Origin of the sequence: Micromonospora sp. NPDC049257, assembly GCF_040678915.1 — a bacterium.
GTDB lineage: Bacteria > Actinomycetota > Actinomycetes > Mycobacteriales > Micromonosporaceae > Micromonospora > Micromonospora antibiotica.
This window is the reverse complement of record NZ_JBFAQU010000027.1, coordinates 1-57001: the sequence shown is the minus strand read 5'-3', so window position 1 is coordinate 57001 and position 57001 is coordinate 1. Positions and strand designations below refer to the sequence as shown.

The 57001-nt window shown below is 72.3% G+C and carries 52 protein-coding genes, 1 tRNA gene and 1 pseudogene (1 of these 54 cut by a window edge); 36 read left to right on the top strand and 18 right to left on the bottom strand.

The window, feature by feature from the left end:
* Window positions 1–998 carry the 3' portion of an alpha-amylase family protein gene (locus AB0K25_RS27195; protein ID WP_363823397.1) on the top strand. It extends 655 nt beyond the left edge of the window, so 998 of the gene's 1653 nt are visible here — the last part of the coding sequence; the start codon falls outside the window, past its left edge; its stop codon occupies window positions 996–998.
* Between the two features lie 99 nt (window positions 999–1097).
* Window positions 1098–1856: a 3-oxoacyl-ACP reductase FabG gene (gene fabG, locus AB0K25_RS27190; RefSeq protein WP_219464467.1), complete on the top strand. Its 759-nt coding sequence runs from the start codon at window positions 1098–1100 to the stop codon at window positions 1854–1856.
* Window positions 1857–1981: 125 nt separating this feature from the next.
* Here the strand turns inward: fabG and AB0K25_RS27185 are convergent, their stop codons facing one another.
* Both AB0K25_RS27185 and AB0K25_RS27180 read right to left on the bottom strand, forming a co-directional pair.
* A complete protein-coding gene (locus AB0K25_RS27185) occupies window positions 1982–2407 on the bottom strand; it encodes a hypothetical protein (protein WP_208568378.1) in 426 nt (141 codons plus the stop codon).
* Window positions 2400–2795 (bottom strand): hypothetical protein, encoded by a 396-nt coding sequence (locus AB0K25_RS27180; RefSeq protein ID WP_219464465.1) that lies wholly within the window; start codon window positions 2793–2795, stop codon window positions 2400–2402. Before AB0K25_RS27180 ends, AB0K25_RS27185 begins: the two co-directional genes overlap by 8 nt.
* A 316-nt stretch (window positions 2796–3111) precedes the next feature.
* Between AB0K25_RS27180 and AB0K25_RS27175 the strand changes: the two genes are divergently transcribed.
* Together AB0K25_RS27175 and erm are read left to right on the top strand one after the other, a co-directional pair.
* Window positions 3112–4017, top strand: coding sequence for a Gfo/Idh/MocA family oxidoreductase (locus tag AB0K25_RS27175; RefSeq protein ID WP_219470331.1), 906 nt, complete (start codon window positions 3112–3114; stop codon window positions 4015–4017).
* 1037 nt (window positions 4018–5054) lie between these two features.
* Window positions 5055–5885, top strand: a complete 831-nt coding sequence (gene erm / locus AB0K25_RS27170) for an ErmE/ErmH/ErmO/ErmR family 23S rRNA (adenine(2058)-N(6))-methyltransferase (RefSeq protein ID WP_219464464.1) — start codon at window positions 5055–5057, stop codon at window positions 5883–5885.
* A gap of 41 nt (window positions 5886–5926) precedes the next feature.
* Here erm and AB0K25_RS27165 read toward each other — a convergent pair whose 3' ends face one another.
* Window positions 5927–6118 carry a DUF2795 domain-containing protein gene (locus AB0K25_RS27165; RefSeq protein WP_208568497.1) on the bottom strand — a complete coding sequence of 64 codons (192 nt, stop codon included), beginning with the start codon at window positions 6116–6118 and terminating at the stop codon, window positions 5927–5929.
* 93 nt (window positions 6119–6211) lie between these two features.
* Between AB0K25_RS27165 and AB0K25_RS27160 the strand changes: the two genes are divergently transcribed.
* Window positions 6212–7468 carry an erythromycin esterase family protein gene (locus AB0K25_RS27160; protein WP_219464463.1) on the top strand — a complete coding sequence of 419 codons (1257 nt, stop codon included), beginning with the start codon at window positions 6212–6214 and terminating at the stop codon, window positions 7466–7468.
* Between the two features lie 93 nt (window positions 7469–7561).
* On the opposite strand, the gene AB0K25_RS27155 is transcribed toward AB0K25_RS27160, so the two are convergent.
* From AB0K25_RS27155 to AB0K25_RS27145, 3 genes are all read right to left on the bottom strand, one after another.
* The gene (locus AB0K25_RS27155; protein ID WP_363823392.1) at window positions 7562–9766 is read right to left on the bottom strand and encodes an MMPL family transporter; all 2205 of its coding nucleotides are present in this window, start codon (window positions 9764–9766) and stop codon (window positions 7562–7564) included.
* A gap of 13 nt (window positions 9767–9779) precedes the next feature.
* Entirely contained in the window at window positions 9780–10367 is a 588-nt protein-coding gene (locus tag AB0K25_RS27150; RefSeq protein ID WP_219464461.1) for a TetR/AcrR family transcriptional regulator, read from the bottom strand.
* 92 nt (window positions 10368–10459) lie between these two features.
* Window positions 10460–10837, bottom strand: coding sequence for a helix-turn-helix domain-containing protein (locus tag AB0K25_RS27145; protein WP_219464460.1), 378 nt, complete (start codon window positions 10835–10837; stop codon window positions 10460–10462).
* Window positions 10838–10949: 112 nt separating this feature from the next.
* On the opposite strand from AB0K25_RS27145, the gene ligD reads away from it, so the two are divergent.
* Window positions 10950–11909: a non-homologous end-joining DNA ligase gene (gene ligD, locus AB0K25_RS27140; RefSeq protein ID WP_363823388.1), complete on the top strand. Its 960-nt coding sequence runs from the start codon at window positions 10950–10952 to the stop codon at window positions 11907–11909.
* Window positions 11910–12143: 234 nt separating this feature from the next.
* Here ligD and AB0K25_RS27135 read toward each other — a convergent pair.
* The 4 genes from AB0K25_RS27135 to AB0K25_RS27120 all read right to left on the bottom strand — a co-directional run bounded on the left by AB0K25_RS27135 (window position 12144) and on the right by AB0K25_RS27120 (window position 15004).
* Window positions 12144–12218, bottom strand: a tRNA-Arg gene (locus tag AB0K25_RS27135).
* Window positions 12219–12496: 278 nt separating this feature from the next.
* Window positions 12497–13192, bottom strand: a complete 696-nt coding sequence (locus AB0K25_RS27130) for a winged helix-turn-helix domain-containing protein (RefSeq protein ID WP_219470329.1) — start codon at window positions 13190–13192, stop codon at window positions 12497–12499.
* A gap of 317 nt (window positions 13193–13509) precedes the next feature.
* Window positions 13510–14178, bottom strand: a complete 669-nt coding sequence (locus AB0K25_RS27125) for a DUF305 domain-containing protein (protein ID WP_208568385.1) — start codon at window positions 14176–14178, stop codon at window positions 13510–13512.
* A gap of 10 nt (window positions 14179–14188) precedes the next feature.
* Window positions 14189–15004 carry a DUF3105 domain-containing protein gene (locus AB0K25_RS27120; RefSeq protein WP_208568386.1) on the bottom strand — a complete coding sequence of 272 codons (816 nt, stop codon included), beginning with the start codon at window positions 15002–15004 and terminating at the stop codon, window positions 14189–14191.
* A gap of 98 nt (window positions 15005–15102) precedes the next feature.
* Here AB0K25_RS27120 and argS point away from each other — a divergent pair, with 98 nt between their 5' ends.
* From argS to AB0K25_RS27085, 7 genes are all read left to right on the top strand, one after another.
* Window positions 15103–16767: an arginine--tRNA ligase gene (gene argS / locus AB0K25_RS27115; protein ID WP_357535010.1), complete on the top strand. Its 1665-nt coding sequence runs from the start codon at window positions 15103–15105 to the stop codon at window positions 16765–16767.
* Window positions 16768–16772: 5 nt separating this feature from the next.
* On the top strand, window positions 16773–18158 hold the full coding sequence (gene lysA / locus AB0K25_RS27110) for a diaminopimelate decarboxylase (protein WP_357535008.1): 1386 nt from the start codon (window positions 16773–16775) through the stop codon (window positions 18156–18158).
* An 8-nt stretch (window positions 18159–18166) separates the two neighbouring features.
* Window positions 18167–19480, top strand: coding sequence for a homoserine dehydrogenase (locus AB0K25_RS27105; RefSeq protein ID WP_363823428.1), 1314 nt, complete (start codon window positions 18167–18169; stop codon window positions 19478–19480).
* Window positions 19481–19594: 114 nt separating this feature from the next.
* The gene (gene thrC / locus AB0K25_RS27100) at window positions 19595–20644 is read left to right on the top strand and encodes a threonine synthase (protein ID WP_219464454.1); all 1050 of its coding nucleotides are present in this window, start codon (window positions 19595–19597) and stop codon (window positions 20642–20644) included.
* Window positions 20645–20818: 174 nt separating this feature from the next.
* Complete coding sequence (locus tag AB0K25_RS27095) at window positions 20819–24091, top strand: efflux RND transporter permease subunit (protein ID WP_363823384.1); 3273 nt, start codon at window positions 20819–20821, stop codon at window positions 24089–24091.
* Between the two features lie 228 nt (window positions 24092–24319).
* On the top strand, window positions 24320–25165 hold the full coding sequence (locus AB0K25_RS27090; protein WP_363823381.1) for a polysaccharide deacetylase family protein: 846 nt from the start codon (window positions 24320–24322) through the stop codon (window positions 25163–25165).
* An 11-nt stretch (window positions 25166–25176) separates the two neighbouring features.
* Window positions 25177–26421: an MFS transporter gene (locus AB0K25_RS27085; RefSeq protein ID WP_219464452.1), complete on the top strand. Its 1245-nt coding sequence runs from the start codon at window positions 25177–25179 to the stop codon at window positions 26419–26421.
* Window positions 26422–26433: 12 nt separating this feature from the next.
* Here the strand turns inward: AB0K25_RS27085 and AB0K25_RS27080 are convergent, their stop codons facing one another.
* Window positions 26434–26982 (bottom strand): hypothetical protein, encoded by a 549-nt coding sequence (locus tag AB0K25_RS27080; protein ID WP_357535005.1) that lies wholly within the window; start codon window positions 26980–26982, stop codon window positions 26434–26436.
* A gap of 108 nt (window positions 26983–27090) precedes the next feature.
* Here AB0K25_RS27080 and thrB point away from each other — a divergent pair, with 108 nt between their 5' ends.
* The 4 genes from thrB (at window position 27091) to prfA (ending at window position 32433) form a co-directional block, all read left to right on the top strand.
* Entirely contained in the window at window positions 27091–28035 is a 945-nt protein-coding gene (gene thrB / locus AB0K25_RS27075; RefSeq protein WP_357535003.1) for a homoserine kinase, read from the top strand.
* Window positions 28036–28330: 295 nt separating this feature from the next.
* Window positions 28331–30490, top strand: coding sequence for a transcription termination factor Rho (gene rho / locus AB0K25_RS27070; RefSeq protein WP_357535001.1), 2160 nt, complete (start codon window positions 28331–28333; stop codon window positions 30488–30490).
* Between the two features lie 514 nt (window positions 30491–31004).
* Window positions 31005–31229 carry a 50S ribosomal protein L31 gene (gene rpmE, locus AB0K25_RS27065; protein ID WP_088642795.1) on the top strand — a complete coding sequence of 75 codons (225 nt, stop codon included), beginning with the start codon at window positions 31005–31007 and terminating at the stop codon, window positions 31227–31229.
* Between the two features lie 115 nt (window positions 31230–31344).
* Complete coding sequence (gene prfA, locus AB0K25_RS27060; RefSeq protein ID WP_219464449.1) at window positions 31345–32433, top strand: peptide chain release factor 1; 1089 nt, start codon at window positions 31345–31347, stop codon at window positions 32431–32433.
* Between the two features lie 90 nt (window positions 32434–32523).
* Here prfA and AB0K25_RS27055 read toward each other — a convergent pair whose 3' ends face one another.
* A complete protein-coding gene (locus AB0K25_RS27055) occupies window positions 32524–34068 on the bottom strand; it encodes a GGDEF domain-containing protein (RefSeq protein ID WP_219464448.1) in 1545 nt (514 codons plus the stop codon).
* A gap of 75 nt (window positions 34069–34143) precedes the next feature.
* Between AB0K25_RS27055 and prmC the strand changes: the two genes are divergently transcribed.
* From prmC to AB0K25_RS27035, 4 genes are all read left to right on the top strand, one after another.
* Window positions 34144–35091 carry a peptide chain release factor N(5)-glutamine methyltransferase gene (prmC, locus tag AB0K25_RS27050; RefSeq protein ID WP_357534999.1) on the top strand — a complete coding sequence of 316 codons (948 nt, stop codon included), beginning with the start codon at window positions 34144–34146 and terminating at the stop codon, window positions 35089–35091.
* Window positions 35091–35735 carry an L-threonylcarbamoyladenylate synthase gene (locus tag AB0K25_RS27045; RefSeq protein ID WP_363823426.1) on the top strand — a complete coding sequence of 215 codons (645 nt, stop codon included), beginning with the start codon at window positions 35091–35093 and terminating at the stop codon, window positions 35733–35735. Before prmC ends, AB0K25_RS27045 begins: the two co-directional genes overlap by 1 nt.
* Entirely contained in the window at window positions 35736–36347 is a 612-nt protein-coding gene (locus AB0K25_RS27040) for a phosphotyrosine protein phosphatase (RefSeq protein ID WP_357534997.1), read from the top strand.
* A 246-nt stretch (window positions 36348–36593) separates the two neighbouring features.
* On the top strand, window positions 36594–38714 hold the full coding sequence (locus AB0K25_RS27035) for a transglycosylase domain-containing protein (RefSeq protein WP_357534995.1): 2121 nt from the start codon (window positions 36594–36596) through the stop codon (window positions 38712–38714).
* A 6-nt stretch (window positions 38715–38720) separates the two neighbouring features.
* On the opposite strand, the gene AB0K25_RS27030 is transcribed toward AB0K25_RS27035, so the two are convergent.
* A complete protein-coding gene (locus AB0K25_RS27030; RefSeq protein WP_357534993.1) occupies window positions 38721–40181 on the bottom strand; it encodes an SDR family oxidoreductase in 1461 nt (486 codons plus the stop codon).
* Window positions 40182–40316: 135 nt separating this feature from the next.
* Between AB0K25_RS27030 and AB0K25_RS27025 the strand changes: the two genes are divergently transcribed.
* The 12 genes from AB0K25_RS27025 (at window position 40317) to AB0K25_RS26970 (ending at window position 50187) form a co-directional block, all read left to right on the top strand.
* A complete protein-coding gene (locus AB0K25_RS27025; RefSeq protein WP_208568403.1) occupies window positions 40317–40742 on the top strand; it encodes a hypothetical protein in 426 nt (141 codons plus the stop codon).
* A gap of 178 nt (window positions 40743–40920) precedes the next feature.
* Entirely contained in the window at window positions 40921–41157 is a 237-nt protein-coding gene (locus AB0K25_RS27020) for an AtpZ/AtpI family protein (protein WP_208568404.1), read from the top strand.
* An 11-nt stretch (window positions 41158–41168) separates the two neighbouring features.
* Entirely contained in the window at window positions 41169–41966 is a 798-nt protein-coding gene (gene atpB, locus AB0K25_RS27015) for a F0F1 ATP synthase subunit A (RefSeq protein ID WP_208568405.1), read from the top strand.
* Window positions 41967–42103: 137 nt separating this feature from the next.
* Window positions 42104–42337 (top strand): ATP synthase subunit C, encoded by a 234-nt coding sequence (locus AB0K25_RS27010; RefSeq protein WP_067312849.1) that lies wholly within the window; start codon window positions 42104–42106, stop codon window positions 42335–42337.
* Between the two features lie 29 nt (window positions 42338–42366).
* Window positions 42367–42906: a F0F1 ATP synthase subunit B gene (locus AB0K25_RS27005; RefSeq protein WP_208568406.1), complete on the top strand. Its 540-nt coding sequence runs from the start codon at window positions 42367–42369 to the stop codon at window positions 42904–42906.
* Window positions 42906–43727: a F0F1 ATP synthase subunit delta gene (locus tag AB0K25_RS27000; protein WP_208568407.1), complete on the top strand. Its 822-nt coding sequence runs from the start codon at window positions 42906–42908 to the stop codon at window positions 43725–43727. The genes AB0K25_RS27005 and AB0K25_RS27000 overlap by 1 nt, the downstream gene beginning before the upstream one ends.
* A gap of 87 nt (window positions 43728–43814) precedes the next feature.
* A complete protein-coding gene (atpA, locus tag AB0K25_RS26995; protein WP_219464442.1) occupies window positions 43815–45458 on the top strand; it encodes a F0F1 ATP synthase subunit alpha in 1644 nt (547 codons plus the stop codon).
* 9 nt (window positions 45459–45467) lie between these two features.
* The gene (locus AB0K25_RS26990) at window positions 45468–46397 is read left to right on the top strand and encodes a F0F1 ATP synthase subunit gamma (RefSeq protein WP_219464440.1); all 930 of its coding nucleotides are present in this window, start codon (window positions 45468–45470) and stop codon (window positions 46395–46397) included.
* Window positions 46397–47854, top strand: a complete 1458-nt coding sequence (gene atpD / locus AB0K25_RS26985; protein ID WP_208568410.1) for a F0F1 ATP synthase subunit beta — start codon at window positions 46397–46399, stop codon at window positions 47852–47854. The genes AB0K25_RS26990 and atpD overlap by 1 nt, the downstream gene beginning before the upstream one ends.
* A 219-nt stretch (window positions 47855–48073) precedes the next feature.
* Window positions 48074–49306, top strand: coding sequence for an LCP family protein (locus AB0K25_RS26980; RefSeq protein ID WP_363823371.1), 1233 nt, complete (start codon window positions 48074–48076; stop codon window positions 49304–49306).
* A gap of 134 nt (window positions 49307–49440) precedes the next feature.
* Window positions 49441–49719, top strand: coding sequence for a F0F1 ATP synthase subunit epsilon (locus tag AB0K25_RS26975; RefSeq protein ID WP_219464438.1), 279 nt, complete (start codon window positions 49441–49443; stop codon window positions 49717–49719).
* 12 nt (window positions 49720–49731) lie between these two features.
* Window positions 49732–50187: a DUF2550 domain-containing protein gene (locus AB0K25_RS26970; RefSeq protein ID WP_208568412.1), complete on the top strand. Its 456-nt coding sequence runs from the start codon at window positions 49732–49734 to the stop codon at window positions 50185–50187.
* Between the two features lie 106 nt (window positions 50188–50293).
* Here AB0K25_RS26970 and AB0K25_RS26965 read toward each other — a convergent pair whose 3' ends face one another.
* Together AB0K25_RS26965 and AB0K25_RS26960 are read right to left on the bottom strand one after the other, a co-directional pair.
* On the bottom strand, window positions 50294–50716 hold the full coding sequence (locus tag AB0K25_RS26965; protein WP_208568413.1) for a VOC family protein: 423 nt from the start codon (window positions 50714–50716) through the stop codon (window positions 50294–50296).
* Window positions 50692–51264: a cob(I)yrinic acid a,c-diamide adenosyltransferase gene (locus tag AB0K25_RS26960; protein WP_208568414.1), complete on the bottom strand. Its 573-nt coding sequence runs from the start codon at window positions 51262–51264 to the stop codon at window positions 50692–50694. The genes AB0K25_RS26965 and AB0K25_RS26960 overlap by 25 nt, the downstream gene beginning before the upstream one ends.
* On the opposite strand from AB0K25_RS26960, the gene murA reads away from it, so the two are divergent.
* The gene (gene murA, locus AB0K25_RS26955) at window positions 51263–52702 is read left to right on the top strand and encodes a UDP-N-acetylglucosamine 1-carboxyvinyltransferase (protein WP_219464436.1); all 1440 of its coding nucleotides are present in this window, start codon (window positions 51263–51265) and stop codon (window positions 52700–52702) included. The genes AB0K25_RS26960 and murA overlap by 2 nt on opposite strands.
* 128 nt (window positions 52703–52830) lie before the next feature.
* Entirely contained in the window at window positions 52831–53679 is an 849-nt protein-coding gene (locus AB0K25_RS26950) for a 3-hydroxyacyl-CoA dehydrogenase family protein (RefSeq protein ID WP_219464435.1), read from the top strand.
* A 95-nt stretch (window positions 53680–53774) separates the two neighbouring features.
* Here the strand turns inward: AB0K25_RS26950 and AB0K25_RS26945 are convergent, their stop codons facing one another.
* The 3 genes from AB0K25_RS26945 to AB0K25_RS26935 all read right to left on the bottom strand — a co-directional run bounded on the left by AB0K25_RS26945 (window position 53775) and on the right by AB0K25_RS26935 (window position 56050).
* On the bottom strand, window positions 53775–54617 hold the full coding sequence (locus AB0K25_RS26945; protein ID WP_219464434.1) for an ABC transporter permease: 843 nt from the start codon (window positions 54615–54617) through the stop codon (window positions 53775–53777).
* Window positions 54617–55519 carry an ABC transporter ATP-binding protein gene (locus AB0K25_RS26940; protein WP_219464433.1) on the bottom strand — a complete coding sequence of 301 codons (903 nt, stop codon included), beginning with the start codon at window positions 55517–55519 and terminating at the stop codon, window positions 54617–54619. The genes AB0K25_RS26945 and AB0K25_RS26940 overlap by 1 nt, the downstream gene beginning before the upstream one ends.
* 234 nt (window positions 55520–55753) lie before the next feature.
* A complete protein-coding gene (locus AB0K25_RS26935) occupies window positions 55754–56050 on the bottom strand; it encodes a DUF1540 domain-containing protein (protein WP_208568419.1) in 297 nt (98 codons plus the stop codon).
* A 724-nt stretch (window positions 56051–56774) separates the two neighbouring features.
* On the opposite strand from AB0K25_RS26935, the pseudogene AB0K25_RS26930 reads away from it, so the two are divergent.
* Window positions 56775–57001, top strand: a pseudogene (locus AB0K25_RS26930) (hypothetical protein); the annotation flags it as partial.

Below are 57001 nucleotides of genomic sequence, written 5' to 3'. Positions count from 1 at the left end.
ACTTCGACTTTCTCACCGACCTGCGCCAGCACGTGCAGTGGCGACGCGGCGACGCGGTGCTGCTGGCCGAGGCGAACGTCGAACCGGACCAGTTGCCTGTCTACTTCGGCGACGGCAGCGGCTCGGGCAACCGGATCCACATGCTCTTCGACTTCATGCTCAACGGCCGGCTGATGCTCGCCCTCGCCCGGGAGGACCCGGAGACGATCGTCGACGCGCTGCGCGACACCCCGAAGCTGCCCACCGGCGGCCAGTGGGCGACCTTCCTGCGCAACCACGACGAGATCGACCTGTCCCGGCTCACCGCCGACCAGCGCAACGACGTGCTGGCGAAGTTCGGGCCGGACGAGAACATGCAGCTCTACGGTCGGGGCATCCGGCGGCGGCTCGCCCCGATGCTCGGCAACGACCGCCGGCACATCGAGCTGGCGTACGCGCTCCAGTTCTCGTTGCGCGGCACGCCGGTGCTGCGCTACGGCGAGGAGATCGGGATGGGGGAGAACCTCGCGCTGGACGGGCGGGACGCGATCCGTACCCCGATGCAGTGGTCGTACAAGGAGAACGGTGGTTTCTCCACGGCGGACCCGGAGAAGCTGATCCGCCCGGTGATCGACCAGGGTGACTTCGGCTACCAGCAGGTCAACGTCACCGCCCAACGGGGCGACTCGACGTCCCTGCTGGCCTGGTTCGAGCGGATGATCCGGACCCTGCGGGAGGCCCCGGAGATCGGTTCCGGCTCGACCTCGCACATCGACGTGCCGATGCCGGCCGGGGTGCTCGCGCACCGCGCCGACGGTCCGACCGGCACCATGGTCTTCCTGCACAACCTCGGTACCGAGGACGTGGAGGTGGATCTGAGCACCCTGGCCGCCGAGGCGGACCTGCCGATCGACGTCCTGACCGACCGGGGTTACGGCGACGTCGGCAAGCTGGACAGCCTGAAGCTGGGCGGGCACGGCTACCGCTGGATCCGGCTCTGCCGTTCCACCACCTACTGACCGTCACCCCCCGTCGACGTCCCGGCCCGGCCGGGACGTCGACGGGGGGCGGGGCGGGTAGGCTCCTCCGATCGAGCCAGAAGTTACCGGGAGGTAGTCATGTCGGAGGAGTCCCGCGTCGCCATCGTCACCGGAGCCGCGCGCGGCATCGGCGCGGCCACCGCCCGGCGGCTGGCCGCCGACGGCATGGCCGTCGCCGTGGTCGACATCGACGAGGCGGCGACCGGGCCGACCGTGGACGCGATCACCGCCGCCGGTGGCCGGGCCGTCGGTGTCGGCGCGGACGTCGCCGACCGGGACCAGGTGGAGGCCGCCGTCGAGCGGGTCGCCACCGAGTTGGGCGGGCCGACGGTGCTGGTCAACAACGCCGGGGTGCTGCGGGACAACCTGCTGTTCAAGATGACCGACGCCGACTGGGACACCGTGCTGGGGGTGCACCTGCGCGGCGCGTTCCTGTTCAGCCAGGCCGCCCAGCGGCACATGGTCGAGCAGAAGTACGGCCGGATCGTCAACCTGTCCAGTACCTCGGCGCTGGGCAACCGGGGCCAGGCCAACTACGCGGCGGCCAAGGCCGGCCTCCAGGGTTTCACCAAGACCCTCGCCATCGAGCTGGGGCCGTTCGGGGTGACGGTCAACGCGGTCGCCCCCGGCTTCATCGTCACCGACATGACCGCCGCCACCGCCGCCCGGATGAAGGTCGACTTCGACGACCTGCAGAAGCACGCCGCCGCCGAGATCCCGGTCCGTCGACCCGGCCGCCCCGAGGACGTCGCGCACACCATCTCGTTCCTGGTCAGCGAGGGCGCGTCCTTCGTCTCCGGGCAGGTCATCTACGTCGCGGGCGGCCCGAAGGACTGACCGGGCCGGGGCGTCCGGCCCTGGGCCGGCGTCAGCCGTCAGAGCCGGCGTCAGGACCCGGACCGGGAGCCGGCGTCGGGAGTCGGGCCGGGAGCCGGCGTCAGGACCCGGACCCGGGGCCGGCGTCAGGAGTCGGCGGCGGTGCGGGTGCGGGTGCTCCAGAGCCAGAGCAGCCCCAACACCGGCAGCACCAGCGGGATGTAGCCGTAGCCGCTGCCGAAGCCGGACCAGACCGTCTCGTCGGGGAAGAGTTCGGCGTCGACCAGGCTGAGCACGCCGACGCCGACCACCCCGACCAGCTCCACCGAGCAGCAGGCCAGCGCGACCCGTCGGCCGGCGTGCCCGGCGCGGGCCAGCCCGACCGCCGCCACGATGTAGATCAGCGCGGCCACCGCCGAGAGCAGGTACGCCACCGGCGCCTCGTCGAACTTCGTGGCGATCTGGAGTGCGGCCCGGGAGGTGGCGGCGATGGCGAACAGAATGTAGACGGCGATCAGCAGCCGTCCCGGCCCCGCGTTGGTGGCGCGCGCCGACGCCCGGGTGTCAACCACCGACGACCTCCCAGGTCTGCTGGAGCCGGACCACGACCACCGGCAGGACCAGGCAGACCGCGCAGACGATCGCCGACCCCCACCGGGTCGGCTCCATCCTGGCCAGCACCCAGGCCAGCGGGGGCAGGCAGACCAACGTCACCAGATATCCGAAGAACGCGCCGGGTTCGCCGGCCCGGTCCCCGCCGACGACCGCGACCAGGGCAAGGGTGGTCAGCGCGAGCAGCGCCACCTCCAGCAGGCCCAGGCCGACGGACTGCACGAGGTCCGGCGGCCGGTGCCGGACCGCCGCCACCAGGCTCCACAGCGCGAGTACGAGCGACAGCACGATCGTCGCCGTGGCGAGGACCCCGTCCACCGGCGAGCCGGCCGACGCCGCGGCGGTCATCGCGGCCCTCCGATGGGTGTCTCGGTCACCGGCACAGCCTACTAACCAGCGTAGTAATCGCTGTCGTCCCGGTCCCCGTCCCGGATGGCCCCGGTCCCGGTCCGGCGAACCGGTCCCGGTCCGGCGAACCGGTCCCGCCGGAGCGGGCGGTGCGGACGGCCGGTCGCCACGCGGACAACGGCGTTCCCGGCCCGGTCCCGGCTGCGTCGCCCGGTCCCGGCTGCGTCGCCCGGTCCCGGCTGCGTCGCCTGGGCGGGGCGGCTAGCGTGGGTGACGGCCACGGTGTCGCGTGGCCCGACGAGACCGGGGGTACCTCGTGCTGCGGTTCGGCCTGTTCGGCACCGGTCACTGGGCGGCGCAGACGCACGGCGCGGGGCTGGACGCGCATCCGCGCGCCGAGTTGGTGGGCGTCTGGGGGCGCGACCCGGAGAAGGCCGGCGCACTGGCCGCCCGGCACGGTGTACCGGCGTTCGCCGACATCGACGCGCTGCTCGACGTCTGTGACGCGGTGGCCGTGGCACTGCCCCCGCACGTACAGGCCGGGATCGCCACCCGGGCCGCCACCGCCGGCCGCCACCTGCTGTTGGACAAACCCCTCGCGCTGAGTCTCGCCGAGGCCGACCGGCTGGTCGCAGCAGTGCGGGCCGCCGGGGTGGCCTCGGTGGTCTTCTTCACCCAGCGGTTCCACCCGAACGTCGACGGCTTCCTCACCGCCACCGCTGCGGCCGGCGGTTGGCAGCACGCCCGCGCCACCCAGTTCGCCTCGATCTACCAGCACGGCAGCCCGTACGCCGGTTCCCGCTGGCGGCGGGAGCAGGGGGCGCTGTGGGACATCGGCCCGCACGCCCTCTCGATCGTCGTGCCGGTGCTCGGCCGGGTCACCCGGGTCGCCGCGCTGGACGGTCCCGGTGGGATGGTGCACCTGCTGCTCACCCACGATGGCGGTGCCACCAGCGCGCTGTCGCTGACCCTGGACGCCCCGCCGACGGCGCTTGCCCGGGACGTCGTCTTCTACGGCGAGAACGGCGTCGAGACCGTACCGCCGGGCGACGGCAATACGCTGACCGCCTTCGGTACGGCCGTCGACCAACTGCTGGGGCAGATCGACTCGGGTGAGCGGGACCACCAGTGTGACGTCCGGTTCGGCCGGGAGGTGGTGGCGGTCCTGGCGGCTGCGGAGACCGCCCGCGCCGAGGCCCGCACCGTCGACCTCCACCACTGACCGCCCGATCCGGCCGGCTTGTCGGGGGTCGGCCCGTCGCTGGTAGGGCATGTCACAGGTCGGCTGGCCGTGCGTCGGCTCGGCGTGCGGTGGGCCATCGTGCGTCCGGGCTCGGTCGTCGGGCGGGCGGGGTCGTCGGTCGGGTGTGGCGGTGGTGGTCCCGTGGTGCGGTGGGTTCGGTGGTCGGTCGGGTGTGGCGGTGGTGGTCCCGTGGTGCGGTGGGTTCGGTGGTCGGTCGGGCGTGGCGGCGGTGGACCCATGGTGCGGCGAGGAGCGTGATGCCTGGGTGGCATAAATATGCCGCTGCGTCATATCGATGTCTGGGCAATGGTGTCCTGCCGGGTCACGCTGGGTAGCTGGTGGCGCGGCGCGGGACAGCCCGACAGCGGTGACGGCGGGCCGCGGTCCCGGTGCCGTGCGCCTCGACGTAGGGCACCGTCCTGCGGACCGGGGTGGAACCGGACGGGCCGGCCGCCGGAGCACCGTCAGCGCGGCCGATCTTTCCGGCCCGGAGGTGGCGCGGCGCGGGTGCTGATCGGGTCAGGTGTCGTGGGCCGGTGGTGTCGTGGGTGGGCGGGGTCATGAGCCGGTGGGGCGGTGGGGCGGTGGCGGACCGATCCGGAATTGCCTTGCGGAACGTGGGAGGTGCGTTAGCGTGGCGGCCATGTGCATGCATGCCCTGATCACCGTGGCCGTCACGTCGGCCGCGCGGGGGCCCCTCCTGGTGGCCCGCCCGCGAGTCCGGCGTCCGGCCCTGGCCGGCCGGGACGCCCACCGCGCCTGACCTGACGAGACCGCCTCGGCGTGATCACGCCGACCCCGGTCACGCCGACCCTGATCACGTTCCCCGTGTTCACGCTCTGCCTGATCACGCTGATCTGAGCAGGGGTCTGGCCTGATCGTCGCCTGCCCCGTCACCGCGTAGCGTCCCCCCGCCGATCCCCAGGGTCGTCCGAGTCCCGCTCCACTCGGACAGGCCCCGCGTCGTGCTGCGCCTGTCCGTACCGTCGCCGGTCGGCGACAGACAGGACGAACCCGTGGCGCCCCGCCGAGACCGCACCACCGCACGCGACCGGTCCCGTCGCGTACTGTCCCAGAATTTTCTCGCCGACCCGGCCGCCGTGACGCGGATGGTCCGGGCGGCCGATACCGGCCCGGACGACCTGCTGCTGGAGGTGGGTGCCGGTCGCGGTCAGCTGACCCGGCCGCTGGCCCGACGGTGTGGCCGGTTGATCGCCTACGAGGTCGACCCGACCGTCGCCCCCGAGTTGGCGGCGGTGTGCGCGGCGCTGCCACACGTGGCGCACCGGCAGGCCGACTTCCTGACCGTCGCGCCGCCCGACGAGCCGTTCGCCGTGGTCGGCAACATCCCGTGGTCGTTGACCGCTGCGGTGGTCCGCTGGTGCCTCGCCGCGCCCCGGTTGCGCGCGGCCACCCTGCTCACCCAGTGGGAGTACGCCCGCAAGCGGACCGGTGACCTCGGCCGGTGGAGTCGGTTGACGGTGCTGACCTGGCCGGAGTACGACTGGCGGCTCGCCGGGCGGGTGCCGCGCACCGCGTTTCGTCCGGTGCCCGCCGTCGACGGGGGCATCCTGCGGATCGACCGTCGGCCGGAGCCGCTGCTGGCCGTGGCCGCGCTGCCGGCGTACCGGCGGATGGTGGAGCTGGGGTTCGGCGGGGCGGGCGGGTCGCTCGCGGCCTCGCTGCGGGCGGCCCATCCCGGCCGGCGGGTCGACGGTGCGCTGCGGGCGGCGCGGATCGACCCGGCCACCCCGGTCGGGCTGGTCTGGCCGGAACAGTGGTTGGTGCTGTTCCGGCTGTTGCACGCTTCCACCGCACCGGGCCGACCCGGTGACCGCCGGTGGTGAGCGGGGCCGCCCGCCCTGGGCCCAGGTATCCGGGTGGGGGCTCAGGCGAGGGTGGTGAGGGCCTCGTTCAGGTCGGCCGGGTCCTCGAACTGCTCGGCGGGCAGCGCCCGCAGCAGTTGGAGCAGCTCGGTGCTCGCCCCGTTCTCCTGACCCCAGCGGACCAGGTCCTCGCGGGAGACCGGGTAGTCGAGCCCGGCCAGGTACTCCTGCAACTGCAACCCGGTGACGCTCATGCCGCCGGCTACCCGTTCCGCCCGCCGCCACACCGGCCGGTCCCGCCACACCATCGGCGGTTTGTCCGCCGACCCTGCCGGGTAGCCCCGCCCATGCTGGTACAGCGGCTCGGTACGCCTAGCGACTTCGACCCCCTGCTGGAGCGGGTCCGGGACGCCCGCGTGGTCATGATCGGTGAGGCGACGCACGGCAGTTACGACTACTACCGGTTGCGCGAGCAGCTCACCCGGCGGCTCATCGCCGAGCAGGGGTTCGACTTCGTGGCGGTGGAGGGGGACTGGCCGGACTGCGACCGGGTGCACCGGTCGGTGGTCGGCGCACCGGGTGGTGCCCAGGACCCCCGGACCGCGCTGGGACGGTTCACCCGCTGGCCGACGTGGATGTGGGCGAACGCCGAGGTGGACCGGTTCTGCCGGTGGCTGCGGGCGTGGAACCTGGAGCGTCCGGAGCGGGAACGGTCCGGCTTCCACGGGCTGGACGTCTACAGCCTCTGGGAGTCCATGCAGGCGATCTTCGACTATCTCGGTGAGGAGGACCCGAAGTCGATGGAGGCCGCCCAGGACGCGTACCGGTGCTTCGAGCCGTTCGGCCGGCGGGTCGAGGAGTACGGCGCGGCCAGCCGGTTCGTCTCGGCGCGCTGCGAGGAGGAGGTGATCCGGCTGTTGGCGCGTACCCGGGCACATGTCGCCTCGGACGGCCCGGACGCCTTCGCTGCCTGGCAAAACGCGGAAGTGGTGGCGGGAGCGGAACGGTACTACCGGGCGATGGTGCACGGTGGGCCGGATTCCTGGAACGTGCGCGACACCCACATGGCGGACACCCTGGAAAGGTTGCTGACCCGCTACGGACCCGGATCACGCGGCATCGTCTGGGCGCACAACACCCACATCGGGGACGCCCGCGCCACCGGCATGGCCGGCGACGGGATGGTCAACATCGGGCAGTTGGCCCGGGAACGGCTGGGCCGCGACGCGGTGGCGCTGATCGGTCTCGGTGGTTACCAGGGCACTGTGGTGGCCGCCCCGCACTGGGGTTCGCCGGCCGAGGTGATGACGGTGCCGCCGGCCCGGGAGGGTTCGGTGGAGTCGCGGCTGCACGAGCTGCTGCCGGAGCGGGCGGTGCTCGTCTTCGGTGGCCCCGACCAGCCCGCCTGGGTCACCGGCACCGCCGACCACCGGGCCATCGGCGTGGTCTACGACCCGACCTTCGAGCGCTGGGGCAACTACGTCCCGAGTCGGCTGGCCGACCGCTACGACGCCTTCATCTGGTGCGACACCTCCACCGCCCTGCACCCGCTACCCGCCCCCAGCACCGTAGCCGAACTGGAGACCTACCCCACCGGCCTCTGAGCCCCGCCCCCAAGTGGATCATGGAGTTGTGGTGCCGGACGGAACGGGGCGAAAAACCCCGGGCCGGGCACCACAACTCCATGATCGGCAGGGTCAGACGTTGACCGGTTGCTTGTCGAGGTGGGCGCGGAGACCCTCGCCCTCGATGTCGACGTTGGGCAGGGCGCGGTCGAGCCAGCGGGGGAGCCACCACGCCCTGGTGTTCAGCAGGGACATCACGGCGGGGACGATGGTCATCCGGACCACGAAGGCGTCGATGGCGACACCGATCGCGAGCGCGAAGCCCATCGACTTGATCACCGGATCGTCGAGGAAGACGAAGCCTCCGAACACCGACATCATGATCAGCGCGGCGGCGGTCACCACCCGGGCCCCGTGCCCCATCCCGTTGATGGTGGCCTGCCGGGCCGTGTCACCGTGCACGAAGTCCTCCCGCATCCGGGAGACCAGGAACACCTCGTAGTCCATGGCCAGGCCGAACAGGATGCCGATCAGCAGGATCGGCAGGAAGCTGATCAGCGGGGCCGGGCTGTCCAGGCCGACCAGGCTGGCCAGGTGGCCCTGCTGGAACACGGCGACGGTGATGCCGAACGTGGCGGCCACCGTGAGCAGGAAGCCCAACGCGGCCTTCACCGGCACCAGGATCGACCGGAACACGAGCATCAGCAGCAGGATCGACAACCCCACCACCAGCAGCAGGTAGACCGGCATCGCGGCGGAGAGCTTCTCGGACACGTCGATGCCGATCGCGGTCACCCCGGTCAGCAGCACCTCGGCGTTGCCGACCGAGCCGACCCGGTCCCGGATGTCGTGGACCAGCGTCTCGGTGGCGGCGTCGGTCGGCCCGCTCTTCGGGATCACCCCGAGCAGTGCCGTCCGACCGGTCGGGTCGAGCTGCGGCGGGGCCACCGCCAACACCCCGTCCGTACGCTGGATCAGCGCCGCGACCTGCGGCACGGCGGCTGCGGTGTCCTGCGCGGAGTCCGAGGTGACCACCACGGCGAGCCGGCCGGTGAAGCCCGGACCGAAGCCCTCCCGGATCAGGTCGGCGCTGGTGCGGGCCGGGCTGCCCACCGGGGCGGTACTGGCGTCCGGCAGCGCGATCCGCATGTCCTGGGCCGGCAGGGCGAGCAGCCCGAGGCCGAGCAGGCCGACCAGGATGACCGGGATGCGCAGCCGGGTCACCCACTGCGCCCAGCGGAACCCGAACCCGGAGCGGTCCTCGGCGGCCGGCGCGGCCTCCACGGTCTCGACGGCCTCGACGGTCTCGGTGGCCGGGGCGGCCTTGCGCAGCCGGCGGGGCAGGACCCGGCGGCCGGCGAAACCGAGCAGCGCCGGGGCGAGGGTGATCGCCACCAGCACCGCCACGCTGACCGTGCCGGCGGCGGCCAGACCCATCACGGTCAGGAACGGGATGCCGACGACGGCGAGCCCGGCGAGCGCGATGACCACGGTCGCCCCGGCGAAGAGCACGGCGGAACCGGCGGTGCCGACGGCCCGGCCGACCGCCTCCTCCGGGGTGAGTCCTTCGAGCAGGTGCTGCCGGTGCCGGGAGGTGATGAACAGCGAGTAGTCGATGCCGACCGCCAGGCCCAACATCAGCGCCAGGATGGGCGCGGTGCTGGTCAACTGGACCGTACCGCTGAGGGCGAACAGGCCGGCCATCCCGACCCCGACGCCGATCAGCGCGTTCAGCATGGTCATCCCGGCCGCGACCAGCGAACCGAAGGTGACGATCAGGACGATCGCGGCGACCAGCACGCCCAACGCCTCGGTCGAGCCGACCTCCGGCTCGGAGTTGAGCACCTCACCGCCGGGGGCGATCTGCCAACCCTGCGCCTCGGCCTGCGCGCCGACCTTCTCGTACGCCTCGCGCTGCTCGGGGGTCACCTCGTCCCCGCCGGTGGCGAACTGCACCTGGATCAGGGCGTACCGGCCGTCGGGGGTGATCGCCTGGGACTGGTACGGGTCGACGGCGCCGACCACGCCGGGCAGCGTCGACGCCTCCTGGACGACCCCCTTGACGACGGACTGCCCCTCGGGGGTGGTCAACTGGCCGTCGGCGGGCGCCTTCACCGCGATGGTGCCGGTGGCGCCGCTGGCTGCCGGGAACCGCTCGGCGAGCAGGTCCAACGCCTGCTGCGACTCGGTGCCGGGCATGGTGAAGTTGCTGGCTGTCGGGCCCTTCAGGGTGGCTGCGGCGATGCCGAGGCCGACGAGTACGACGAGCCAGACGGCGACGACGAGTCGCCGGCGGCGCAACGATGCCCGGCCTAGCCGGTACAGCAGGGTCGCCATCAGATCCTTGTCCTCAATCCTGGTGTTGGTGGTCGGGAGTTGGCGGTGGTGGCGGTGGTGCGGCAGTCACGAGCACCCGCTGGGCGACGGCCAGCAGGGCGGGACGCAGTTCCTCGTCGGGGATGTCGGCGAACGTGCCGCATCCCTCGGCGATGCCGGCGAGCAGGACCAGCGCGGCGACCCGCGCGTCCTGCCCACCGTCGGGGCCGGTCATCGCCTCGATCAGCCGTTCCGAGATGAGGTGGATGTGGGCGAAGGCCGGTTGGGCGAGCAGCTCCGGGAACTCCCCGCGCAGCAGCGCGATCTCGCCCCGGAACCGCACCGCGAGGTCGACGAAGCCCTCCGCCGCCGCCTGCTGCGCCGCCGCCCCGGTCAGCGCCGAGATCCGCTCGTCCAGCTCGCAGAGCACCGAGATCGGCCCGGCCATCAGCTCGGCGAGCAGGGCCTCCTTGCCGGCGAAGTGGTAGAGCACCGCGGCCTTGGAGCAGCCCACCTCACGGGCGATGTCCTGCAACGAGGTGCCCTTGTAGCCGGTCACCGCGAACCGCCGGGCCGCCGCGGCGAGGATCTCACCATGGGTGCGGGGGGTGCGACGGATCATGCGTTCCAGCATGCCTGACCGATCGGTCAGATACTGACCGATCGGTCAGAGAAAGACGGTGGCGTTCGCCACACGCCGGGTCCGCACCGCGCTCAGGCCCCGCCATGCCCCCGGTCGTACGCGGCCCGCGCCTGGCTGATCGCCGCCCGGTGCCGCTGCGCCCAGTCGGTCAGCGCCACCAACGGCTCGTACAGCTCCATCGCCATCGGGGTGGCGCGGTACTCGACCCTCGGCGGCACGGTCGGGTACGCCTGCCGGTGCAGCAGGCCGTCCCGCTCCAGGTTACGCAGCGTCAACGTGAGCATCCGCCGGCTGATCCCCTCGACGCCCCGCGCCAACTCGTTGAAGCGGACCGGCCCGGGGGAGGCGGCCAACAGGATGCCGATGCTCCACTTGCCGCCCACCCGGTCCAGCGCCTCCCGCAGCGTGCAGTCACCGCCGGGGGTGCCGTCGTCGTGTTCCTGGGGCACGGGGTGCCTCCTTCCACCGGTGTCATGGTCACAGACGACCCCTCGGTGACGGGTTCGGTGGCCGACCCGTGTCGGGGTTGCGCCGGGACCGTGCGCCCGGGAGGGTGGGCGGATGGCGGGGGCGCAGGAGACGCGGGACGGGGTCGGCCTGACCAACCTGGAGCAGCTGCTGCTCGCCGGTGACGAGGTGACCAAGCGGGACCTGGTCGACTACCTGGACACCGTGCACGACCGCATCCTGCCCGGCCTGCACGACCGGCCGCTGTCGGTGGTCCGGCTGCTGCGCGGGCAGGAGCCGTTCATGCAGAAGAACCTGCCGAAATACACCCCCGACTGGGTACGCCGCACCGCGATCTGGGCCGAGACCTCCCACCGCCAGGTGTCGTACGCGCTCTGCGACGACCGGCGCACCCTGCTCTGGTTCGCCAACCAGCGGGCGATCGAGTACCACCCGGCGCTGGTCACCGCGACCCGGCCCGAGCAGCCCACCCATCTCGTGCTCGACCTCGACCCACCCGAGGGGGACGCCTTCGCGGTGGTGGCCCGGGTCGCCGGGGCGGTCCGCCGGGCGCTGGCCGACGTCGGGCTGGCCGGGGCGGTGAAGACCAGCGGCGCCAAAGGGCTGCACATCTTCGTCCCGGCGCACCCGGACACCACCGCCGAGGAGGTGGCCGCCGCCACCCGGGCGCTCGCCGTACACACCGAGCGCCTCGACCCGGAGTCCGCCACCACCGCCTTCATCCGGGAGGACCGGGGCGGTCGGGTCTTCGTCGATCCGACCCGGGCCGGCGGGGCGACCGTGGTGGCCGCGTACAGCCCCCGGCTGCGCCCCGGGCTGCCGGTGTCGTTCCCGGTGGGCTGGGACGACCTCGACGCGATCAGCCCCGGTGACTTCACCGTGCGGACGGTGCCCGCGCTGCTCGGTGACCGCGACCCGTGGGCCGAGGCGATGCCCGCACCGCAGCGGCTCCCGGCCGACCTGGTCGCCGAGGGCCGCACCATCCCGGTACCCCGGGTGCAGGCCATGCACGAGGGGAAACGCCGAGCCAGAGCCCGCCGCGAAACCCCGTGACCCGCCGTCTGCCGGCCTTCGTGGTTGATCGACTCCCGTGGGCCGCTACAGCGGCTTCCCCGAGCCGCGACACCGCCGTGGGGGCGACATGGCGGGGATCATCGCCTCCGCCTGGGCATGCCGGGGGCACAGACACCCGCCGTGGGCCGCTCACGGCCGGACCTGGCCGGAGATACGACGAAGGCCGCTGATCGGGTTTCCCCTGGTCAGCGGCCTTCTCGTGCTGGTCGTCCGTGGTGCCCCCGGCAGGATTCGAACCTGCGCCCCCGCCTCCGGAGGGCGGTGCTCTATCCCCTGAGCTACGGGGGCTCAGCGACCTGAGAAGAGTAGCAAACCCCCTTCCGGATCACCGAATCGCCACCCGGCACCCCCCGGTGCTGTCTACTGACCTGCATGATCGTGACGCCGCGGAGCCACCCCGACCGCCATTGGTGGCGGGCAGGCCGTCACCAATGGCGGCGGGCGGAACGTCACTGCCGGTGGTGGGACGCGCCGTCGCCGTTGGTGGTGGGCCGAGCCGTCACTGCCGGTGGTGGGACGCGCCGCCGCCGGCAGGTGAGCCGTCACCGGCGGCCGGGGCCAATTGGTCAGGCGGCGGCCAGGGTGCGTCCGCAGCTGGGCAGCGGGTGCAGGGCGATGCGCCGGGGGAGCCGGCGGGGCCATTCGTTACGGGGCCAGGAGCCGTCCACGATCAGGTGCACCGGGTGCTGGTCGGCACCGCTGAGCCGGAACACGAAGTCGCGGGGCAGCGGTGGGTCCACGCTGGGCGTGGTGACCATGAACCGGACCCGCCCCCGGGACGACACCGCCGAGATGACCTCGGCGGCCGGCATGGTGCCCCGCAGGCGTACCCGGCCGATCCAGTAGACCTCCGCGTCGTGTTCCTGGGCGGCCCGGGTGATGGCCGGGTACTCGCCGCGTACCCAACGTTCGACCGCGCCGACGCAGAGACCGCAGGCCCGTTCGCGCGGCTCCCGGGGGCCCAGCCCCCAGGCCCGCAGGTACGCCCCGACCGTGCCGGCGTCGATCGTCAGGTCGAAGCGGCGTTGGATCAGTGCGGCGAGGCTCTGCCGCGTCCACAGCTCCTCGTCCAGCCCGAACTCGTCGGGGTGGACGCCTCGCAGTACGTCGATCAGTTCGAGTTCCTGTTCCCGGCTGAGCGCTCCCGACTCGCCCTGCCGGTGTCCGCGACGGGCGGCTGCCACCGCTCCGTCACCGCCGATGGTGTGGCGTCGGCACCAACTGGTGACCGAGCGCCGCGCGTCTCTGAGTGCAACCCCCACGTCCTGCGCAACGAGCACGAATCACAACTGGTCACGATATGTGGGTAGAAAAGTCTCTTAGGTCTTCAAAGGTGCGCAGCACGCTAAAAACCTAAAACGCCCATAACTCCCTCCCTGGCGGCAGGGGATGCGGCGCGGCCCGGGCCGCTGACGCTTCGGGGAAGGTCGGCAGTCCGAGGGCATGCGGGGGCCCGAGACGTGCACAGGTGCGTGGAGGTTCCGGTCGGGCGGAGGCCCCAGTCGTGGGGGAGGCCGGAGACGTGCGGAGGCCCGCGTCCGCCGGAGCGGGACGCGGGCCTCCCTGGAGGACGGGCGGGTCAGCCGCCCAGTCGCTTCAGCGCGTTCTGGAGGTTGGTCAGGTCCGTCTGCTGGGTGTTCTTCATGATCTGCGCCACCGCGAGGACGTCGTCGTCGCCACCGGCGTCGAGGATGCCCTGGATCATGTGGATGCCGCCGAGGTGGTGCTTGATCATCATCTGGAGGAAGAGGACGTCCAGCTCGCGCCCCTGGGCGACGCGCAGCTTCGCCATCTCCTCCGGGGTCGCCATGCCCGGCATCAGACCGTTTTCGATCTTGCCGGTGCCGTCCGGCATCCAGGCCATCCGGGGCTGGTCGCCGGTCGGGTCGAGCCCCCACGACCGCAGCCAGGTCTGCATGGTGCCGATCTCGCCCTGCTGGCCGGTGGCGATGTCGCCGCCGATCTGGCGAACCTCAGGGTCGGTGCCCCGGTCGAAGGCGATCAGCCCCATCTCCACCGCCTGGGCGTGGTGGGTGGTCATGTCCCGGGCGAAGCCCGCCTCCGCCGAGCTGTCACCCGGTCGGGTCAACGTCGGGGTCAGCAGGCCGCCGGCGTACCCGAGGAGGAGACCGACCACGACGGCGGCCGCCAGGGCGAGCAGGCCGTAGCGGCCGGCGGGCCGCCGGTCACCGGAACCGGTGACCGAGGGCTCGACGGGCGGTGTGTCGGTCGTCGCGGGAGCGGTCATCGCCACGTCCTCACTGGGTGGGCTGCTGCTGTTGCTGCGGGACGTTGTCGCGCGGGGCCGTGCCGGTGGCCGTGATGCCCTGGCCACAGTTGGCGTTCGGACCCTCGACCGAGGCGTTCACCCGCAGCGTCTTGATGAACTCGTCGATCCGGCTGTCGTCGGCGTTGTCGACCTTGAGCTGGTAGCCCCACGCCTGGAGCGAGATCGGCTTGTCCAGCCCCTCGAACGGGCTGAGCATGACCTTCTCCACGCCCTGCGTCTTGCTGCGGAGCTTGCTGACCTGATCGGCCGGCAGGTCGGGGCGGTAGGTGATCCAGACCGTGCCGTGCTCCAGGCTGTGCACCGCGTGCTCGTTGGCGATCGGGGCGTCGTAGACGTCACCCATGCAGTTCTGCCAGGCCGGGTTGTGCGGGCCGGCCACCGGCGGGAGGACGTCGTACTTGATCGCGCCCTGCTGGTGCTGGCCGCCCTGGACGAGCTTGGGGTCCTTGTCCCGGAAGTCGACGATGCCGTCGATGTCGGCGGCCCGCTGCTCCCACGACTTGGAACCCTGGAAGGCCGCGTACGCGCCGTAGCCGATGATCGAGACGGCGAGCACGCCCACGGCGACGAACAGGGCGATCGGGCCCCACGAGCGGCCCTGGCTCACCTTCACCGGCGTGATCGGCTTGCGGGGGCCCTTGCCGCCCGAGGTCTGCCGGGGCGCGCCCGCGGACTTGCCGCCCCCGGGCTTGGCGACGGCCGCGGGCCGGCCGGCCGCCGGCTTCTTACCGGTGCTGACCACGGTCGGACGGCGCTCAGGGCCGCCCGGGGTGCTGATGCTCATCGTGCCTCGTCAGGTCGGTCGGTCAGGGGATCTGGCGGGCCGGGTGACGCTCAGGGTCGCCGCCGAGTGCCCGAGTCTACCCCCGATAACATGGTTCGGTGACTCCCGCAGAACTGGCCGAGGTCGTCCTCTCCGCAGCCCACGCCGTTTTCACCGAGCGTGGGCTCGACCCCGCCGCGCTTCCGGCGCGTACGGCGGTGGAACGACCGCGCAATCCCGACCACGGCGACTACGCCTCGACGCTGGCGCTCCAGCTCAGCAAGAAGGTGGGCGTCCCGCCCCGGGAGCTGGCGGCGGCGCTGGCCGACCAGCTCGGCCGGGCGGCCGGGGTCAAGTCGGTGGAGATCGCCGGCCCCGGCTTCCTCAACATCCGGCTCGACGCCGCCGCCGCCGGCCAGCTCGCCCGGGTGATCGTCGAGGCCGGCGAGGAGTACGGCCGCAGCGACCGGCTCGCCGGGCAGCGGATCAACCTGGAGTTCGTCTCGGCCAACCCGACCGGCCCGGTGCACATCGGCGGGGTCCGCTGGGCGGCCGTCGGCGACGCGCTCAGCCGGCTGCTGCGGGCCACCGGCGCCGACGTCGGCACCGAGTACTACTTCAACGACGCCGGGTCGCAGATCGACAGGTTCGCCCGGTCGCTGCTGTGCGCGGCCAAGGGCGAGCCGGCCCCCGAGGACGGCTACGGCGGGGCGTACATCGCCGAGATCGCCGAGCAGGTCCGGGCGGTCCGGCCGGACGTGCTCGACCTGCCCGACGGCGAGGCCCAGGAGGTTTTCCGGGTCGAGGGCGTGACGCTGATGTTCGCCGAGATCAGGTCCTCGCTGCGCGGCTTCGGGGTGGAGTTCGACACCTACTTCAACGAGAAGGACCTGCACGACCGGGGTGAGCTGGACCTCGCCCTGGACCGGCTGCGCGCGCAGGGTCACCTGTACGAGGCCGACGGGGCGACCTGGCTGCGCACCACCGACTTCGGCGACGACAAGGACCGGGTGCTGCGCAAGTCCAACGGCGAGTGGACCTACTTCGCCGCCGACTGCGCCTACTACCTGGACAAGCGGGAACGCGGCTTCGAGCGGGTCGTGATCATGCTGGGCGCGGACCACCACGGCTACCTCGGGCGGATGAAGGCGATGTCCGCCTGTTTCGGCGACGACCCGGCGGTCAACCTGGAGATCCTCATCGGCCAGCTGGTCAACCTGGTCCGCGACGGCGTCCCGCTGCGGATGAGCAAGCGCGCCGGCACGGTGGTCACCCTGGAGGACCTGGTCGACGCGATCGGGGTGGACGCGTCCCGCTACGCGCTGGCCCGCTACTCCAGCGACTCGCCGATCGACATCGACGTGGAGCTGTGGACCCGGGCCACCCGCGACAACCCGGTCTACTACGTGCAGTACGTCGCGGCCCGGACGGCGAGCGTCGGCCGTAACGCCGCCGAGGTCGGCCTGAGCCGGGGCGACGGGGCCGGGTTCCACCCCGAGCTGCTCGACCACGACAAGGAGAACGAGCTGCTCAAGGCGCTCGCCGAGTTCCCCGCCGTGGTCGCCGCCGCCGCCGAGCTGCGCGAGCCGCACCGGGTGGCCCGCTACCTGGAGGACCTCGCCGGGGCGTACCACCGGTTCTACGACAACTGCCGGGTCCTGCCGCGCGGCGACGAGGAGGTCACCGACCTGCACCGGGCCCGGCTCTGGCTCAACGACGCCACCCGCACGGTGATCGCCAACGGGCTGCGCCTGCTCGGTGTCTCCGCCCCGGAGAGGATGTAGCCCTGATGCGTGCCCACGAAGCCGGTGCGATGCACGGCGACATCGGTGACCGGGGGCCGGGCTGGCTGCGTCCCCCGGCCGACGTCAACGCCCTGGTCCCGCAGCTCTGGCCGCGTCAGGTGGAGCGCGGCACGGGCGGTGCGCTGACCGTCGCGGGCCTCGACGTCCGTGAGCTGGCCGCCGAGTACGGCACCCCGGCGTACGTCCTCGACGAGGACGACCTGCGCTCGCGCGCCCGGGACTTCCGGGCCGCCTTCCCCGACGCGGACGTCTACTACGCCGGCAAGGCTTTCCTGTGCCGGGCGGTGGTCCGCATGATCGCCGAGGAGGGCCTGCACCTGGACGTCTGCTCCGGTGGCGAGCTGGCCACCGCGCTGTCGGCCGGGATGCCGGCGGAGCGGATCGGTTTCCACGGCAACAACAAGTCCGTCGCCGAGCTGACCCGGGCGCTGGACGCCGGGGTGGGGCGGATCATCCTCGACTCGTTCACCGAGATCGACCGGCTCACCGCGCTGGCCCGGGAGCGCGGGGTCCGCCCCGGCGTGCTGATCCGGGTCACCGTCGGCGTGGAGGCGCACACCCACGAGTTCATCGCCACCGCCCACGAGGACCAGAAGTTCGGTTTCTCGCTGGCCGGCGGGGCCGCCGCCGCAGCCGCCTTCACGGTCATCGACGAGGGTGTGCTGGACCTGCGCGGGCTGCACTCGCACATCGGTTCGCAGATCTTCGACACCAGCGGCTTCGAGGTGTCCGCCCGCCGGGTGCTCGCCCTCCAGGCGCAGATCCGCGACGCCCGGGGGGTGGAACTGCCCGAGCTGGACCTGGGCGGCGGCTTCGGCATCGCGTACACCACCCAGGACGACCCGGCCACCCCGGACGAGCTGGCCAAGCGGCTCCGCAAGATCGTCGACTCGGAGTGCGCGGCGGAGAACCTGACCGTCCCGCACCTGTCGATCGAGCCGGGCCGGGCCATCGTCGGGCCCGCCGTCTTCACCCTCTACGAGGTGGGCACCGTCAAGGACGTCGACGGGCTGCGGACCTACGTCAGCGTGGACGGTGGGATGAGCGACAACATCCGGACCGCCCTCTACGACGCGTCGTACTCGGCCACGCTTGCCGGCCGGTCCTCGACCGCCGAGCCGTTGCTGGCCCGCGTGGTGGGAAAGCATTGTGAGTCCGGGGACATCGTGGTGAAGGATGAATTCCTGCCCGCCGACGTGCAGCCCGGAGATCTTGTCGCCGTTCCCGGCACGGGAGCGTACTGCCGCAGCATGGCCAGCAACTACAACCATGTGCCCCGCCCCCCGGTGGTCGCGGTGCGTGACGGCCAGGCCCGGCTGATCGTGCGGCGGGAGACCGAAGAAGACCTGCTCGCTTTGGATGTGGGATGACGTCACCTGTGCGCTTGGCCCTGCTCGGCTGCGGAACGGTCGGTAGCGAGGTGGTCCGCCTGTTGCACACGCAGGCCGCCGACCTGACCGCCCGGATCGGTGCTCCGCTGGAGATCGCCGGCATCGCCGTGCGCCGGGTCGGTCGGGACCGGGGTGACCTCCCCGTCGACCCGGCGCTGTTCACCACCGACCCGCTCGGCCTGATCAAACGCGACGACGTGGACGTGGTCGTCGAGGTGGTCGGCGGTATCGAACCGGCGCGGAGCTGGCTGGTGGAGGCGCTGCGCGCCGGCAAGAGCGTGGTCACCGCCAACAAGGCGCTGCTCGCCGAGGACGGCGCGGCCCTGCACGACGCGGCGGCCGAGGGCGGGGCGGACCTCTACTACGAGGCGTCCGTCGCCGGGGCGATCCCGCTGCTGCGCCCGCTGCGCGAGTCGCTGCACGGCGACCGGATCAACCGGGTCACCGGCATCGTCAACGGCACCACCAACTTCATCCTCTCCGCGATGGACGCCACCGGCGCCGGCTTCGCCGAGGCACTGGACGAGGCGACCGAGCTGGGGTATGCCGAGGCCGACCCGACCGCCGACGTGGAGGGCTTCGACGCCGCCGCGAAGGCCGCCATCCTGGCCTCGCTCGCCTTCCACACCCGCGTCACCGCCGCCGACGTGCACCGCGAGGGCATCACCGAGGTGACCGTCGCCGACATGGCCAGCGCCAAGGCGATGGGCTGCACCATCAAACTGCTCTGCATCGCCGCCCGGGGCACCGACGCGGCCGGCCGGGAGACCGTCAGCGTCCGGGTGCACCCCGCGATGATCCCGCTGACCCACCCGCTGGCCAGCGTCGGCGACGCGTTCAACGCGGTCTTCGTCGAGGCCGAGGCGGCCGGGCAGCTGATGTTCTACGGCCGGGGAGCGGGCGGCGCACCGACCGCCAGCGCGGTCCTCGGCGACGTGGTCGTGGTGGCCCGCAACCGGCTCGCCGGGGCGTACGCGGCCAGCGAGTCCGCCTACGCCGACCTGGCGGTCCGGCCGATGGGCGAGGCGCTGACCCGCTACCACATCAGTCTCGACGTGGTCGACCGGCCGGGTGTGCTCCAGGCGGTGGCCGGGGTGTTCGCCCGGCACGACGTGTCCATCGCCACCGTCCGGCAGGGGCCGGCCGGGGGCGGTCCGGCGGGCCGTGGTGAGGACGCCGACCTGGTCATCGTCACCCACGTCGCCCCCGACGCCGCGCTCGCCGCGACGGTACGGGAGCTGCGCGGGCTGGACATCGTCCGCTCGGTGGCCAGCGTGCTGCGGGTCGAGGGCGGCGCGTGACCCGGCGTCTCGCCTGATGGTTATCGGTGGGTGTGCCGGGGACAGATCGACGAGGCTGGTCCAGGCTGGCAGGGGCCCCGGCACGACCGGGGCGGCAGAGGCGAGGAGAGCGACATGTGGCGGGGCCTGATCGAGACGTACCGGGACCGGCTGCCGGTCACCGACGCCACGCCCGTGGTCACCCTGCACGAGGGGAACACCCCGCTGCTGCCCGCGCCGGCGCTGTCCGCCCGGCTCGGCGCGGACGTCTACCTGAAGGTCGAGGGGGCCAACCCGACCGGCTCGTTCAAGGACCGGGGCATGACCGTCGCCGTCTCCAAGGCGGTCGAGGCCGGTGACAAGGCGATCATCTGCGCCTCGACCGGCAACACCAGCGCCTCCGCCGCCGCGTACGCGGCCCGGGCCGGGATCACCTGCGCGGTGCTGGTGCCACAGGGCAAGATCGCGCTGGGCAAGTTGGCCCAGGCGCTGGTGCACGGGGCCAAGCTGCTCCAGGTGCAGGGCAACTTCGACGACTGTCTCGCGCTGGCCTCGAAGCTCGCCCAGGACTTCCCGGTCGCCCTGGTCAACTCGGTGAACCCGGACCGGCTGCACGGCCAGAAGACGGCCGCCTTCGAGATCGTCGAGGCGCTCGGCGACGCCCCCGACATCCACTGCCTGCCGGTCGGCAACGCCGGCAACATCTCCGCGTACTGGATGGGCTACTCGGAGGACCTGCGGGCCGGCAACGCCACCCGCGCCCCGAAGATGTACGGCTTCCAGGCCGCCGGGGCGGCCCCGATCGTCAGCGGTCAGGTGGTGCCGGAGCCGTCGACCATCGCCACCGCCATCCGGATCGGCAACCCGGCGAGCTGGACCAAGGCGCTCGACGCCCGGGACGCCTCGCAGGGGCTGATCGCCGCCGTGACCGACCGGGAGATCCTCGCCGCCTACCGGCTGCTCGCCCGGGAGGTGGGGGTCTTCGTCGAGCTGGGCAGCGCGGCCAGCGTGGCGGGCCTGCTCCAGCAGGGGGCCGAGGGCCGGGTGCCGGCCGGGGCGACGGTGGTCTGCACGGTCACCGGCCACGGCCTGAAGGACCCGGAGTGGGCGATCTCCACCGCACCCGCTCCGATCACCATCGCCAACGACGCCCTGACCGCCGCCCGCTCGCTCGACCTGGCCTGATCCGATCCCGCCGAGGGCGGCGGTGCCGGCCACCCGCGGCGGGTGGCGGTGCCGGCCACCGTGCCGTCCCCCCGTCGCCCCGGCCGGCGGTGACCACCCCGTTACGGGTAGGGAATACCGGGTCGGGCAGACTTTCCCCACGCCCATCCCCTCTCCCAGGAGTGAGCCACGCCGATGTCGCTGCTCGCCAGATCCAGCCTCGCCAACCGGGGGCTCGTCGCCCTGATCGCAGTGGTGACCGCGGCGTTCGGGGCGTTCACCGTCCCCTCGCTCAAGCAGCAGCTGCTGCCGTCGCTGGAGTTCCCCGGCGCCTTCGTCGTCGCGGTCTACCCGGGCGCCTCGCCGGAGATCGTCGAGGCGCAGGTGACCGAGCCGATCGAGAACAGCCTCCAGAGCATCCCCGGGCTGGAGAAGGTCACCTCCACCTCGCGGGAGGGGTCGGCGACGATCGCGGTGGAGTTCGTCTTCGGCACCGACATCGACGACGTGGCCAACAAGATGCAGACCGCGCTGAGCCGGGTCGACGCGCAACTGCCCGACGACGTGGACCCGCAGGTCATCACCGGCAGCACCGACGACCTGCCGGCCGTGGTGCTGGCCGCCACCGGCGGCGGCGACGAGCAGGCGCTCGCCGCCAAGCTGCGCGACACGGTGGTGCCCGAGTTGGAGGGCATCGACGGGGTCCGTACGGTCGCCGTCACCGGCACCCGCGACCAGGTCGTGACGATCGTCCCGGACCCGGCGAAGTTCGCCGCCGCGAAGCTGAACCCGACCGCCATCGCCACCGCGCTCAAGACCAACGGCATCGCCGTCCCGGCCGGTGCGGTCGTCGACGGCACCACCGCGCTGCCGGTGCAGGTGGGGGCCCCGGTCACCACCCTCGACGAGTTGCGGGGCATCGCGCTCACCCCGACCGCGCCGAAGGCCGCCCCGGTCCGCCTCGGTGACGTGGCGACCGTCGAGCAGCAGCTCGCCCCGGCCACCGCGATCACCCGTACCAACGGCAAGGAGAGCATCGGCGTCCAGGTCACGGCCGCGCAGGACGGCAACGCCGTACGGATCTCGCACGACATCCGGGACCGGCTGGACGACCTGCGGTCCGCCTCCGGCGCCGAGTTGACCATCGTGTTCGACCAGGCCCCGTTCGTGGAGAAGTCGATCGAGAGCCTGACCACGGAGGGGCTGCTCGGCCTGCTGATGGCGGTCGTGGTGATCCTGGTCTTCCTGCTGTCGGTCCGGTCCACCCTGGTCACCGCGGTCTCCATCCCGCTGTCGGTGGTGGTGGCGCTGCTCGCCCTCTGGGTCGGTGACTACTCGCTCAACCTGCTCACCCTGGGCGCGCTGACGATCGCGGTCGGGCGGGTGGTCGACGACTCGATCGTGGTGTTGGAGAACATCAAACGCCATCTGGAGTACGGCGAACCGAAACGGGACGCGATCGTCGCCGCCGTCCGTGAGGTGGCCGGGGCGGTCACCGCGTCGACGCTCACCACGGTCGCGGTGTTCGCGCCGATCGCCCTGGTGGGTGGCTTCGTCGGGCAGCTCTTCGCGCCGTTCGCGATCACCGTGACGGTGGCCCTGCTCGCCTCGCTGCTGGTGTCGCTGACGGTGATCCCGGTGCTGGCGTACTGGTTCCTCAAGCCGCCGCGCGACGGTGCGGACGAGGCGGTACGCCGCGCCGCGGAGGCCAAGGAGCTGCGTAGCCCGTTGCAACGGGCGTACCTGCCGGTGATCGGGTTCGCCACCCGGTCCCGCGGGACCCGGTGGATCACCGTGGCGGTGGGCATCCTGCTGCTGTTCGGCACCTTCGGGCTGGCCCAGAAGTTGGAGACCAACTTCCTCGACGACTCAGGCCAGGACACCCTGAACATCAGCCAGAAGCTGCCGGCCGGCTCGGGGCTGGCCGCCACCGACCAGGCGGCCCGCCTGGTGGAGGGCGTGCTGGCGCGTACCGACGGGGTCGAGACCTACCAGGTGAGCGCGGGCGGCAACGACCAGCCGTGGCTGGCGGGTGGGGGCAACAACACCGCCCGCTGGTCGGTGGCGCTCGGCGGCGACACCGACGCCAAGGAGATGAAGCAGGTCCTGCGCCGGGAGTTCGACGGGCTCGGTGCCGCAGCCGGCGAGCTGAGCTTCGACAACGGGCAGGGGGGCACCTCGGGCAACGAGTTGGAGGTGGTCGTCCAGGCCGCCGACACCGACACCCTGAACCGGGCCGCCGACCAGGTCCGGGGCGCCATGGCGGGCATCTCGGGGGTCGAGGACGTCGCCACCAGCCTGGCCGACCGGGTGCCCCGGGTCGACGTCAGGGTCGACCGGTTGGCCGCGGCCCGGGTGGGGCTGAGCGAGGCGGCGGTCGGGCAGTTGGTGTCGCAGGCGTACCGGGGCAGTCCGCTGGGCCGGGTGACGCTCGACGGCGGCCAGCAGGACGTGGTGCTGCGGACCACGGCCACCCCGCCGTTGACCGAGGAGCAGTTGCGGGCACTGCCGGTGGGCCCGGTGAAGTTGGACGACATCGCCGACGTCACCCGGGGCGAGGGGCCGCAGCAGGTCACCCGGATCGACGGTGAGCGCAGCGTGTCGGTGACCGGCACGGCCACCGGCTCCAACCTCGGTGCGACCACGACCGAGCTGAAGCAGCGGCTGGACGAGCTGGACGTGCCGGGGGCGACGATCACCGTGGGCGGGGCCAGCGCCCAGCAGGAGGACGCCTTCGGTGACCTGGGCCTGGCCGTGCTGGCGGCGATCGCGATCGTCTTCCTGATCATGGTGGCGACGTTCCGGAGCATCGTCCAGGCGCTGATCCTGCTGATCTCCATCCCGTTCGCGGCGACCGGTGCGATCGGCCTGCTGCTGGTCACCGGGACCCCGCTGGGCGTGCCGGCGCTGATCGGCGTGCTCATGCTGGTCGGCATCGTGGTGACCAACGCGATCGTGCTGCTGGACCTGGTCAACCAGTACCGGGGGCAGGGGATGAGCGTCAGCGAGGCGGTGGTCGAGGGCGGCCGACGCCGGTTGCGGCCGATCCTGATGACTGCGGTGGCCACCATCTTCGCGTTGCTGCCGATGGCGTTCGGGCTCACCGGGGAGGGCGGCTTCATCTCCCAGCCGCTCGCCGTGGTGGTGATCGGTGGCCTGCTCAGCTCCACCCTGCTCACCCTGGTGCTGGTGCCGACCTTCTACACGATGGTGGAGCGCACCAAGGAGTCGCTGCGGGAGCGGCGGGCCGGCCGGCGGGGGCGCACCTCCGACGAGGGTGGACCCGCCGGGACGCCCGCCGAGCCGGACGCCGAGGTGCCGGCGCCGGTGGGTGCCCCGGCAGCCGAGGCCGCCGCCGAAGCGCCGGCCCGGCCGACCCCGTCGGCGGCCCTGGTGGACGGCACCGACCAGTTCGAGGTGCTGCGGCTGCCGAAGAGCCGCCGGTCGCCGCTGCCACCGACCGAGTAGCCCCGTCCACCGCATCGCGACCGTCAGCCGGGTCGCGGCGCGGTGGACACGCCACGACGCACCAGCGCGCCGGGTCAGACCCGGCACGACCGTCGCCCCACCACGCGCCCCCGGCCCGGGACCACCGGCCGGGGGCGCGTCGTGTCGGGCCCGGGACAGCGCGCCGACCTGGGGGTACGGTCACCCTGTGGTCACCTACCTTCGGTCATCGTCCATCCACCGTCGGTGATGGCGCGGGACGGGGGCGAGACGACCGGCCCGGGCGGCGGGCGGTGGGGCCGACGGCGGGTGCTGGGCGGCGGGGCGCTGCTGGCCGGGGGCATCACGCTGGGCGCCGTCGGCATGTCGCAGGGGACGTCGCTCGCCGACCGGCACCTGCCGCTCTCCGGCGGCCCGGCCAGCGCCACCGTCGGCAACCGACGCCAGGACGTCGGTGCGGGCGGGCTCCAGGTGGTGTGGCACGCCCCCACCACCGAACGGCTGGTGGCCCTCACCTTCGACGACGGGCCCCTGCCGCGGTGGACGCCGACCGTGCTGGACACCCTGGAGCGGCACGCGGTGCCGGCGACCTTCTTCCTGGTCGGCGCGCGGGTCCGCCGGCACGCCGACCTGATCCGGGGGCGGCTGGCCCGGCACGAGGTGGGCAACCACAGCTGGCGGCACCGGGACCTGGCGAGGCTGGCCGCCGCCGAGGTGCACGACGACCTGCGCCGGTCGCACGAGGCCATCGCCGAGGCCGCCGGGGTGGCACCCCGGTTGACCCGCCCGCCGTACGGGCACCTGGGCGGCGGGGTGCTGCACGCCGCCGTACGCCTGGACTACCGGGTCGTGCTCTGGTCGTTGCAGATGGTGGAGGGTGAGTTCCCGGACGACCCGGCCGGACACGCCCGGCGGATCGTGGCGGACGTCGTGCCGGGCACGATCCTGCTGGCCCACGACGCGGGTCCGGAGAACCGGCAGGTGGCGGTGCGGGGCCTGGACGCGATGATCACCGGTCTGCGGGCCCGGGGCTACACCTTCGTCACGGTCTCCCAGTTGCTGAGCCGAACGAGCGGGCCGCGAGCCGGCGGGTAGGGTGCGGGCACGTGTCCTCTCCGCTCTCCGTACTCGTCCGCAACCGGGACTTCCGCAACCTCTTCCTGGCCGAGCTGGTGGTCTTCGGCGCCGACTGGTTCGTCATGGTGCCGCTGCTGGTGCTGCTGCCGCAGTTGACCGGCAGCGGCGTGTGGGGCGCCCTGGTGCTGGCCCTGGACACCGGGGTGCTGGCGCTGCTGCTGCCGTACACCGGGACCATCGCCGACCGGTTCGACCGCCGCAAGGTCATGATGGCCGCGAACGGCGTGACCCTGCTCGGCGTGCTGCTGTTGCTCGGGGTGCGTGACGCCGGCACGGCCTGGCTGGCCATGGTGGCGATCGCGGCGGTGGCGGTCGGCAAGGCGTTCTACTCGCCCGCCGCGCAGGCCGCCCTGCCCAACGTCGTCGACCCGGCCGACCTGGCTGCCGGCAACGCCATCGCCGGGTCCGCCTGGGGGACGATGACGGTGGTCGGCGCGTCCCTCGGTGGCGTGTTGAGCGCGGTGGTCGGGCCGTACGCCTGCTTCTGGGTGGGGGCGGTCGGCCTGGTGCTGGCGGCGGGCCTGGCGGCGCTGATCCGCCGGCCGTTGCAGGCGCCCCGGGAGGCCGACCGGTCGACGCCGCGCACCTGGGTGGCGATCCGCGAGGCGCTGGGTCACATCCGGCACCGGCCCCGGGTGCTGGCGCTGGTCACGGTGAAGTCGGCGGTGGGCCTGGGCAACGGTGTGCTGACGGTCTTTCCGCTGCTGGCCGCCGTCTACGGGGTGGGGCCGGTCGGCACCGGGCTGCTCTTCGCCGCGCGCGGGGCGGGGGCGCTGGTCGGGCCGATCCTGATGAGCCGGGTGCTGACCAACCGGGCCTGGCTGTTGCCCGGCCTGGCCCTGTCGATGTCGCTGTACGGGTTGGCCTACCTGGGTGCGGCGGTGGCGAGCTGGTTCCCGTTGGTGCTGCTGCTGGTCTTCGTGGCCCACTTCGGTGGCGGCAGCAACTGGGTGCTGTCGAACTTCGCCCTCCAGGGCGAGGTGCCCGACCGGCTGCGCGGCCGGGTGTTCGCCACCGACATGATGCTGGCGACCCTGGCGATCTCGGTCAGTCAGCTGGTGGTGGCCGGCGTGGTCGACCTGGTGGACGAGCGGGTGGTGCTGGCCGGCTGCGGCCTGGTCACCGTCGTGTACGCGGTGGGTTGGCGGATCGCCACCCGCCGGCTCTCGCTCACCGACCCGGCCGCCGGCCCGGACCCGCTGACCGCCCGCTGACCCTCGGGCGGCTCAGTCGACCCGGTCGCCCTGTGGCGGTGCAACCGGCGGCCGGTCGCTCCCGCCCCAGGGGGCGGCCGGGCCCGGCACCACGGGGCCGGGGCCCGGTTGGCCGGTGGCTGGGTGGCCGTGGCCCGGGTGGCCGGCGGCGAAGCCGGACGGTTGGCCGGCGGCGGATCCGGCCGGGGGCGTCCAGGCGCCCCACGGTTGGCCGGGGGCGTGGCTCGCGGCGCGGCCGGCGAACACGGCGGCGACGACGAGGCCCAGGCCGATCGGGTAGCCGATCCAGCTGACCGTGCTGGCGGCGAGGTTCATCAGCTCGAACTGCCGCATCCCGCCGGAGCGGACCCGGGCCCGGATCAGCTCGGGCAGGGCCGCCACCCAGGCGGTGTTGAACAGCTCCACCAGCAGCAGGACAGCGGCCCCGGCGATCAGCAACGACCGGGCCCGGCCGGGCAGCCGGCGGCGGGCGGTGGCGGCGAGCACCAGGACGACGAGCAGCGTGAGCAGCACGGGAAGGTGCCCCACCAACTGCGTGATCCGGTAACCGAACATTCCCACGTCGCCTCCTGAGCGGCTGATAGATCGGCGTCAGGCTAACCGAGGCGATCCAGTCCCACCGGCCGGGCGAGCGGGTGCGTCGTCGGCCCCGGGCCCTAGCATGAGCCGGTGCCGACGACTTTCGCCTCCGGGCCGGTGCGGGTGCGGGTGCCCGCGACCAGCGCCAACCTGGGCCCCGGGTTCGACGCCCTCGGGCTCGCCCTCGCCCTGCACGACGACGTGTCCGCCGAGGTGACCTCGACCGACGTCCGGGTGGCGGTGACCGGTGAGGGGGCCGGTGACCTGCCGCAGGACGACCGGCACCTGGTGGTGGTCGCCATGCGGGCCGCCTTCGACCTGCTCGGTGGGCAGCCGCCCGGGCTGGCGCTGGAGTGCGTCAACCGGATCCCGCAGGCACGGGGCCTGGGGTCTTCCTCGGCGGCGATCGTGGCCGGGGTGCTGCTGGCCCGGGCGCTGGTCACCGACGGCGCGCAGCGGCTCGACGACGACGCCGTGCTGCGGCTGGCCGCCGAGATCGAGGGCCATCCGGACAATGTCGCGCCCTGCCTGCTCGGCGGGTTCACCATCGCCTGGACCGAGCCGGGTGGCGGCCGGGCGGTCTCGCTGCCGGTGGCGGCCGGGGTCCGCCCCACGGTCTTCGTACCGGCGCAGCGGGGTCTGACGGCCACCGCACGGGCGGCCCTCCCGTCGACCGTCCCGCACGGGGACGCGGCGCTGAACGCGGGCCGGTCGGCGTTGCTGGTGCACGCGGTGACCGCCGAGCCGACGTTGCTGCTGCCGGCCACCGTCGACCGGCTGCACCAGGATTACCGTGCGCCGGGAATGCCGCAGACGGCTGCCCTGGTCAGCGCGTTGCGAGCGGCTGGTGTGGCGGCCGTGGTCAGTGGGGCGGGCCCCACCGTGCTGGCGTTCACCGAGCCGCCCGCGGGGTTCACCGAGGGAACAGAATGGGAAGTCTGGCGGTTGCCGGTAGAGGCGCGCGGAGCGACGGTCGCACGGGGTAGACTGGGACACGCCGAGCGGGGCCCTGTTGCCGCAGGTCGGAAGAGTTGATTACGCTCTAGACTCAGCACAGCCGCGAAGCACGCGATCTCTCTGCGGGTCGGCGCACCCCGAAGCTCTCGGCGGTCAGCCCGCCACCCCTGCCAAAGGCCCACGCCGCACCGCAGTTTCCGCAGGTCGCCGCAGACGGCGAGACCTGCTCACCGACGTTGGTGAGTTGGGAAACCGCCCGGCTGCTGTGCCACAGACTCCCGCGACGCGTCATGCGAGGCGGGTGCACCGAGGCCGCCCGGCCACCTTGCTTGTCGATCCCGGGCAGTCCCGGCCTATCGAGGGAAGGATTCCATTGAGCGACACCACCGACGTGACGTCGGATGTTTCCAACGTCGCTGGCGATGCCACCACCGCCGCCCCCGCCCGCCGTCGGCGTAGCGGCACCGGCCTGTCGGCGATGCTGCTGCCGGAGCTGCAGAGCCTGGCCGCGTCGCTCGGCATCTCCGGGACCGCCCGCATGCGCAAGGGCGAGCTGATCAGCGCGATCTCCGAGCGGCAGCAGGGCGGCGCCGCGACCGGCACCCCTCGACCGCGGGCCGAGGTTGCTGCTGCGGCTGCCCCCGTCCGGGAGGAGGTGCGTGCCGAGGTGACCACCCCGGAGCGGGCCACCGAGCCGGCGTCGGCGACCCCTGCCGCCACCGGTGAGACCGAGGGTCGGACCCGGACCCGGCGCAGCCGGGCCAGCACCGCCGAGGCCCGGCCGGCCGCCGAGCCGCGGGCCGCCGAGGCCCGACCCGTCGAGGCCCGACCCGTGGAGACCCGTACCGAGGAGGCACCGGTCGAGACCGGCGAGCGTCCCGAGCGGGCCGAGGGACGCAGCGGTCGGGACCGTGGCGAGCGGACCGGCGTGGACCGGGCCGAGCGGGCCGGTAACGACCGTGGTGAGCGGACCGGCGTGGACCGGGCCGAGCGGGCCGGCAGCGACCGGGTCGAGCGGACGGACAACGACCGCGCCGGCCGTACCGGTAACGACCGTGGTGAGCGGGCCGGCAACGACCGGGCCGAGCGGACGGGCGGCGACCGTGGCGAGCGGGCCGAGCGCGGCGGCAACGAGCGCTCCGACCGGGGTGACCGCAACGACCGGGGCGACCGGGGCGAGCGGTCCGACCGCAACGACCGGGGTGACCGCTCGGGCGAGCGTGGTCAGCGCGACAACCGCGACAACCGCGACGACTCGGATGACGACGAGGGCGGTGGCCGGCGGGGTCGGCGCAGCCGGTTCCGGGACCGCCGGCGTGGCCGGGGCGACCGGGTCGAGGGCGGCAACGACAACGGCGGCGGCAGCCGTGAGCCGCAGGTCGGCGAGGACGAGGTGCTGGTCCCGGTGGCCGGGATCATCGACGTGCTCGACAACTACGCCTTCGTCCGGACCACCGGCTACCTGGCCGGCCCGAACGACGTGTACGTCTCCATGTCGCAGATCAAGAAGTACGGTCTGCGCCGGGGTGACGCGATCACCGGCGCCGTCCGGGCCACCCGGGACAGCAGCGCCAGCGGTGACCAGCGGCGGGACAAGTACAACCCGCTGGTCCGGTTGGACACCATCAACGGCATGGAGCCGGACGAGGCGAAGCGTCGTCCCGAGTTCTACAAGCTGACCCCGCTCTACCCGCAGGAGCGGTTGCGGCTGGAGACCGAGCCGCACATCCTGACCACCCGGGTGATCGACCTGGTCATGCCGTTGGGCAAGGGGCAGCGGGCGCTGATCGTGTCGCCGCCCAAGGCCGGTAAGACGATGGTGCTCCAGGCGATCGCGAACGCGATCACCCACAACAACCCGGAGTGCCACCTGATGGTGGTGCTGGTCGACGAGCGGCCCGAAGAGGTCACCGACATGCAGCGTTCGGTGAAGGGCGAGGTCATCGCGGCCACGTTCGACCGTCCGCCGCAGGACCACACCACGGTGGCGGAGTTGGCGATCGAGCGGGCCAAGCGCCTGGTCGAGCTGGGGCACGACGTGGTCGTGCTGCTCGACTCGGTGACCCGGCTCGGCCGGTCGTACAACCTGGCGGCGCCGGCCTCCGGGCGGATCATGTCCGGTGGTATCGACTCCACCGCGCTCTACCCGCCGAAGCGCTTCCTGGGTGCGGCCCGCAACATCGAGAACGGCGGCTCGCTGACCATTCTCGCCACCGCGCTGGTGGAGACCGGGTCGATGGCGGACACGGTCATCTTCGAGGAGTTCAAGGGCACCGGCAACGCGGAGCTGAAGCTGGACCGGAAGATCGCCGACAAGCGGACCTTCCCGGCGGTGGACGTCAGTTCCTCGGGTACCCGCAAGGAGGAGATCCTGCTCGCGCCGGAGGAGCTGGCCATCATCCACAAGCTCCGCAAGGTCCTGCACTCGCTGGACTCGCAGGCGGCGCTGGACCTGCTGCTCGACCGGCTCAAGCAGTCCCGCACCAACATCGAGTTCCTGATGCAGATCGCCAAGTCGACGCCGGGGGAGTGACCCCTCCCGGGTGAGACCACGACGAAGGGCACGGCCGCTCCGGTCGTGCCCTTCGTCGTACCCCCGGAGTCCTGTAGGTGGGAATCCCCGTCGGTGGACTTTTCTTTCGGCAGACCTGGCAGCTCTTGAAAGTTGTGTGCGCCGCCGGGTTGACTGGAGGTGCGGTTCCCGGCCGATCCGGCCGGGCCGGCCACCGGAGGGCGGCGCAGACCTGGGGAGGCGTGCGCCGCCCGGCGGTCCGGCCGGGCGGGCTCCTGAACCTGGGGGAGGAGCCCGCCCGGCCGGTCGGTGCGCCGGGGCAGGAATGGTGGGCGCGAGCAGCGGGAATGACGGGTGGTGGGCCGGCGTTACGACTGCCGGACCGATCGTGTGGCCCGCCCGTCGGGTCGGCTAACGCCCATGGCACACTGGTCAATCGGCCACCGGTTCCGGTTCACGCCCGAGTCCGTCGCGCACCAGGCGACGGGGGATCAGCGGCGACCCGGCGACCACCTGACGAAAGGACCGAGGCGACATGAAGCCCAACATCCACCCGGAGTACACGACGACCGAGGTCAAGTGCTCCTGCGGCAACTCCTTCACGACCCGCAGCACCGCCAAGGGCGGTTCGATCTCGGTCGAGACCTGCAGCGCCTGCCACCCGTTCTACACCGGCAAGCAGCGCGTCCTCGACACCGCCGGCCGGGTCGCCAAGTTCCAGCAGAAGTACGCCAAGGTTCAGGCGAAGAAGGCCAAGTAGCTCCACCGACGACGCCCGTGTCCGGCCCCGTGCCGGACGCGGGCGTCGTCCGTTACGTCCTACTTTTCACCTCAGCCTTCCCTCTGCACCGGATCCGTCGAAGGAGCACCCCCACATGAGCAGCGAGCGCCTGGCCGCCCTCCTCGACGAGTACGCCGAGCTGGAGAAGCGGCTGGCCGACCCGGCCATCCACGCCGACCAGAACACCGCCCGCCGGGTCGGTCGTCGTTACGCCGCGCTGGTCCCACTGCACAAGGCCGCCGACGAGCTGGAGCAGACCCGCGCCGACCTGGTCGCGGCCCGGGAGCTGGCAGCCGAGGACCCGGCGTTCGGCGAGGAGGCGGACTCGATCGCGGCGACCCTGCCGGCGCTGGAGGAGCGGCTGGCCGAGCTGCTGATCCCCCGCGACCCGCACGACGCCAAGGACGTGATCATCGAGATCAAGGCCGGTGAGGGCGGCGAGGAGTCCGCGCTGTTCGCCGGGGACCTGCTGCGGATGTACACCCGCTACGCCGAGCGGCACGGGTGGCTGACCGAGGTGATCGACGCGCAGGACTCCGACCTCGGCGGGGTCAAGGACGTCTCGTTGGCGATCAAGACCAAGGGGGTCCCGGACGGCGGCAACGGCGTCTGGTCCCGGCTGAAGTGGGAGGGTGGCGTGCACCGGGTCCAGCGGGTCCCGGTCACCGAGTCGCAGGGCCGCATCCACACCAGCGCGGCCGGCGTCCTGGTGCTGCCCGAGGCCGAGGACGTCGACGTCACCATCGACCCCAACGAGCTGCGCATCGACGTGTTCCGCTCGTCCGGGCCGGGCGGCCAGTCGGTGAACACCACCGACTCGGCGGTACGGATCACCCACCTGCCGACCGGGGTGGTGGTCTCCTGCCAGAACGAGAAGTCCCAACTGCAGAACCGGGAGCAGGCGATGCGCATCCTGCGGGCCCGGTTGCTGGCGGTGGCCCAGGAGCAGGCCGACGCCGCCGCCTCGGACGCCCGCCGGGCGCAGGTGCGCACCGTGGACCGCTCGGAGCGGATCCGCACCTACAACTTCCCGCAGAACCGGATCACCGACCACCGGATCGGCTACACGGCGTACAACCTCGACCTGGCGCTCGCCGGGGAACTGGACGGGGTCCTCGACGCCCTCACCGAGGCCGACCGGGCCGCCCGGCTGGCCGGCGACACCGAGCTGACCCGCCGCTGACCGCGCCCCGCCACCGGCGCCCCACCAGCGGTGGCCCGCCACCGGCTGCGTCGCCGCCGGGCCGGGTCACCCGGGCCGTCCCCGGCGCGGTCAGGAGGCGCGGGTGCGGTTCTTGGCCCGCAGCATCTCCCGGTCGGCGATCTCGAACGCGGCGCCGAGGGCGTCGCGTAGCGCGGTCCCGGTGCCGCTGACCTCGGCGAAGCCGATGCTCAACCCGACCGGAGTGCCGGGCACCAGCGACTCCCAGTCCTCGGTACGCACGGCCGCGTCGATCCGGCGGGTCACCTCGGCGGCCTCGGCCATGCCGGCCCCGGAGAGCACCACCACGAACTCGTCGCCGCCGTAGCGGGCCACGAAGTCGCCCCGCCGCATCACCCGGTTGATCACCCCGGCGATGCGTTGCAGCACCAGGTCGCCGGAGTGGTGGCCGTGGGTGGTGTTGACCGCCTTGAAGCCGTCCAGGTCGCAGACGCCGATCACCACCCGCTCGCCCCGGGACACCACCGAGGCGATGTGCCGCTCCAACTGACGCCGGTTGGGCAGCCCGGTGAGCGGGTCGGTCAGCGCCTCACCCTCGTAGCGGGCCGCCTCCCGGCGCATCTCCTCGTGGTCGATGCGCAACGCGATGCCGTCGATGTAGACGTCCCGCAGCCGGTCGTTGCGCTGCCCGGCCAGCCGGAACGCCATCCGGTCGGCGCGGTGCGCGGCGGCGTGGTCGCCGGCCCGGGAGAAGGCGATGCTGCGCAGCCGGGACGGCTCCGCCGCGCCGAGCGTCTCGGCCGACACCCGGGCCGAGTCCAGCCGGGTGATCGCCTCGATCGGGCGTCCGTCGGCGACCGCCAGGCAGACGTGGCCGAGCTGCCGCATGTCCCGGGCCCGGGCGCTGTCCCCGCTGTGGTCGAGCAGCCGGGCCGGCTCCGGGCCGACCGGGCCCGGGTCGCCGAGCGCCGTCCGGCGGGCCGCCGCGTAGCCGTAGGCGGCGAGGCTGCTCGGCCGCAGCCGCTCGGCCCGGCCGTCGGCGACGAAACGGGCCAGGTCGGCGGCGATGTCGCGGAGCACCCGCAGGCAGCCGTCGCTGTCGCCGTTGTGGTCCAGGGCGACGGCGTTGCGCAGCCGGATGCCCGGGGCGGCGAAGGTCTCCTCGGGGATGCCGGCGGCGGCGCCGTGCTGGCGGGCCCGCTCGATCGCGCCCAGCGCATGGCCGTGGAAGCTGAGGTAGGAGTAGGCCATCGCCAGGTCGTGCCAGCCCCAGGCGGTGTCCCGGTCCCGGTCCTCCGCCGCCTTGAGCGCCCGCGAGGCCCGGACCAGGTGCATGACGCAGCGGTCCAGCGCGCCCTGGTGGTGCGCGGCCAGCGCGGCCAGCGCGTTGAGGTGCCCGTGCAGGTAGGGCTCGGGGAGGTCCCGCACGGCCCCGGAGGCCTCCTCGATGGCCCGGGTGAACTCGGCCGTCCGACCGAGGTTGATCAGCGCGCAGAGCCGCTGCACCAGCGCGTCGGCCTTCGTGTACGGGTCGGCGGTGGTGCGCAGCACCCGGTCGAGGACCCCGACCGCCTCGGCCGAGCGGCTGGCCTCCTGGAGGTCGCGGGCATGGGTCAGGGCGTCAACCTGGTCATCGACCCGGTCGAGCCACCCCACCTGGCGAACCTCCCGTCGGTGTGCGCCCGGACGCACCCACTCGTGGCGCGGCCGGCGACGCCTCATGATTATGGCGTGACCTCACTCCCGTGCCACCCGTCCGAAGGGACAGAACGCGAGCGGACTTCGCCCGTGGTGGCCCGAGCCGCCCGTACCCTCGCCGCCGCCGGGGTGGCGTCGGCCCGCGCCGAGGCGGAGCAGCTCGCCGCGTACGTGCTGGAGGTGCCCCGGGGGCGGCTCGTGCTGTCCGACGGCTTCACCCACGCCCAGCGGACCCGCTACGAGGCGCTGGTGGCCCGGCGGGCCGATCGTGAGCCGTTGCAGCACCTGACCGGCCGGGCCGGTTTCCGGCACCTGGAGCTGGCGGTCGGGCCGGGGGTCTTCGTGCCCCGCCCGGAGACGGAGCTGCTGGCCGGCTGGGGGATCGAGCGGGCGCTGACCCGGGACGCCCCGGTGGTGGTCGACCTGTGCAGCGGTTCGGGGGCGATCGCGCTGGCGGTGGCCCAGGAGGTGCCGGCGGCCCGGGTGGTGGCGGTGGAGCGGTCCCCGGCCGCGCTGCCCTGGCTGCGCCGCAACGCCGCCGAGCGGGCCGCCGCCGGGGACCGGCCGGTCGAGGTGGTGGTGGCCGACGTCACCGGTGCGGGGCTGCTCGCCGACCTGGTCGGTGCGGTGGACGTGCTGCTGTGCAACCCGCCGTACGTGCCGCGTGCGGTGGCGGTCCCGCCGGAGGTGGCCGGGTACGACCCGGACGAGGCGGTGTTCGGCGGGGCCGACGGGTTGACGGTGTTGCGGCCGGTGCTGCGCCGGGCGGCCGAGCTGCTACGACCCGGCGGCGAGCTGGGCGTCGAGCACGACGACACGCACGGCGCGGCGGTGCCGGCGCTGCTCACCGCCGACGGCCGGTACGCGGCGGTGCGGGCCCACCGGGACCTGGCCGGGCGGGCCCGGTTCGCCACCGCGTCCCGCCGGTCGGACGGCCCGCACGCCGTCCGGGCGTCGGCGTGGCAGACTGGCTCCTCGTGATGCTCTACGACTGTCGGTCGCCCGCCGACCGGGACCGCGGTGTCGCCGCGGCGATCGAGGCGGTCAAGAACGGCGAGCTGGTCGTTCTGCCCACCGACACGGTCTACGGGATCGGCGCGGACGCGTTCACCCCGTACGCGGTGAAGGCCCTCTCCGATGCCCGGGGCGGCAGCCAGCAGGCGCCGCCGGTGTTGATCGGTTCCCGGCACACCCTCGACGGCCTGGTCTTCTCGCTGCCCAAGGCGGCCCGTGACCTGGTCGAGGCGTTCTGGCCGGGGGCGTTGACCATCGTGGTGGAGCACTCGCCGAGCCTCGCCTGGGACCTGGGCGACGCCAGCGGGACGGTCGCGGTGCGGATGCCGTTGCACCCGGTGGCGCTGGAGGTGCTGCGGGAGACCGGCCCGATGGCGGTGGCCTCGGCCAACAAGGTGGGCCAGCCGGCGGCACTGACCGCCGAGCAGGCCCGCGACCAGCTCAGCTACTCGGTGCGGGTCTATCTGGAGGCCGGGGAGTGCCCCGATCCGGTGCCGAGCACCATCGTCGACCTGACCGCCGAGGTGCCCCGGCTGCTCCGGGTCGGCGCGATCAACCTGGACCAGCTCCGTGACGTGGCGCCGGACATCCTCGACGAGCGGGGAGCCTGAGTGCCGCCGTTCACCGTCCTGCACGTCTGCATGGGCAACATCTGCCGGTCCCCGATGGCCGAGCGGTTGCTGGTGCTCGCCGTCCGCGAGCGGTTGGGCCGGCTCGGCGTCGACCCGGCCGGTTCGGACGCGTTGCTGCACAGCCACAGCGCCGGCACCGGCGGCTGGCACGCGGGGGAGGAGATGAACCCGCCCGCCGCCCGGCAGGTGCTGGGCCGGGGTGGTGACGTGGACGGGTTCGCCGCCCGCAAGCTGCGTTCCGACCTGATCGACGCCGCCGACCTCGTCCTCACCGCCACCGCCGACCAGCAGGAGTACGTGGTGGCGTTGCGCCCGGACGCGGCCGGTCGCACCTTCGTGCTGGGGGAGTTCGGCCGGCTGCTCGCCACGGTGGACGTGGCCGCTCTGCCATCGGCCCAGGCCACCCCGGACGCCGTGTACGCCCGGGGGGTGGCCCTGGTGGCGGCGGTCGACGCGGCCCGGCAGGGGACGGCCTCGTTGCACTCCGACGACCTGGACGATCCGTGGGGCCGGGGTGACCAGTGCTTCAGCCGGGTGGCCGACGAGATCGAGGAGACGGTGCACCCGCTCGCCTCGGCGCTGCTGCCCTGATCTTCTCGCTGCGCTGGCTTCCGGTCTTCTCGCTGCGCTGGCTTCAAGGCGGGGCGCCGGGCTCCCGGCCGCGCCGGTTGCGGCGGGTGGCGGTGCCGGTCTCCTGCGGGTGATGGGTGCGGCGTGTCCCGCAGTGCGCGCCGTGTCCTTCTCGCGATCTTCCTCCGGTTTCGGGGAAAGATGAGAGTTCGGGTGGTTTTGCGGGTCATGCTGAACGGGTCCTGACGACTCCTGCGGGGAGCACTGATGATCCGGGCCCACCTCGACAAGGTGTTCACCGTGCTGATCGCCGGCGTGCTCGCCGGTCTGGTGCTGGCGGCGGCCGCCCTGCCGCTCGCCCTGGTGTTCGGCATCGGCTTCGGCGGGCTGGCGTCCTCCTACGCCGAACTGCCCAACACGCTGCGCACCCCACCCACCGCCCAACGCTCCACCCTCTACGCCGCCGACGGCGTCACCCTGATCACCTCGTTCTACACCGAGGACCGGGTGGACGTGCCGCTGGCCAAGGTCGCCCCGGTGATGCGGCAGGCGATCGTGGCCGCCGAGGACGCCCGGTTCTACCAGCACCGGGGTGTCGACGTGCGGGGCGTGGTCCGGGCCTTCACCGCCAACCAGCGCGACGGCCGGGCCCGGCAGGGTGCCTCCACGCTGACCATGCAGTACGTCCGTAACGTGCTCAGCAGCGATCCCCGGCTGACCAAGGAGCAGCGGAAGAAGGCCACCGAGATCAGCACCGCCCGCAAGCTCCAGGAGATGCGGTACGCCCTGGCGCTGGAGCGCGAACTGACCAAGGACGAGATCCTCACCCGCTACCTCAACATCGCGTACTTCGGTGCCGGGGCGTACGGCATCGCCGCGGCGGCCAAGCGGTACTTCTCCACCACCCCGGCCCGGCTGACCCTGGCCCAGGCGACGCTGCTGGCCGGGCTGGTCCGCTCCCCGGACACCGACGATCCGATCAACGGCGACGCCGACGCGGCGCTGACCCGCCGGTCGTACGTGCTGGACCGGATGGTGGCGTTGGCCCAGGTGCCGGCGGAGGACGCGGCGGTGGCCCGGGACGCGCCGCTGACGTTGCGCCCCAGCCGGACGCCGAACGACTGCACCGCCGTGCCCGAGCAGCGCAACGACTGGGGTTTCTTCTGCGACTGGTTCACCCAGTGGTGGAGCGACCAGCCCGCCTTCGGTGCCACCGCCGCCGAGCGGCAGGACAACCTGCGCCGGGGCGGCTTCCGGATCGTCTCCTCGCTCGACCCGGCCGTGCAGCGTTCCGCCGTCCGCCAGGCGACCGACATCTACGACGTCGACGATCCCCGGGCGGCGCCGGTGGCGGTGGTCCAGCCCGGCACCGGGCGGGTGCTCGCCCTGGCGGTGAACCGCCACTACAGCGTCACCCCCAACCCGGCCGGGCAGCGGAACTATCCGAACACGGTCAACCAGCTGATCGCCGGTGGCGGCGGCATCGAGGGCTACCAGGCCGGCTCGACGTTCAAGCTGTTCACCCTGCTGGCCGCCCTGGAGTCCGGGCGGCCCCTGGAGACGGGTTTCATCGCGCCCAGCCGGATCGTGACCCGCTTCCCGACCGACGACGCCCGGGCCAGTTGCGGCGGCCGGTGGTGCCCGGCCAACGCCACCCCCGAGTGGATGGACGGCTACCGCACCATGTGGACCGCCTTCGGCCGTTCGGTGAACACCTACTTCGCCTGGCTCACCGAGCAGGTCGGCGCGGAGCGGGTGGTGGAGATGGCCGAGCGGCTGGGCATCCGGTTCCGCGCCGCCGACGACGCCGAACTGGCCCGGTCCGGGGCCCGCGACTGGGGGGCGTTCACCCTGGGGGTCTCCTCCACCACCCCGCTCGACCTGGCCAACGCGTACGCCACGGTGGCCGCCGAGGGGACCTGGTGTGCGCCGCTGCCGGTCGTGTCGATCAGGGACAACGCCGGGAAGGAGGTGGCCGCCGGTCGGCCCGACTGCCGGCAGGTGGTCGACACCGAGGTGGCCCGGGCCGCCGCCGACGCGGCCCGCTGCCCGGTCGGCGACCAGTCGATGTACCGCCGCTGCGACGGTGGCACGGCGGAGAAGCTCCGGACGGGGCTGGGTCGCCCGGTGGCCGGCAAGACCGGCAGTTCGGAGCGGAACGAGACCGAGTCGGTGGTGGCTTTCACCCCGCAGCTCGCGGTGGCCCAGATCGCCGCCAACCCGGACGACCCACGCGACGCCGTCGGTGCCGCCGTCCAGTCCCGGATGGTCGACGCGGTGGGCCGCATCCTGTTCGCCGCCCTGGCCGATGCCCCGGTCCGGGACTTCGTCCCACCCGGCGAGTCGATCACCTACCGCCCCGCCCCGGCCCCCCGTACGGGCAACTGAGCGGGGTCAGCGGGTGGGGGCGTGGTTGGCGATGTTGCGGGCCATGCCGCCGAAGATGACGGCGTGGAAGGGTGCCACCGAGTGCCAGTAGAGGTGACCGGGCAGGCCGCGGGGGAGGAAGACGGCGCGTTGGACGTACCGGCTGCGGCCCGCGCCGGCCGGCTCGGCGCGCAGCTCCAGCCAGGCCCGACCGGGTAGCCGCATCTCGGCGCGCAGCCGCAGCAGCTCGCCGGGGACGATCTCCTCCACCCGCCAGAAGTCCAGCGCCTCACCGACCTGGAGGTGGTGCGGGTCGCGTCGGCCCCGACGCAGTCCGACCCCGCCGACCAGTCGGTCCAGCCAGCCGCGTACCGACCAGGCGAGCGGGAACGAGTACCACCCGTGTTCGCCGCCGACGCCCTCGATGACCCGCCAGAGCGCGCCCGGTGGGGCGTCGACCGCACGTTCCCGTACGTCGGTGTAGACCGTGCCGCCGGACCAGTCCGGATCCGACGGCAGCGGCTCGGCCGGCGCGTCCGGGCCGCTCGCGTTGGACCAGCGGGTCTCCACCTGGGCGTCGCGCACCTTGGTCAGGGCCAGCGCGACGGCGTCGTCGAAGCCGGTCAGCCCGCCCGGCGGGTCGGGCAACCAGCGGGCGATGTCGTGTTCGTGCGTCACCGCCTCGTGGATCAGGCTCTCGACCAGGGGCCGGGCGATGGCGTTCGGCACCGGGGTGATCAGCCCCACCCAGTGCGAGGAGAGCGACGGGGTGAGCGGACGGACCGGCACGATGATCCGGCGGCGTAGGCCGGCGACCTGCGCGTAGCGCTGCATCATCTCCCGGAAGGTGAGCACGTCCGGCCCACCGATGTCGAAGGCCCGGTCCACCTCGGGTGGCAGGGTGGCACAGCCGACCAGGTAGCGCAGCACGTCCCGGACGGCGATCGGCTGGATGCGGTTGCGGACCCACCGGGGGGTGATCATGGCCGGCAGCCGTTCGGTGAGGTAGCGCAGCATCTCGAACGAGGCCGACCCGGACCCGATGATCACGGCGGCCCGCAGCACCACCGTGGGTACGTCGCCGGCCAGCAGGATCCGGGCCACCTCGGCCCGGGACCGCAGGTGCGGCGACGACACGCTGTCGCCGCCCGCCGGCTCCGGCCCACCGAGGTAGACGATGCGGCGTACGCCGGCTGCCGCGGCGGCTGCGGCGAAGTTGGTGGCGGCCTCCCGGTCGGCGGCCTCGAAGTCGCCCTGCCCGAGCGAGTGCACCAGGTAGTACGCGACGTCGACGTCGGCGAACGCGGCTGCCAGCGTCTCGGGTTTGCGCAGGTCCCCCTCGGTGACCTCGGCGCGGGCCGCCCAGGGCACGTCGCGCAGCCGACCGGCCTTGCGGGCCAGGCAGCGCACCTGGTGCCCCTCGGCGATCAGGCGGGGCGCGAGCCGTCCGCCGATGTATCCGGTCGCGCCGGTGACGAGGCATCTCACGGTCACCAGTGTGCGGCTCCGTAGACTCTTTCGCTGTGGAGAACGTGAAGCGCACCTCGTGGGTGCCGGCCTCCGACCGGTTCGACGCCGCCGGTCCGCAGCTGGTCAGGCTGGTCGGCGATCCGGTGGGACCGCGTGGCTGAGCCGGGGGTACGCGCGCCGGAGGTGGCCGACGAACGGGGCTGGCGGTTGCGCCACCTGCCGGTGCTGCTGGCCGCCTCGGCGGTGTTGGGGGCGGTCGCGGCGGTGGTCGGCGGGCTGACCGGCGGCGGGGCCGCGGCGGCGGGCGCGGCGGCCGGGGTGGCGGTGACCGTGCTCAGCTACACCCTGACCACAGTGGTGCTGGCCTGGGCCGACGCGATCAACCCGCAGTTGGTGCTGCCGCTCGGGCTGGGCCTGTACATCGCCAAGTTCACCCTGCTGGGGGTGGTCATGGTGGCGGTGGCGTCGACCGGCTGGGACGGCCTGGTGCCGCTGTGTGTCGGCATCGCCGCCGGCGTGGCGGTCTGGACCGGAGTGCACATCTGGTGGCTGAGCAGCGGGAATTCCCGTCGACCGTGAACCGGGCGTCCCACATGGTGGACGGGTGGGCGACTGTCGGCGTGCGGTCATTCTCTCACTGGCCGAAGGGGAGTAGCGTGCCCCCAGACGATGGAGCCCGCCTGATGCCCACACAACGACGGTTGTGCGGGGGGTGAGGCACAGCCTCGTCTTCCCGACTGATATCGTTCGCCCCGTCATGGCTGGTGACCAAACCCCCCAACCCACCGGCGGTCCGGACGACGTTCCGACCGGCGCCGGTCAGGGCTGGACCGCGCTCTCGTACCTCATCGGGGGCATGCTCGTCTGGGGTTTCATCGGCTGGCTGGTCGACCAGTGGCTCGACTCCGGCGGCATCGCCACCGGGATCGGTGTCGTGCTCGGCATGGCCGGGGGGATCATCCTGGTCGTCCGTCGGCTCGGCACGCCTACTTAGGAAGGGACGCGGTGTTCGGACAGGCGAACGTCCTGGCAGCGGGCCAGGCGGCATTCCCACCCAGCGTGGAGGACTTCTACCTGCCCAGCATCCTGCCCTGGGGTGCGCACGACTCGTACTGGTTCACGAAGATCACGGCGATGGTCTGGGTCGCGGCCGGCATCCTGATCATCTTCTTCCTGGCGACCTACCGGAAGCCACAGCTGGTCCCGACCAAGAAGCAGTGGCTCGCCGAGTCGATCTACGGCTTCGTCCGCAACAACATCGCGGTCGACATGCTCGGGCACCGGGGGGTGCGGTTCGCGCCGTACTTCACCACGCTCTTCTGCTTCGTCCTGCTGACCAACTTCTTCGCGATCGTGCCGCTGTTCCAGATCTCGCCGAACTCGCACATCGCCTTCCCGGCGATCCTCGCGGTGATCAGCTACGTGCTGTTCAACTACATCGGCATCCGGCAGCACGGCTTCGTGAAGTACTTCAAGAACTCTCTGGTTCCGCCGGCCCCCTGGTTCATCCTGCCGCTGCTGATCCCGATCGAGCTCTTCTCGACCTTCATCGTCCGGCCGTTCTCGCTGGCCGTGCGTCTGTTCGCCAACATGTTCGCCGGGCACATGCTGCTGCTGGTCTTCACCCTCGGCGGCTTCGCGATGATCAGCGCCAACGCCTGGCTGGCGCCGGTCTCGGTGCTGTCCTGGGTGATGACCATCGCGCTGACCTTCCTCGAGTTCCTGGTCATCTGCCTGCAGGCATACGTCTTCACCGTCCTCACCGCAAGCTACGTGCAGGGCGCGCTCGCCGACGAGCACTGATCCACCGGGCGGGGGCTCGCGAGCGAGCACTGGTCCACCGGGCGGGGGCTCGCCAGCGTGCGAGCACTGGTCCACCGCATCAACCCGTTGTCGTCCCGCGTGAGAGTCACGCGAGATACCCAGGAGGAACCACACCCATGGACGCTAGCGTTCTCGCCGAGGTCACCGGCAGCACCGCCGCCATCGGCTACGGCCTCGCCGCCATCGGCCCGGGCATCGGCGTCGGCCTGGTCTTCGCCGCCTACATCCAGTCGACCGCCCGCCAGCCGGAGTCGTCCCGGATGACCCTGCCGTACGTCTGGATCGGCTTCGCCGTCATCGAGGCGCTCGCGCTGCTGGGCATCGCCTTCGGCTTCATCTGGGCCGGCTGACCCAGTCCCCGCAGACCAGGAGGTCATCCATGTACTTCCTCGCCGCTGAGGGTGGTGAGTCGACGCACAACCCGATCATCCCGATCTGGCAGGAGATCGTGGTCGGCAGCGTCGCCTTCGCCGTACTCTGCTTCGTCCTGATGAAGTTCGTCTTCCCCCGCATGGAACAGACGTTCCAGGCCCGGGTCGACGCGATCGAGGGCGGCATCAAGCGCGCCGAGGCCGCCCAGGCCGAGGCCAACCAGCTCCTCGAGCAGTACCGCGCGCAGCTCGCCGAGGCGCGTACCGACGCTGCCAAGATCCGGGACGACGCCCGGGCCGACGCGGAGGGCATCCGGCAGGACATCCTCGGCAAGGCGCGGGAGGAATCCGACCGGATCATCGCGGCCGGCAAGGAGCAGCTCGCCGCGGAGCGGGCCACCATCGTGCGCGAGCTGCGTACCGAGGTGGGCACCATCGCGGTCGACCTGGCCAGCAAGATCGTCGGGGAGTCGCTGGCCGACGAGGCCCGCCGCAAGGGCACCGTCGACCGGTTCCTGAGCAACCTCGAGAGCACGGGGGCCCGCTGATGCAGGCCGCCAGCCGGGAGTCGTACGCGATCGCGGCCGAGCGCCTCGACGCGTACGTCCGCGGTGCGGAGCCGTCGGTGGTGGCCTCCACCGCCGACGACATCCTCGCCGTCGCCGCCCTGTTGCGGGGTGAGCCGCGGCTGCGCCGGGCGCTGTCCGACCCGGCCCGCAGCGGCGACGACCGTGCGGCGCTGCTCACCGGCATCCTGGCCGGCAAGATCGGCGCGGACGCGCTCGACCTGCTGTCCGGCCTGGTCGCCGGCCGTTGGTCGGCACCGTCGGAGCTGCTCGACGGCACCGAGCGGCTCGGGGTGGAGGCGCTGCTGGCCAGCGCCGACTCCGCCGGCGACCTCGGTGAGGTCGAGGACGAGCTGTTCCGTTTCGGCCAGGTGGTCACCGGTCAGTCCGCGCTCTCCGCGGCGCTGGCCGACCCGATCGCCCCGGCCGGGCAGCGGGCCGCGCTGGCCCGGGAACTGCTCGCCGGCAAGGCCCGTCCGGTCACCGTCCGCCTCGTCGAGGTGGCTCTCGGCGGGTTCGGGGGACGCTCCTTCACCGGGGCGCTCACCCGGCTGGTCGAGCTGGCCGCCGACCGGCGGGACCGCCAGGTCGCGTACGTGACCGTGGCTGCCCCGTTGAGTGAGGCCGACGAGCGACGGCTCGGTGCCCGCCTCTCCGCGATGTACGGTCGAGAGGTTTCCGTCAAGCAGACGGTCGACCCGGAGGTGCTCGGTGGGGTGAGCGTGCGGGTCGGTTCCGACCTGTACGACGGCACCGTCCTGCGCCGCCTCAACGAGACCCGCAACGCGCTCGTGCAGCGCTGACCAGCGGCCTCGCCGCCCTTTGATCGACGCCATTCGGACCGGTCGGTACTAGGTATCCCGGGCCCCTGAATTTTAAGGAAGCAGAGGATGGCCGAGCTGACCATCTCGACGGAGGAGATCCGCGGCGCCCTGGAGCGCTACGTCTCCTCCTACTCGACCGACGTCTCCCGCGAGGAGGTCGGCACCGTCGCCGACACCGGTGACGGCATCGCCCACGTCGAGGGCCTGCCCTCGACCATGACCAACGAACTCCTGGAGTTCGAGGACGGCACGCTCGGCGTGGCGTTGAACCTCGACGTCCGGGAGATCGGTGTCGTCGTTCTCGGTGACTCCGCCAAGCTGGAGGAGGGGCAGCGCGTCAAGCGCACCGGCCGGGTGCTCTCCGTCCCGGTCGGCGACGCCTTCCTCGGCCGCGTGGTCAACGCGCTCGGCCAGCCGATCGACGGCCTCGGCGACATCGCCGACGAGGGCTTCCGCGAGCTGGAGCTCCAGGCCCCGAACGTGATGTCCCGGCAGTCCGTCGACGAGCCGCTGCAGACCGGCATCAAGGCGATCGACGCGATGACCCCGATCGGTCGGGGCCAGCGGCAGCTGATCATCGGCGACCGGAAGACCGGCAAGACCACCGTCGCGCTGGACACCATCCTCAACCAGCGGGACAACTGGCGCTCCGGCGACCCGAAGAAGCAGGTCCGCTGCATCTACGTCGCCATCGGCCAGAAGGCCTCCACGATCGCCTCGATCAAGGGCATCCTGGAGGACGCGGGCGCGCTGGAATACACCACCATCGTGGCCTCCCCGGCGTCCGACCCGGCCGGCTTCAAGTACCTCGCCCCGTACACCGGCTCGTCCATCGGGCAGCACTGGATGTACGGCGGCAAGCACGTCCTGATCGTCTTCGACGACCTGAGCAAGCAGGCCGAGGCGTACCGGGCCGTGTCGCTGCTGCTGCGTCGCCCGCCGGGCCGTGAGGCGTACCCGGGTGACGTCTTCTACCTGCACTCCCGCCTGCTGGAGCGCTGCGCGAAGCTCTCCGACGCGCTGGGTGGCGGCTCGATGACCGGCCTGCCGATCATCGAGACGAAGGCCAACGACATCTCGGCCTTCATCCCGACCAACGTCATCTCCATCACCGACGGCCAGATCTTCCTGGAGTCCGACCTGTTCAACCAGGGCGTCCGGCCGGCCATCAACGTCGGCACCTCGGTCTCCCGGGTCGGTGGCGCCGCGCAGATGAAGCCGATGAAGAAGGTCTCCGGCTCGCTGCGGCTCAACCTGGCCCAGTTCCGTGAGCTGGAGGCGTTCGCCGCCTTCGCCTCCGACCTGGACAAGGCCTCGCAGGCCCAGCTGAACCGGGGTTCCCGGCTGGTCGAGCTGCTCAAGCAGCCGAACTACTCGCCGTACCCGGTGCAGGAGCAGGTCGTCTCGGTCTGGTCCGGCGTCGAGGGCAAGCTGGACGACGTCCCGGTCGGTGAGGTCCGTCGCTTCGAGTCGGAGTTCCTCCAGTACCTGCGGCACAAGCACGAGGGCGTGCTGGCCTCGATCGCCGGTGGCAAGTGGGGCGACGACATCGCGGCCTCGCTCGACTCGGCCATCGCCGAGTTCAAGCAGGTCTTCCTCGGCAAGGCCGACGAGCACCGGGTCAACGACGCGCCCGCCAAGCCGCTGGAGGGTGAGGCCGACCGCGAGACGGTCACCCGCTACGCCGGCGGCGACGCCGAGAAGCAGTAGGGCTGAGTCATGGCGGCCCAGGTACGCGTTCTTCGTCAACGGATCCGTTCGGCGAAGGGGATGAAGAAGATCACCAAGGCGATGGAGCTCGTGGCGACGAGCCGCATCGCCAAGGCCCAGGCCCGGGTGACGGCGTCTCTGCCGTACGCCCAGGCGATCACCGGCGTGCTCACGGCGTTGGCCTCGAACGCCCGGATCGACCACCCGCTGCTCACCCCGCGCGAGCGGGTGCGGCGGGCGGGCGTCCTGCTGGTCACCTCCGACCGGGGCCTGGCCGGTGGGTACAGCTCCAACGCGATCAGGACCGCCGAGTCGCTGATCGCCCGGCTCACCGCCGACGGCAAGGAGCCGGTGCTCTACGTCATCGGGCGCAAGGGCCTGACGTTCTACCGGTTCCGCAACCGGCAGATCGCGGCGAACTGGACCGGCTTCTCGGAGCAGCCCACCTTCGCCGACGCCCGTGAGGTCGGCGAGACGCTGATCGCGGCGTTCACCGCCGGTGCCGACGACACCGACGGTGACGCCGGGCCGGACGGCGTGCTCGGCATCGACGAGTTGCACATCGTCTACACCGAGTTCCACAGCCTGATGACGCAGAACCCGGTCACCAAGATCATCGGTCCGATGCAGGTCGAGGACCGGCCGCGCTCCGAGGGGCTGCTGCCGGCGTACGAGTTCGAGCCGGAGGCGGAGTCGCTGCTCGACGCGCTGTTGCCGAGGTACATCAACACGCGGATCTACGCGGCGTTGCTGGAGTCGGCGGCGAGCGAGTCGGCGGCCCGGCGGCGGGCGATGAAGAGCGCCACCGACAACGCCGAAGAGATGATCGAGAAGTACACGCGTGAGATGAACTCGGCCCGCCAGGCCGGGATCACCCAGGAGATCAGTGAGATCGTCGGCGGCGCGAACGCGCTGGCCGCGTCGGGAAGTGAAGTGTGATGACTGTATCCGCAGTTGCCGGGGGACCGGCAGAGACCAGGACGGCCACCGGTCGCGTGGTTCGGGTCATCGGCCCGGTCGTCGACGCCGAGTTCCCGCGCGACGGCATGCCGGCCCTGTTCAACGCCCTGCACGTCGAGGTGAACCTCTCCGGTGGTGAGAAGACGCTGACCCTGGAGGTCGCCCAGCACCTGGGCGACAACCTGATCCGCGCCATCTCCATGCAGCCGACCGACGGTCTGGTCCGGGGCGCCGAGGTGGTCGACACCGGCTCCCCGATCACCGTCCCGGTGGGCGACGCCGTCAAGGGCCACGTCTTCAACGCCATCGGCGAGTGCCTCAACCTCACCGAGGGCGAGACGCTCGACGCGGACGACCGGTGGGGCATCCACCGCAAGGCCCCGGCCTTCGCGGACCTGGAGCCGAAGACCGAGATGCTGGAGACCGGCATCAAGGTCATCGACCTGCTCGCCCCGTACGTCAAGGGCGGCAAGATCGGCCTGTTCGGCGGCGCGGGCGTGGGCAAGACGGTGCTGATCCAGGAGATGATCACCCGGGTGGCCCGGAACTTCGGTGGCACCTCGGTCTTCGCCGGCGTGGGTGAGCGCACCCGTGAGGGCAACGACCTCATCGCCGAGATGACCGAGTCCGGCGTCATCGACAAGACCGCGCTGGTCTACGGCCAGATGGACGAGCCGCCGGGCACCCGGCTGCGGGTGGCGCTGTCGGCGCTGACCATGGCCGAGTACTTCCGGGACGTCAAGAAGCAGGAGGTGCTGCTCTTCATCGACAACATCTTCCGCTTCACCCAGGCCGGTTCCGAGGTCTCCACCCTGCTCGGCCGGATGCCGAGCGCGGTGGGTTACCAGCCGACCCTGGCCGACGAGATGGGCGAGCTCCAGGAGCGGATCACCTCCGTCCGGGGCCAGGCCATCACCTCGCTCCAGGCGATCTACGTGCCCGCCGACGACTACACCGACCCGGCGCCGGCCACCACGTTCGCCCACCTGGACGCGACCACCAACCTGGAGCGGTCGATCTCCGACAAGGGCATCTACCCGGCCGTGGACCCGCTGGCGTCCTCGTCCCGGATCCTCGCCCCGGAGTTCGTCGGCGAGGAGCACTTCACGGTGGCCACCGAGGTCAAGCGCATCCTCCAGCGCTACAAGGACCTCCAGGACATCATCGCGATCCTCGGTATCGAGGAGCTGTCCGAGGAGGACAAGCTCACCGTCGGCCGGGCCCGCCGGATCGAGCGTTTCCTCTCGCAGAACACCTACGCCGCCGAGCAGTTCACCGGTGTGCCGGGCTCGACGGTCGCGATCGCCGAGACCATCGAGGCGTTCAAGAAGATCAGCGAGGGTGAGTACGACCACTTCCCCGAGCAGGCCTTCTTCATGTGCGGTGGTCTGGAGGACCTGGAGCGCAAGGCGAAGGAGCTGATGTCGGAGGGCTGAGCCCCTCGACAGTCGTCCCACGAAGGCCACCCCGGCGCGAGCCGGGGTGGCCTTCGGCCGTTGTCGTGCCTGCTGGGGGCCGGTGTCCGGTTGCCGGGCGCAGGACTGGTCGGGAGGCGGGGTACCGTTTCGAGAACGACTCTCGGGTTCGAGTGTCGACGCGGTGCAACTTTTCGACCGGGTACGCCCGTCTCCTCTTCGTGGGCGTGACGAATCCTCGTGACGAGTCCCCGTGCGCGACGAATGGAGCTGCTGGTGGGCAAGGCCGGCAAGGGCGACAGGGACGGTAAGGGCGGCGGGATCGGCAGGGCCGGCGCGGTCGGTGAGACCGGCAAGGGCGGCAGGCGGTCGATCTGGTCCGGGGTGCCCCGCTGGGCGCGCGCGTGCACCATCTTCGGGGTCGTGCTGCTGATGCTCAGCGGCGCGGTCCTGGTGGGCTACGAGACGCTGCTGTCGCGTTACGAGGGCTCGGTGGGCAAGGCCGACCTCTTCGGTGACAAGGCGGCCGGGGCGCAGGAGCGCAAGAGCAACGTCAAGGGCCCGTTGAACATCCTGCTGGTGGGGATCGACCCCCGGGACGCGAAGACCCCGCCGCTGGCCGACTCGATCATGGTGCTGCACGTGCCGGAGTCGCTGGAGCAGGCGTACATCTTCTCCATTCCGCGCGACCTCTACGTCGACATCCCCAAGTTCGACAAGGCCGGCTACCGGGGTGGCTCCGGCAAGATCAACGCGGCGATGTCGTTCGGCAGCATCGTGGAGGGCAAGAACCCCAGCGCCCCGCAGGGCTTCGAACTGCTCGCCAAGACCGTGCAGAAGGCGACCGGGATCGAGCGGTTCGACGCCGGGGCGATCATCAACTTCACCGGCTTCCAGAAGATCGTCGACGCGATGGGCGGTGTCGACATGTACATCGAGCGTCAGGTCAAGTCCGAGCACCGGGAGCCGAACGGCAAGCACCGCAAGGGCAACCCGTACGGCGAGGGCTACATCGGGCCGCAGGCGGTCTACAAGAAGGGCAACCAGCACCTCAACGGCTGGCAGGCGCTGGACTACGTCCGGCAGCGTTACCCCCGCAACGGCGTTCCCGACGCCGACTACGGCCGGCAGCGCCACCAGCAGCAGTTCATCAAGGCGATGGTCAGCCAGGCGTTCAGCGCCGACGTGGTGACCAACCCGATCAAGCTGGACCGGGTGATCCGGGCTGCCGGTCAGTCGCTGACCTTCAACGGCCGGGGCAGCAGCGTGGTCGACTTCGCCATCGCGCTCAAGGGCATCCGCTCGGAGAACGTCGAGTTGATCAAGCTGCCGGGGGAGGGGATCGGCACCGGCAACGGCTACCGGGGCGAGCGGCTGCTGCCCGTCGCCGACGACTTCTTCACCGCCCTCGGCAACGAGAAGTTGGACGCCTTCCTGCTGGAGCACCCGGAGTTCCGTAACAAGACCAAGTGATCCGCCAGATGCCGACGCCACCGCCCGGCCAGCCGACACGCCGGGTGGTGGCGTACGTCTCGGCACCCGCGTTGGGTAGGTCACCAGGCTCCGACTAGACTTTCGACAATCCGCCGCCGCAGCAAGGAGACAGCGTGGCACAGCAGCTTCACGTCGACCTCGTAGCCGTCGAGGAGAAGGTCTGGTCCGGCGAGGCCGAGATGGTCGTCGCCCGCACGACCGAGGGCGAGCTGGGTGTGCTGCCGGGGCACGCGCCGCTGCTCGGCCAGCTCGCCGAGCCCAGCCAGATCCGGATCAAGCAGGCCGGCGGCCAGCAGGTCGCCTACGACATCACCGGCGGATTCCTGTCGGTCGGCGCCCAGAGCGTGACAGTGCTCGCCGAGAGCGCCACCCCGGCCACTCCGGCCCGCTGAGCCCACCCGCCGATGGAGATCGTCGAAGGGATCGCAATCGGCATCGCGGTGATCCTGGTCGCGGTCCTGATCCTCTTCGTCCGGCGGGCACTGGTCACCCGTAGCGGCGGCATCATCCGGTTGAGCGTCCGGGTCACCACCGTGTTGGACGGTCGGGGCTGGTCCCCGGGCTTCGCCCGCTTCGTCGGCGACCAACTGCGGTGGTACCGGATGTTCAGCTTCGCCCTCCGGCCCAAGCGGGTGCTCTCCCGCAAGGAACTGGTGGTGGAACGACGGCGTCTCCCCGAGGGGCAGGAACGGCTCTCCATGCCGTCCGACTGGGTGATCCTCCGCTGTACCAGTCAACACGCGCCGGTCGAGATCGCCATGGCCCGCTCCACGGTGACCGGATTCTCCTCCTGGCTCGAGGCCGCCCCGCCCGGGGCGGCCTCGCCACGTATGGCGTCCCAGGACTGGCCCGCCGCCTGACCCCCCGGGCCGGCCCGGCCATCGGGATCGCGCCCGGCCAGGTGCGCCGGGACCGAGGGGCTGCGCACCGCCGGGACCGCCGATGCCCGCCGCCTGACCGGTGGTCCTACGGTTGCGTGGCGGCGACCAGCTCGACCTCGTACCCCTGCTCGTCGGTGAGGTAGCCGGCGTAGCTGTCCGGGCCACCGGCGTGCGGGTGACGGTCGGCGAAGAGCAGCGTCCAACCGTGGGCCGGTGCGGCAGCCACCAGCCGGTCCACCGCGTCCGGCGGACCGGCGTGGAACGCCAGGTGGTTGAGGCCTGGGGCGAGCCGGTCGTGGATCCGCCCGGACAGCGCCGGGGACTCCTCCATGACCAGGTACGTCGGGCCGTGCCGCCAGGACCGACCGGCCGGCCAGTCCTGGTACGGCGTCCAGCCGAGCGCACCGAGCAGCCAGCCCCAGCTCCGCTGCGCGGCGGCCAGGTCGGGCACCCAGACCTCGACGTGGTGCAGCCCGCCCGTGCTCAGCGCTTGCCGCCCGGCACCCATAGCACATCGCCGCCCGGATTGGCCGTTCTTGACAGGATGAACAGCAGGTCGGAGAGGCGGTTGAGATACTTTGCCGGAAGGGAGCTGGTGCGATCCGGATCGTGGGCGACCAGGGCCCAGGCCGTCCGTTCGGCGCGCCGGGCGATCGTCCGTGCCACGTGCAGCAGTGCCGCGCCTGCGGTGCCGCCGGGGAGGATGAAGGAGTCGAGCTTGCCCAGTCGCCCGTTGTACTCGTCGCACCAGCCTTCGAGGCGTTCGACGTACTCCTCGGTGACCCGCAGCGGCGGGTACGCCGGGTCCGGCTCGACGGGGGTGGCCAGGTCGGCGCCGACGTCGAACAGGTCGTTCTGGATCGACTCCAGCACGGCCCGCAGCCCGTCGTCGAGCTGCCCCAGGGCGAGCGCCACGCCGAGCGCGGCGTTGCACTCGTCGACATCCGCGTACGCGGCGATCCGGGGATCGGTCTTCGGCACCTGCTCGTTGTTGCTCAGCCTGGTCATGCCGGCGTCGCCGGCCTTGGTGTAGATGCGCGTGAGGTGGACGGCCATGACGCACAGCCTACGGATACCGGACCTGACGATCCCGGCCCGGCCGGCCCCGACCGGGTGGCCGATGGGGGTGGGGCCGGGTGACGCCGGTGACCCGGCGGTCGACGACGTCGAGGTGATCCGGGTCGGCGGGGACGCCCGGCTGGCCGGCACGGTGCACGTCGTCGGGGCGAAGAACTCGGCGTTGAAGCTGATGGCGGCGGCGCTGCTGGCACCGGGACGGACGGTCATCACGAACGTCCCCCGGATCACCGACATCGCCATCATGGGCGAGGTGCTGCGCCGGCTCGGCTGCCTGGTGCGGTTCGAGGCGGACGACCCGGTGGACCCGATGGTCGGCCACGGTGGGCAGGCCCGGTCCCGGTCGGTCGTCATCGACGTACCCGAACAGCCCGGTGCGGACGCCGACTACGACCTGGTACGGCGACTGCGGGCGTCGATCTGCGTGCTGGGCCCGTTGCTGGCCCGCCGGGGGTACGTGCGGGTGGCGCATCCGGGCGGGGACGCGATCGGTTCCCGGGGCCTGGACATGCACATCGCCGGCCTGGCCCGGATGGGCGCGGACGTCTCCGGGGAGCACGGTTTCGTCATCGCCGCCGCCCCGGACGGCCTGCGGGGTGCCGAGATCGTGCTGGACTTCCCCAGCGTGGGGGCCACCGAGAACCTGGTGATGGCGGCGGTGCTGGCCCGGGGGGTCACCGTGATCGACAACGCGGCCCGGGAGCCGGAGATCGTCGACCTCTGCACCATGCTCAACCGGATGGGCGCCCGGATCTCCGGCTGCGGCAGCTCCACCCTGCGTATCGCCGGGGTGCCTGCGCTGCACCCGGTGCGCCACGCCACGGTGGGGGACCGGATCGTGGCCGGCACCTGGGCGTTCGGTGCGGCGATGACCCGGGGGGACGTGACGGTCACCGGGATCGACCCGGCCTGTCTGGAGGTCGCGCTGGACAAGTTGGTGTCGGCCGGCGCGCTGGTGGAGACCCGGGGCGACGCCTTCCGGGTACGCGCCGACGACCGGCCCACCGCCGTCGACGTGGTCACCCTGCCCTACCCGGGTTTCGCCACCGATCTGCTGCCGATGGCGATCGGGCTGGCGGCGGTCAGCGACGGGGCGTCGCTGATCACCGAGAACATCTTCGACGGCCGGTTCATGTTCGCCAACGAGATGACCCGGCTCGGCGCCGACATCAAGACCGACGGCCACCACGCGGTGGTACGGGGTCGGGACCGGCTCTCCGGCGCCCCGGTACGCGCCACCGACATCCGGGCCGGTGCCGGGCTGATCATCGCCGGGCTCTGCGCGGACGGAGTCACCGAGGTCTCGCACGTGCACCACGTGGACCGGGGCTACCCGGACTTCGTGGCCGACCTGCGGGCGCTCGGCGTGAAGGTGGAACGCGGCACCGCCCCGGAGGCCCCGGAGCTGACCATCTGACCCCGCACCACCTGACCCGCGCTGACCTGCCGCCCGAGCTCGCCCTGCCCCGGTCGGGGGCTTAGCGGTCGTTCAGGCTCGCCGACTAGGGTGCTGGCAGACACTCAATCGCAGCGAGGGAGAAGCAGATGGCGGGTCGACTCGCGGTCGTCGGGGCCGGGCTGATGGGTTCCGGCATCGCCCAGGTGGCGGCGCAGGCCGGGTGGCAGGTGACCATGCGGGACGTGGACGACGCGGCCACCACCCGAGGGCTGGACGGCATCCGGAAGTCGCTGGCGAAGTTCGCCGAGAAGGGCAAGATCGACCCGTCCGAGGTCGAGGCGACCCTGGCCCGGATCACCCCGACCACCGAGCTGGAGGCGGCGGCCGACGCGGACATCGTGGTGGAGGCGGTCTTCGAGAAGATCGAGATCAAGCACGAGGTGTTCCGTGCGTTGGACAAGGTCTGCAAGTCCGACGCGGTGCTCGCGACCAACACCTCGGCCATTCCGGTGACCCAGATCGCCACGGCCACCGAGCGGCCGGAGTCGGTGGTGGGCACCCACTTCTTCTCCCCGGTGCCGATGATGAAGCTCTGCGAGCTGGTCCGTGGCTACAAGACCAGCGATGCGACGCTCGCCACGGCGAAGGCGTTCGCCGAGGAGATCGGCAAGACGGTGGTGGTGGTCAACCGGGACATCGCCGGTTTCGTCACCACCCGGCTGATCTGCGCGCTGGCCATGGAGGCGGTCAAGCTGGTCGAGTCCGGGGTGATGTCGGCCGAGGACCTGGACACCGCCTGCAAGCTGGGCTTCGGTCACGCCATGGGCCCGCTGGCCACGGTCGACCTGACCGGCGTGGACGTCCTGCTGAACGCCACGAAGAACATCTACACCGACACCGCCGACGAGAAGTTCTTCCCGCCGGAGCTGCTCCAGCGGATGGCCACCGCCGGTGACCTGGGCCGCAAGACCGGCCAGGGCTTCTACTCCTACTGATCCCGGGGCACACGGTCGCCGATACTGCGGTCTCCCGTCGACGGGCACCGCAGTATCGGCACAACCGCGTCGATCACGCTGGCCGGGGTGGCGGATCAGCCGTCGCGCTTGGTGGTCCAGCGGAAGGTGGTCAGGCAGAGGACCAGGCCGATCACGCACCACAGGGCGAGGACCAGGGCGACCCGGCCCAGCTCGAAGGAACCGCCGGGTTCCTGGGCGCCGAAGCTCTCCGGCAGGAACACCGCGCGCAGGCCCTGGCACATCCACTTCAGCGGGAAGAGCGCGGCCACCTGCTGCATCCAGCTGGGCAGGTCGGTGAAGACGAAGAACACCCCGGAGATGAACTGGAGCACCAGGGAGACCGGGGTGACCACGGCGGAGCCGCTGCGTGCGGTGCGGGCCAGCGACGAGATGGCGATGCCGCACAGGGTGCAGGCGGTCACCCCGAGCACGGCGACCCAGCCGAAGGTGAACCACTTGGCGGCGGTGGCCGGCAGGTCGAGGTCGAACAGCGCCACGGCGACCGCCAGCAGCAGCGCGGTCTCGGCGACGCCGATCGCCACCACCATGATCACTTTGCCGGCGAACCAGACCCACTTGGGCATCGGGGTGCCGCGGTAGCGCTTGAGCACGCCCCGGTCCCGTTCGATCGGGATCCAGATGCCGAGGTTCTGGAAGCTCACCGTCATCAGGCCGGTCGCGATCATGCCGGTGATGAAGTACTGGGTGAACTTCACCCCGCCGCCGATCGTCCCGTCGAAGATCGACGCGAAGATCAGGATCATGATGATCGGGAAGCCCATCGTGAACACGACGGACTCCCGGCTGCGCAGGAACTGGGTGATCTCCAACCGGCCCTGGCGCAGGGCGAGTGCGCCCGGCCCGAGCCGTCGACTGCCGGCGGCGACCGGGTTCCCCGGCCTGGTGGTGGTCGTCATCAGTGTCCGATCATGCTCAGGTAGACGTCTTCCAGGGTCGGCCGGGTCACGGTCAGGCCGGGCACCTCGCCACCGAAACGCGCGGCCAGCTCCGCCACCAGCGCCGTTGGCGTCGCGCTCTGCGCCGTCTCCGGCGTCCCGTCCGGCGTACGCCAGGAGACCGTCGCCAGGGCGTCCTGCCGGTTGCCGAGCAGGTTCGGCGGGGCCACCTCGATCACCCGGCCGGCGGCGATCACCCCGACCCGGTCGGCGAGCGACTCGGCCTCGTCCAGGTAGTGGGTGGTGAGCACGATGGTGGTACCGGCGGCGGCGAGGTCCCGGATCAGCTCCCAGAACTCGCGCCGCGCCTCCGGGTCGAAACCGGTGGTGGGCTCGTCGAGGAAGAGCAGCTCGGGGCGGCCGATGATGCCCAGCGCCACGTCGAGCCGTCGCTTCTGCCCGCCGGAGAGGGTGTGCGTGCGGGCGTTGGCCTTGGCACCCAGCCCCACCCGCTCGACGACCCTGTCCGGGTCGTCCGCCTCGGGATAGAAGCCGGAGAAGTGCCGCACCACCTCGGCCACGGTCAGCTCGTCGAACTCGCCGGTGCCCTGGAGCACGATGCCGACCCGGGAACGCCAGTCGGCCGCCCCGCGTCGGGGCGTACGTGACGATCCCACCCGCGATCCCCGCGGTCTCGACCCGAGGACGAGCCCGGGATCGCTGCCGAGCACGCTCACCTCACCGGCGTCGCGCTGCCGGTAGCCCTCCAGGATCTCCACCGTGGTCGTCTTGCCCGCGCCGTTGGGGCCGAGCAGGGCGAACACCTCGCCCCGGCGGACGTCGAGGTCCACCCCCGCCACCGCGACGTTGTCGCCGTACGCCTTACGCAGTCCCCGTACGGAGATCGCGAGCTCGTCTTCCATGGCGTCCAGTGTGCGACCAGGCCGTCCGGCGCGGCGGTCCGGGGTGTGCCGGTGCCGGTCGGGGCGCGTCGCGGCGGCCCGCTCGCGCCCGGTGCGGACCGGTGAGGTGCTGCCCGGCCGGGCGTGGCCGGCCGGGCCAGGGAGGTCCGGCGGTGCGAGGGATATTCGGCCGTGCCGGGCATGGTCGCCGGGGCCGGGGCCGGGGCGTGTGGCCCCGGCCCCGATGGCGGTCGGTCAGCGGCGCTGGTAGGTCATGCAGTCGGCCAGGTCGTTGTCGGGGCCGACGGTGATCGCCGGGGCGCGGCACTCCAGCTCGGCGTTGTGCTGGCAGTCGGCCCGGCTGCACGCGCCGACCTGGGCGATCAGCCGGTCGAGGCCGCCACGTACCGGAAGCTCCACGAAGGTGTGGCAGTGGGCATGGTCGGTGCTGCCGATGGTGATGGCGAACGCGTGGCAGTCGTTGGTGTGGTTGTACGCGCAGGACGAGGCCGCGCACTCCTGAACCCGGGGCATTTCCAGCGCTGCGGTCATGACAACCTCACTTTCGGTAGATATGCCACAAATGATAGGCATCGTTCCGGCGGGCGCGGGCCGTTCCACCACTGATCCCCCCGTAGGAAGCCACCCCACGGTGCCCGCGCCCCCAACGCCCCCGCCCCGCCCCGCCCCGCCCCGCCCCGCCCTTTTGCCCCGGTGATCAAGAGAATTGCGGCAGGGAGAGCGCTCTCGATGACGCAAACCTCTTGATCACCGGGGCGGCCCACCGGGGCGGCCCACCGGGGCGGCCCAGCGGGGCGGCTCGGCGGGGGCCGGCTGGGTGGGTCGGGGTGGGTGGGGGTGGGTTGGCGGGTCTGCGGTCGACCGGTTGGGGGCGTTGCATCTGGTCTGGATGTCCGGTTTGGTGCGGTCGGGGCGTCACCGGTGTCCGGTGTGGGGGCGACCGGGTGGGGGTGTCCCGTGACCGGCGGCACCCCTGCGGCGGAATGCTGGCCGGCCAGCGGTCGTTACACCCTCTGTACGACCGCAGCAGCACCCCGCCCGGCCAGCCCGGAAGTGGGTGGGCGCCCCGGAATGATGCGGGGCCCCCGGTCGTTACATCTGGTTCCGGCATGGGCGGCAGGCCCCACCGGAGACCGACGACTTCTCCCTCATGAGCGCCTCGTCGTGGTGCTTACGCCCCCTCCGCCGGTTCCGCCGGTGTTCCGGTCCCCCGACCGGTCCGGGGGGCGTCGACCCCCTCGAAGGAGCATCCCCCATGAAGACCACCATTCTGCGTAAGAGTGTCCTCGGTATCGCCGGTCTGGCCGTCGCCGGTGGTCTGGCCGCCGGCCCGCTGAACCACGGCACCGCCGAGTCGACCGCCACCGACCACACCGTGGCCGTGGTACAGGCCGACAAGCCGGCCGTGGACAAGGGCAAGCTGATCCCGCACGGCGTGCAGGGCGAGCAGTCCCGCATCGACCTGGGCGACGAGCAGACCGG

Excerpts from the sequence above, each read along its gene's own strand:
- fabG (WP_219464467.1), top strand. The coding sequence starts at position 1,098 with ATGTCGGAGGAGTCCCGCGTCGCCATCGTCACCGGAGCCGCGCGCGGC.
- AB0K25_RS27180 (WP_219464465.1), bottom strand. The coding sequence starts at position 2,795 with ATGACCGCCGCGGCGTCGGCCGGCTCGCCGGTGGACGGGGTCCTCGCC.
- AB0K25_RS27165 (WP_208568497.1), bottom strand. The coding sequence starts at position 6,118 with ATGAGCGTCACCGGGTTGCAGTTGCAGGAGTACCTGGCCGGGCTCGAC.
- AB0K25_RS27160 (WP_219464463.1), top strand. The coding sequence starts at position 6,212 with ATGCTGGTACAGCGGCTCGGTACGCCTAGCGACTTCGACCCCCTGCTG.
- AB0K25_RS27155 (WP_363823392.1), bottom strand. The coding sequence starts at position 9,766 with ATGGCGACCCTGCTGTACCGGCTAGGCCGGGCATCGTTGCGCCGCCGG.
- AB0K25_RS27150 (WP_219464461.1), bottom strand. The coding sequence starts at position 10,367 with ATGATCCGTCGCACCCCCCGCACCCATGGTGAGATCCTCGCCGCGGCG.
- ligD (WP_363823388.1), top strand. The coding sequence starts at position 10,950 with ATGGCGGGGGCGCAGGAGACGCGGGACGGGGTCGGCCTGACCAACCTG.
- AB0K25_RS27125 (WP_208568385.1), bottom strand. The coding sequence starts at position 14,178 with ATGACCGCTCCCGCGACGACCGACACACCGCCCGTCGAGCCCTCGGTC.
- AB0K25_RS27120 (WP_208568386.1), bottom strand. The coding sequence starts at position 15,004 with ATGAGCATCAGCACCCCGGGCGGCCCTGAGCGCCGTCCGACCGTGGTC.
- lysA (WP_357535008.1), top strand. The coding sequence starts at position 16,773 with ATGCGTGCCCACGAAGCCGGTGCGATGCACGGCGACATCGGTGACCGG.
- thrC (WP_219464454.1), top strand. The coding sequence starts at position 19,595 with ATGTGGCGGGGCCTGATCGAGACGTACCGGGACCGGCTGCCGGTCACC.
- AB0K25_RS27095 (WP_363823384.1), top strand. The coding sequence starts at position 20,819 with ATGTCGCTGCTCGCCAGATCCAGCCTCGCCAACCGGGGGCTCGTCGCC.
- AB0K25_RS27090 (WP_363823381.1), top strand. The coding sequence starts at position 24,320 with ATGGCGCGGGACGGGGGCGAGACGACCGGCCCGGGCGGCGGGCGGTGG.
- rpmE (WP_088642795.1), top strand. The coding sequence starts at position 31,005 with ATGAAGCCCAACATCCACCCGGAGTACACGACGACCGAGGTCAAGTGC.
- prfA (WP_219464449.1), top strand. The coding sequence starts at position 31,345 with ATGAGCAGCGAGCGCCTGGCCGCCCTCCTCGACGAGTACGCCGAGCTG.
- AB0K25_RS27045 (WP_363823426.1), top strand. The coding sequence starts at position 35,091 with ATGCTCTACGACTGTCGGTCGCCCGCCGACCGGGACCGCGGTGTCGCC.
- AB0K25_RS27035 (WP_357534995.1), top strand. The coding sequence starts at position 36,594 with ATGATCCGGGCCCACCTCGACAAGGTGTTCACCGTGCTGATCGCCGGC.
- AB0K25_RS27020 (WP_208568404.1), top strand. The coding sequence starts at position 40,921 with ATGGCTGGTGACCAAACCCCCCAACCCACCGGCGGTCCGGACGACGTT.
- AB0K25_RS27010 (WP_067312849.1), top strand. The coding sequence starts at position 42,104 with ATGGACGCTAGCGTTCTCGCCGAGGTCACCGGCAGCACCGCCGCCATC.
- AB0K25_RS27005 (WP_208568406.1), top strand. The coding sequence starts at position 42,367 with ATGTACTTCCTCGCCGCTGAGGGTGGTGAGTCGACGCACAACCCGATC.
- AB0K25_RS27000 (WP_208568407.1), top strand. The coding sequence starts at position 42,906 with ATGCAGGCCGCCAGCCGGGAGTCGTACGCGATCGCGGCCGAGCGCCTC.
- atpA (WP_219464442.1), top strand. The coding sequence starts at position 43,815 with ATGGCCGAGCTGACCATCTCGACGGAGGAGATCCGCGGCGCCCTGGAG.
- AB0K25_RS26990 (WP_219464440.1), top strand. The coding sequence starts at position 45,468 with ATGGCGGCCCAGGTACGCGTTCTTCGTCAACGGATCCGTTCGGCGAAG.
- atpD (WP_208568410.1), top strand. The coding sequence starts at position 46,397 with ATGACTGTATCCGCAGTTGCCGGGGGACCGGCAGAGACCAGGACGGCC.
- AB0K25_RS26970 (WP_208568412.1), top strand. The coding sequence starts at position 49,732 with ATGGAGATCGTCGAAGGGATCGCAATCGGCATCGCGGTGATCCTGGTC.
- AB0K25_RS26965 (WP_208568413.1), bottom strand. The coding sequence starts at position 50,716 with ATGGGTGCCGGGCGGCAAGCGCTGAGCACGGGCGGGCTGCACCACGTC.
- murA (WP_219464436.1), top strand. The coding sequence starts at position 51,263 with ATGACGCACAGCCTACGGATACCGGACCTGACGATCCCGGCCCGGCCG.
- AB0K25_RS26960 (WP_208568414.1), bottom strand. The coding sequence starts at position 51,264 with ATGGCCGTCCACCTCACGCGCATCTACACCAAGGCCGGCGACGCCGGC.
- AB0K25_RS26950 (WP_219464435.1), top strand. The coding sequence starts at position 52,831 with ATGGCGGGTCGACTCGCGGTCGTCGGGGCCGGGCTGATGGGTTCCGGC.
- AB0K25_RS26945 (WP_219464434.1), bottom strand. The coding sequence starts at position 54,617 with ATGACGACCACCACCAGGCCGGGGAACCCGGTCGCCGCCGGCAGTCGA.
- AB0K25_RS26940 (WP_219464433.1), bottom strand. The coding sequence starts at position 55,519 with ATGGAAGACGAGCTCGCGATCTCCGTACGGGGACTGCGTAAGGCGTAC.
- AB0K25_RS26935 (WP_208568419.1), bottom strand. The coding sequence starts at position 56,050 with ATGACCGCAGCGCTGGAAATGCCCCGGGTTCAGGAGTGCGCGGCCTCG.